The following is a 57,671-nucleotide window of genomic DNA, read 5'->3' on the forward strand; positions in this document are numbered from 1 at the left end:
CTTGAAAATCCAACTGATGATTCATAAATAGATCAAGTGCAGGTACATGGGTCTGAATACGCTCAGGCCATGCAAGTGCATGCGCAATTGGCGTACACATATCAGGATTACCCATTTGCGCTAAAGTTGAACCATCCACGTACTGAACCATAGAGTGAATAATACTCTGCGGATGAACCACCACTGTTACAAACTGTTCTGAAATTGCAAACAGATGACAAGCTTCTATCAGCTCCAAACCTTTATTCATTAAGGTGGCAGAATCAACAGAAATTTTTTGCCCCATAGACCAATTCGGATGCTTACAGGCCTGTGCAGGCGTTACATTTTGTAATTGTTCAAGACTATGGTTGAGAAATGGACCACCAGAAGCGGTCAGTAAAATTCGCGATACACCCTGCTTCGGCTGTCCATTGCGCTCCGCCTGAAAATACCCATCAGGCAAACATTGGAAAATAGCATTATGTTCAGAATCAACAGGAAGCAATTGGGCATTGTAATCAAGTGCAGCTTGCATCATGAGATCGCCAGACATCACCAATGCTTCTTTATTTGCAAGCAAGACACGCTTACCAGCCTTAACAGCAGCAAGTGTTGGCAATAAGCCCGCAGCACCTACAATAGCAGCCATAACCACATCAACATCTGTATGTTCAGCAACAGCAATTAAGCCAGCCTCACCTATCAGAATTTCAATATGATTCAAATCTTGTTTTTGGAACTGTTGTTGTAGTTCGGCAACTTTATTTGCTGGAACAACTACAATTTTCGGTCGATACTGTTTGCATATTTCAACAAGTTCTAAAATTCGACTATGTGCCGTGACTGCAAATACAGAATACTTTTCAGGATGCTGCTGCAAAATTTTTAAGGTGCTTTGACCAATGGAACCCGTTACACCCAATATACAAACAGATTGCGACATCTATAAATTTACACCAATAAGTTTTAAAACATACATGCCAGCAGCAAAAATTGGAGCCGCAGCAAGCAATGAATCAATACGATCTAGCACGCCACCATGTCCTGGTAGAATACGACCTGAATCTTTAATTCCTGCACGACGTTTGATCATAGATTCAAACAAATCACCTAAAACAGAACTAAATACCGTGACTACAGATAAAATCAAAAACAGAATATGTTGAGCAATGGTTAAGTCTAAATAAAGAACCTCTACAGCAGCAACAATCAGCATTGCAGTAAAAACACCCCCATATAAACCTTCAACCGATTTATTTGGACTCACATCTGGTGCAAGTTTTTTCTTTCCTAATTTACGTCCGACAAAATAAGCACCACTGTCTGCCCCCCATACCAATAAAAACAGGTACATGAGCCACCATGGTGAACTATGCCATACAGAGAAAATTGCGGTAACCGCAGCAGAAATTAAAACAAACCCAATAATCTTTAAGCTTGGATTGTACCATCCATCATAATCTGGATACGATTTAACCCAAAAGATGCTTAAAATCCAACATAAAATAGAAGCTGCCCAAAGCAATAAAGCAATATCATTAAAATATAATGCCAAAGTTGCTAAAGCCGCAGTTGCAATACCATAAACCCAAGCTAGGAGTTTCACAGAATTTTTATTTTTTCTTGGCATAAGCTTAAACCACTCATACCCTGCAACCCCTGCTGCAACAATCATCAGCATAAACATTGGATACTGAGACTGTGTAGCAAACATACAACTGAGTACGACTGCTACCAATACCAATGCGGTTATAATCCGCTCTAACATGTATTAATTCTCAATTTTTCTCTTGTTGGATTTGCTCTGAAGTTTTCCCAAAACGACGTTCGCGCCCAGCAAAAACTGCTAACGCATCATCGAATTCCTCAACAGTAAACTCAGGCCATAAGGTTTGGGTAAAATACAGTTCAGCATATGCTGCCTGCCAAAGTAAAAAATTCGACAAACGAAAATCACCACCTGTACGAATCAATAGATCGACAGCTGGTAAATCCGCCATACTGACATGTTGTCCAAACAACTCAACATTTATATCTTCAATAGCGATTTTTTTTGCAACAGCATCCGCTGCAATTTGCTTTGCAGCCTGCGCCATATCCCACATACCACCATAACTGATCGCAATGGTCAACGTCATGCTGTCGAACTTAGCAGTCCTTTGTTCAGCTTGCAACATTAACTCACGTAAATGTGAAGATAAACGAGAACGATCACCAATAAAACGTAAAGCAATATTAAATTTTTCCATTCGAGGCAATTGCTCTAGGATTGTTTCTTCTAACAATACCATGAGTAAATCCACCTCAAATTGGGGACGATTCCAATTTTCGCTAGAGAATGCGAAAACAGTTAACGCTTGAATTTGATTTTTTCTACAGTGTTCAACAATCGGATCGAGGACATTTTTACCTTCACGGTGTCCATCACCTTTTTGCATTTGCATCTTTTTAGCAAAACGATTGTTGCCATCCATGATGATGGCAACATGTTTTGGAAGAAGCAAGCTATCTTCTGATGCGGTCATTAAATCTTAAACCTTCATCAATTCAGCTTCTTTCGCAGCCAAACGCTTTTCTACTTCAGCAACGAATTTATCGGTGATTTTTTGAATGTCGTCTGATGCACGGCGATCATCATCTTCAGAAATTTCTTTTTCTTTCAATAATGCTTTTAAATCACCCAATACATCACGACGAATGTTACGAATCGCAACTTTGGCATTTTCAGCTTCAGTACGCGCAACTTTTTGCATATCACGACGCGTTTCTTCAGTCAGTGCAGCCATTGGCACACGAATCGCATCCGCAGTAATCGGGTTAAGACCTAAACCTGCTTCACGAATCGCTTTATCAATTGCAGATACCATTGAACGTTCAAATGGCTGTACCAACAATGTACGTGAATCTTCAAGACCAACGTTTGCCACTTGGTTCAGTGGAACATCAGAGCCATAGTAAGAAACCATCACACCATTTAAAATAGATGGGTGCGCACGACCTGTACGAACTTTGGCAAAACCGTGCTCTAGAGACTCTAGAGTCTTATTCATACGGTCTTCGCTGTCTTTTTTAAGATCGTTAATCATATGATCTTCCTTACTTAATTCTAAGAGATGTAATTACTAAATAGCGTGTAGTATAAAGAGCTTTCAGGCTCACGTACATTAATTCGTAACGTGTGTCCCTTCTTTTTCACCCATAACCACTGAAAGCAATGAGCCAGATTTGTTCATATCAAAGACTTGAAGTGGTACATTATGGTCGCGGCACAAGCAAATTGCGGTTAAATCCATAATACCTAATTTTTCATCAAGTACTTGATCGAAAGTTAACTTGTCATATTTCACAGCATCATCGTATTTACTTGGATCTTTATTATAAACGCCATCGACTTTGGTGGCTTTCAAGATCAAGTTCGCTTCGATTTCAATACCACGTAAGCAAGCTGCTGTATCTGTCGTAAAGAATGGATTACCTGTACCCGCAACAAATACGCACACTTCGCCTTGAGTTAAATGGCGAATCGCATCACGACTTGAATAAGATTCAACTACAGCACCAATCGGTAAAGCAGACATTAAACGCGTTTTAATGTTACGGCGCACCAAAGCATCACGCAAAGCCAAACCATTCATCACAGTCGCAAGCATACCCATTTGATCGCCTGTTACACGGCCAACCAAACCATCTTTTTGCAATTGACTACCACGGTATAAGTTACCACCACCAACCACGATACCCACTTGAACACCCAAACCAACTAAGTGTGCAATTGCTAAAGACATTTGATCAAGCACTTGTGCATCAATCCCCATGTCTTTATTTCCAGCAAGCGCCTCACCAGAAAGTTTTAATAAAATACGTTCGTAACGGGGCTTTTTTGAGTCCAACATCTGGGAATCTCCGAATTTTCAAATATCTAAAACTTTATTCGTATCTTTTTAAGCTGATTTGATCTGAATTAACTTGGCATATAAATCATATTCATCTGCATCAGTAATTTCAACTTCGAGCAAATCACCCGATTTAATCAAGCTCTTATCAATATCTTCTACAAAAACATTACCATCAATTTCAGGCGCATCTGCATAAGAACGTGCAATCGCTACTGGGAATTCTTCATCTAAATCATCAACCAGCACAGTCATGGTTTGACCAATACGTTTTTGTAGTTTCGCAGCAGAAATAGCCTGTTGAACTTCCATAAAACGCTCATAACGATCTTGCTTGATTTCTTCAGGCACATGATCTGGCAAATCATTTGCTGTCGCACCTTCTACAGGCGAATAGGTAAAGCAACCGACACGATCAAGCTGAGCTTCTTTCAACCATTCAAGCAACACTTGGAAATCTTCCTCAGTTTCACCTGGGAAACCCACCACAAATGTTGAACGAATCACCAATTCTGGACATTTTTCACGCCACAATTTCAGACGTTCCAATGTGTTTTCACTATGAGCTGGTCGCTTCATCAATTTTAAGATGCGCGGACTGGCGTGCTGAAAAGGAATATCTAAATATGGCAAAATTTTGCCTTGCGCCATTAAATCAATCACTGCATCCACATGTGGATATGGATAAACATAATGTAAACGCACCCAGATACCAAGCTGACCTAAAGCTTCACACATATCATAGAATTTGGTTTTAACCGGCTGACCGTTCCAAAAATCCAATTTGTATTTGGTATCTAGACCATAAGCTGATGTATCTTGTGAAATCACCAAGACTTCTTGCACACCCGCTTTTTTCAGCGCTTGTGCTTCGCTTAACACTGAACCCACAGGACGTGAAACCAAATCACCACGCATACTTGGAATAATACAGAATGTACAACGATGGTTGCAGCCTTCTGATATTTTCAAATAAGCATAATGTTTTGGCGTTAAACGAATCCCTTGTTCAGGAACAAGGTCAATAAATGGGTTATGCTTAGGTGGTGCAGGCACATATTCATGCACAGCTTCCATCACATCTTGATACGCGGCAGCACCCGTTACTTTTAAAACACTTGGATGCATTTGACGAATTTTTTCTTCATCTTTACCCAAACACCCTGTCACAATGACACGGCCATTTGCGCTAATGGCTTCGCCAATTGCGTCTAAAGACTCTTGTACTGCAGATTCAATAAAACCACAAGTATTAACAACAACCAAATCAGCACCATCATAATCCGATGCTACATCATAACCTTCAGTCTTCAACTGAGTTAAAATTCGTTCAGAATCTACCAATGCCTTAGGACAACCTAAAGAAACGAAACCGACTTTGGGGGACTTCATGAATCTGCACTCCACTATAATGCGCGTATTGTATGTCTTTTCGAATCATAAAAACAGACAGAAAGCCGACTCTTTGTATAACGCACCAAAATACATCCAATTTTTTACCAAATATTTTATGCGCACCATTTTGGTTCACTAATAATTTTAATTGCTTTACTATGCTATGAGTTTCTGCAATCAAAGCACAAAAAAAAGCACACTTTTATTGCGGCAATTTTTTTATTTAGACAAATACTTAAAGTTGGCGTGCATTTTGCTTTATTTCGACAACGTTTAATTCGTTGAATGTCCCAGAATAGGGAGAAATGACAAGAAGTGCAGATGCCATTGCGCTATTTTAATACAGGATGCTTTCGCTAATGGATCAACCCGTCGCTATCGACTACCGCCTTTTAGTGGACAACTTAACTACAGCTATTTTGCTGGTCGATCGTCACCTTAATATTTTTTATTTAAATTCTTCTTGTGAATCATTATTTGACATTAGTTTGCTGCGCGCCTCGGGTCAACCTGTTTTAAATTTACTCCATATGCCCAATGATGAATTCAATACCCAAGAAGCACTATTAAATACATTCACCACAGGACAACCCTATACCCGTCGTGAAGCAACCATTAGTGTGAATTTTAAAGATATTCATGTGGATTATACTGTCTCACAAATTAACGCTCAAAAGCCGTATCATCCACTGCTCCTAATCGAACTCAATCCAATTGATCGGATGTTGAAAATTTCTAAAGAAGAAAACTTAATTCAACAACATCAAGTTGCAAGACAATTGATTCGCGGTGTAGCGCACGAAATTAAAAATCCTTTAGGTGGCATTCGTGGTGCAACACAACTCCTTGCGCGAAGCTTGAATGATCCACAATATGCAGAATTTACCGACATTATTATTAGTGAAGTCGATCGCTTACGTAATCTAGCCGACACTATGCTCGGATCTCGCCAATTACCGAGTTATGAACTGGTTAATGTGCATGAACCTTTAGAACGTGTTCGCTCTCTCATTACCAATCAAACCAAAAAGAAAATCAAAATCACCCGTGACTACGATTTGTCATTACCTGATGTGATGGCAGATCGCGATCAACTTATTCAAGTCATGCTTAATATCAGCGTCAATGCAGTACAAGCTATGATGGAAAATAAAGAATTCTTTGTTGATCACCAACCTGAACTTATTTTACGAACACGTATTCAACGCCTTGTCACGATTAATGGTGTGTTAAAACGCTCTGCTATTCGCATCGATATTGAGGACAATGGCCCAGGTGTGCCAGAAGAAATTTTAGAATCCGTGTTTTACCCACTGGTCACAGGACGTGCTAAAGGCACGGGACTAGGGCTGAGCATTGCACAAAATATTATGCATCAACATAGCGGAATGATTGAATGTCAGTCAGTTCCAGGAAAAACTGTATTTAGCTTATATTTACCTTGGGAGTCTAACCATGTCGCGAAATAAAATATGGGTAATTGATGATGATCGTGCCATGCGCTGGGTGTTGGAAAAAACATTCAAAGAAGAAGGTTTTGATGTTACCAGTTTTGAAGAAGCGCAATCTGCTCTTGATCAACTGAGCACCGATTTACCTGATGTAATTTTGACCGATATTCGTATGCCAGGCATCGATGGTCTCACCTTTTTAGGCAAAGTAAAAGCCAGCCATCCTGATCTCCCTGTGATTATTATGACAGCGCATTCAGATTTAGAATCTGCTGTATCCAGTTATCAAACAGGTGCTTTCGAGTATTTACCTAAACCTTTTGATATTGATGAAGCCTTGGCGTTGGTCAATCGTGCGATCTTGCATATTACCAAGTTACAACAACAAGAATCTGCCAAAACCGCTCCTCCAATTCAATCTGCTGAAATCATTGGTGAATCCCCTGCTATGCAGGAAGTATTCCGAGCAATTGGCCGCCTATCGCAATCTCACATTACTGTACTGATTAATGGTGAATCTGGGACAGGTAAAGAGTTAGTTGCACATGCGCTTCATCGCCATTCCCCACGTAGCAGCAAACCTTTTATTGCCTTAAATATGGCAGCCATTCCAAAAGACTTGATTGAAACTGAACTGTTCGGACATGAAAAAGGTGCCTTTACAGGTGCAAACTCTCAACGCCAAGGTCGTTTTGAACAAGCCAATGGCGGAACGCTATTTTTAGATGAAATTGGCGATATGCCATTTGAAACCCAAACACGCTTATTACGTGTATTAGCAGATGGTGAATTTTATCGCGTTGGTGGACACATTCCTGTCAAAGTTGATGTACGGATTGTTGCTGCCACTCATCAGGATTTAGAAAAATTAGTCAATGATGGGCGCTTCCGTGAAGATTTATATCATCGTCTAAATGTGATCCGTATCCACATTCCAAAACTTGCACACCGTAGCGAAGACATTCCAATGTTGGCGCAACACTTCTTGGCTCGTGCTGGTAAAGAATTAGGTGTGAATCCTAAAATTTTACGTCCAGAAACCCAAGAATATATGCAACAACTGCCTTGGCAAGGCAATGTGCGTCAGCTTGAAAATACTTGCCGTTGGCTAACGGTCATGATTACTGGGCGTGAGGTCTACCCTGAAGACCTACCTTCTGAATTAAAGCAAATTCCAATTCAGCGCTCTAGTGATGAAGCTCAACCCAATAGTACTTTTGATCGCGTTTCACTGCATCATTGGGATGAGTTATTAGGCCAATGGGCTATACAAAAGCTTAAAAATGGCGAGATGAAAATTCTTGACATTGCAACGCCTATGTTTGAACGTACTCTAATTACAGCAGCTTTACAACAAACACGTGGACGTAAACGCCATGCTGCTGAACTTTTAGGCTGGGGTCGTAATACTTTAACCCGTAAGCTCAAAGAACTTGGCATGGACACTGTCGATGATGATGTTGAAGAAGAAATTATCGAAAGTTAATTTCTTCTCAAAAAAAAGCTCCTTCTGGAGCTTTTTTTAATCCAATGTCATACCATTTTATGCAGTAAAACCCACATAACGAAAATACCCCTCTATTCCCAAATCTGATTTAACAATCAAATAATCAGGATAAGTAGATAGAGTGATCTCTGAAAACATATTCACCTGATCATCATTAGCATGTAAATCATCTACCGAACGCGGCATAGTCTGCTCGAACTCATCGGTCATATATTCAAAGCCAACATCCATGGCAATAAATAATGTATGTTCACATGGCTGAACATATTGTTCCTCAGCCCAATCTATAACGTTTTGTTGGCAATGTGGACAAGAAATATTATCTGTTGCCTGAATAGAGAGTTGAATCAATTGATAGGTCATAAAAAATAAATCAGTTTTTCTATCATGCTAGTTTAGCAAACAATTCAACTTTCTCTATTTTTTAAATAAAATTGCAAAAAAGAGAATCTTTCGATTCTCTTTTTTCTCGCTTGAGTTACTTGTAAGTCGATTTATAACGCGATAGCGCAGTTACAGCAACTGCTGAAATAACTACGGCAGGTAAACTTGCGATTAAAATACCAGTCGCCCCCAAGCCCAATGTTAAAATTTCCCCCGTTAACAAAGGCCCTGTCATTGCACCTAAACGCCCCAAAGAAATCGCACTTCCTACCCCTGTTACTTTCCCCATTCCTGAATAGAAAATTGGTGAAATCCCATAAAGAATAGACTGACCACCTGTAGAAAAAATACCGCCCATCACGCCTGCTAAAATTAATACAGGAATAGACGTTGTCGTAAACAATAAAACCAGCGCAATAAATAACCCACCATAGATAATGGTCGCCATTTGCCAAAGTTTTAAGCGATCCAACAAATAACCCAAAGCCAAAGTACCAACAACCGCACCGACTTGAAAGACCAACATGACCATAAAGGCTTGTGGCTTTTCCAAACCCTGTTCCATCAACAAGTTAGGCAACCAACTAATCAAAATATAATTAATCATTAAGGTAAAAAAGAAACCCACCCAAAGTGGCAAGGTATTCTTATATTGTTGGTTTTTAAACAATACTTGCGCCATATTTGGCACAGTTTCTATAGCTGCTTTCTCGACAACAACCACTTTTGGCTTATCCTTAAGAATAACTGCCATCAATGGAATTAATAGCAACGGCGTTAAACCGCCAATCAAAAATAAAGTTTGCCATTGAACTTCAGGTAACAATATTGCAAGGCTCGCAACAAAGATTGCACCAACAGGTAAGCCGCAATACATCAAGCTATTTAATTTACCCCGATTCGCTTCAGTTGCTTCATCACCCACAACTGAAATCATGGTTGGCATTGCAGCCCCAAGTCCCAAACCTGTAAAAAAGCGGGCCGCATATAAAGCTTCAACACTTGGTGCCAATGCCGTTAAAGACATAAAAATGCCAAAAATGGCGATAGAAAGCATCAAAACTTTCTTCTGCCCTAGATAATCGGCAATGCGCCCACCAAAGAATGCTCCAAAAAGCATTCCAAATACGCCTAAACTAAAAACATATCCCATTTGAACTTGATCCAAACCGAATGTCGCTGCAATTCCTTTAGCTGCAATACCCGGTGCTTGAAGATCAAAACCTTCAAAAAATGCGACCCAAAAACACAAAAATATCGTTAAGAATTTTTGTAGTTTCCCTGTGTGTGTTTGTGCCATGATCGATCTCCATCAATAATTAGCAAATTACATGACCGAGTAATTTGCTCAAGTATTCTGAAATCAAATCTTGTATAGAAATAGCGCGACAATGGTCGGAATTCACTCCCTATGATTTAGAAAAGATTCTCTTATTTAGACCCAAACACTTATAAAACTATAGCTTAAAGCTCTTAGTAATTTTAATACATCAGTAAATACAAAAACTTAGACCTATAAAAGTTATTAACGATACAGTAATAACAAATAACAATCGTTGCAAAAAAAATGACTTTTATTTCTTCCAAAATTGCCACTTACTACGTTTAGGTCGTTTTTCTTCAATTCGCACCAACCCTTGTAATGCTTCATTATTCATTCTGTCATACATTTCTAAATACTCAGAATTCAACTGCCCCCCTACATATTCTGGAGTGTATGCCGTTGAAGGCTTTCGTAATGAGCGCTCATACCATTTTTGTGCAACATCTAAATTTGCATTAAAATAAAGCCCTTTTTCATATAAATAACCAATTTTACATTCTGCATAGCGATCTTTCTGATCAGCCGCTTTTTGAATCCAGTACACTGCTTCTTCCAAATTTTTTTCAGTGTACAACCCATTTAAATACCAGTAGCCTACTTGATACTGCGAAGATGCTTCACCTTTTTGCGCATTGAGTAAAAACAATTTAAAGAATAATTGCTTGGCTTCATCCATATGTAAAAATGAATCAATTTTTCGGATTTGCTCATTGATTTGCTCAATTGAATAATCACGTGCATTTTTGAGGATTTGCTGTGCCTGTTGAAATGGGCTGTCTTCTGCAAAGGATGCGATTAATTGCATGGCTTCCGCCTGCATTGCATCTATACCTTCAATACGTGCATCTAGTACAACATTTAAATGTTTTCGGGCAGATGCTAAATCGCGCTCAACACCTCGCCCCTCTAAATACATACGGCCTAAGCTTAAATCTGCTGCTATTACCTGCCCTGCTACTTCTTGATACAGTCCAATTGCCATATCTAAATCAAGCGGTACACCTAAACCATGCTCATATTTATCTGCCAAATTATTGATTGCAACTGAATTACCTAAATCAGCAGATTTTTGATACCAATATACGCATTGCTCGTAATCACGTTTTGTCCCAATTCCATCTTGATACATCCAAGCTAAATGATAGTAAGCATTAGCTAAAACTACTTTTTCAGTTTCAGGAGCTTGAGATGCAATTCGATGATAAAGATATAATGCCCGCCCCGGATGAATCACATGGTCGCTCACCACACCATAATTCGGATAAACTGAATTGACTAAGAAACAGGTTAACCAACCAAAACGATAATAGGCTGCCAGTTCCAATGTCGCTGCCCAACAACCCTGTTCAGATGATTGTTGCAAGAGCTGCAAACTTTTTTGTAAATCTTGCTCGGTGCCATGTCCTCGTGCATAACATCCTGCCAACTGATATAGCGCAATACTATCCATTTTGGACGCAGCTTCTCGATACCAGTTAAAGCTTCCTTCCAGACTTTTTTGTAAAATTCCGCCAATAAACAATTGCTGTGCTAACTGACACATCGCAGGACTATATCCTGATTGTGCAGATTGACGTAGTAAATCAATATAACGTTGGAAGTCATGTTGTTGATAAGCTTGATCTGCCAAATAATATTGATAAATGCCTCGATATTGCTCGGCTTTATCTCTAATTAATTGAAGAATCAATTCGCCATGCCCTATTTTATGTTCAGCAAAATAATCAATACGTGCTATCAATCCCAAACTTTTAGACACTTGCTCCAAGGGTAGAAACCATCGTGTAATGGTATAGAGCCCCGGAACATCTTTCATTTTCACAATGTCAGATGATGACTCAGGATCTTCTGGTCTAACCAATGCTCTCAGCATCTGCATAGGAGATTCAGCTTGTAGTGGCATTAAATTCACCCCAACCAGCTCCCCATCATTGGTTTTAGCAACCTCCCAAACTTTCATAATAGCTTGATCAAATTGATAAAACTCACCACTTTGATTTAACCAGATAACAATATCACCCGCGCGTATCTCTTCCCCACTTTCATAATATAATGACATTAGCTCACCTTATTTTTTATTGTATATTTTCCCCGCACAAATTTTACCAAAAAAAAGCCCGCATAAAGCGGGCTTTTTTAATAAATTTCAAATATTAAGCCGATTTTTTAGCTTGTGCATTCTTACGAATGGTAATCATGACTAGCTGTACCGCAGCAGGTGTCACACCCGGAATACGACTCGCTTGCGCTAAAGTCTCAGGTCGTACATCTTTCAATTTCAACGTAATTTCACGCGACAAACCTGACACGATGTCATAATCAAAATCAGCAGGAATTTTCGTATCTTCAAGGCGTTTCATCTGTGCAACATCTTCATGTTGACGGTTGATATAACCTGCATATTTCACTGCAATTTCAATTTGCTCGCCCACAAATGGAGTAACTTCAGAACCTGTGAGTTCTGCAATTTGAGCAAAGTTGATATTTGGACGTTTCAACAAATCAATCGCAGAACACTCTTTAGAAAGATCTGCACCCGTCATCTCAACGAATTTTTTACCCATTGGATTATTCGGTGCAGCCCATAAATGTTGTAAACGACTGGTTTCTTTCTCAACTGCTTCCATTTTTTCACAGTAAGCCGCCCAACGCGTATCATCAACCAAACCAAGTTCACGACCCATTGCCGTTAAACGCTGATCCGCATTGTCTTCACGTAACATTAAACGGTATTCCGCACGTGAAGTGAACATACGGTACGGTTCTTTCGTACCTAACGTAATCAAATCATCAACCAATACACCCATATACGCTTCATCACGCTTAGGTGTCCATTGTTCTTGATCCCACGCACGACGTGCAGCATTTAAGCCCGCAAGCAAACCTTGAGCACCTGCCTCTTCATAACCCGTCGTACCGTTAATTTGACCAGCAAAATACAGGTTATTAATGGCTTTGGTTTCTAAAGAGAATTTCAATGCTTGTGGATTGAAATAATCATACTCAATTGCATAACCCGGACGAAGAATATGTGCATTCTCCATACCACGAATTGAACGTACCAATTCAAACTGAACATCAAATGGTAGCGACGTCGAAATACCATTTGGATAAAGCTCGTGTGTTTCCAAACCTTCTGGTTCAAGGAACACTTGATGCGAATTTTTATCGGCAAATTTATGAATTTTATCTTCAATCGATGGGCAATAACGCGGTCCCACACCTTCAATCACACCTGTGTACATTGGTGAGCGGTCTAAACCACCACGAATAATCTCATGTGTCCGCTCATTGGTATGAGTGATATAGCAATTCACTTGTTCAGGATGCATAGACGCATCGCCCATGAATGACATGGTTGGCGATGGAAAATCACCCGGCTGTGGTGTCATTACCGAAAAATCCACCGAACGCGCATCAATACGTGGCGGTGTACCGGTTTTTAAACGACCAACAGGTAAATTCAACTCACGTAAACGTGCTGCCAATGAAATAGATGGAGGATCACCCGCACGACCACCGCTCGATTTTTCCAGTCCTACGTGAATCACGCCACCCAAGAATGTACCCGTGGTTAGCACCACCGTTTTCGCATCAAAGCGAATACCCATTTGCGTCACAACACCTTTAACGGTATCGCCATCTACAATTAAGTCATCCGCCGACTGCTGAAAAATATCCAGATTGGCTTGATTTTCTAATGTTTCACGAATGGCTGCTTTAAAACGCACACGGTCAGCTTGCGCACGTGTTGCACGTACTGCCGCACCTTTACGCGAGTTTAAAATACGGAATTGAATACCACTCTTATCGGCAGCCAATGCCATTGCACCGCCTAAAGCATCAATTTCACGTACTAAGTGTGATTTACCAATACCACCGATGGCAGGATTACAGCTCATCTGCCCTAAAGTCTCAATGTTGTGAGTTAAGAGTAATGTCTGTCGACCCATACGCGCCGCAGCAAGTGCTGCTTCGGTACCTGCGTGACCGCCACCGATAACAATGACATCGTAAACTTTAGGATAATGCATAATGGTTTGAGAGATAAAAAAGAATGACGGAGTATTATATCAAAACTAAGCAAGATAAGTTGACAAATTCAGTCAATTTTAAGCGTGACCACCGTATTCATGTACAGCGCATCAAAAAATTGAAATGTAATCATGCTTTGCAGAGTTACATATAAATAAAACATTTAATCTTCAAAATTTACTTGAATCACATTGTTTTATTTTGGGTGTTTTATAACCTGTAAGTTAGTACACGACAAACAAAGGTATAAGTGATGAATAAGAATATTTTCTTCTCCGCAATACTCTGTAGTCTTTGTCTCACACCCTTTACCACGCAGGCCAATGATAAAGTTGAAACAACTTATAATGCGCAAAAGTACCAACAGGTTTGTAAAGGCAAAATGCAAGGTGATCAAGTCAGCTTTGCTTACCGAGGCATTATCTGGAATGGGACTTGCGAACCTCAATTCTTCCCGTCTTCCAAAAAAGTGATGCTAAAAGGTGACGAAGCCGAGTTAAATTCTATTTGCCACAGCGATACAAATGCAACCTCAATGAATATTAAAGGGCATGAAATCAAAGGTAAATGTGCTTTAGGATTTACTGCTCCACGGCCTAAATAATCAGATTATTATTATTTCGTTAACCAAGTCAAAAAAGTGGGCAAAAAAATTATTTCTTTGTCCACTTCCTTTATTGCTTATTAAAAGAACTTGTTTAAACTCACAGCATATTAAGGAATAAAAATAGAAAAAGGATGTTTCATGGATTCAGGGCTATTCACATTTTTTTTACCAATAGCACTTGCCATCATGATGACTGGATTGGGACTGGAACTGACACCGAAAGATTTCCTACGGATCCAATACTATCCAAAGGCTATTTTTTTAGCTTTATTCGCCCAACTGATTATTTTAGTTTTTATTGCTTTTTTAATTTGCATCTTTTTACAACTACCACCACTTTTAGCTGTAGGCTTAATGCTACTTGCAGCCTCACCGGGTGGGCCGACTGCAAATTTAATTAGCTATATTTATAAAGGGGATGTTGCATTAAATATTACCCTCACGGCTATTAACTCGATTATTTGCACCTTTACCCTACCTTTTATAGTCAATTTATCAATTCACTATTTTTTAGGCGATCATCAAAAAATTGGCATGCCGATCACAAAAATTACTCAGGTCTTTTTAATCATTTTTATCCCCGTGTGCTTAGGGATGCTCATTCGTTCAGCTATACCGACAATTGCATTACAGCTTAAAAAACCCATGCGATTACTGTCTGTTTGTTTCTTAACTTTTATTTTCTGCTTTGCATTATATAAGGAACAATCTAACGTCATCGAATATTTTGCAGACATTGGCATTGCAACCGCTCTTTTTTGTTTTATGAGCTTATTGGTGGGTTATTTATTACCCCTCCTCGCTGGAATCCCTGACCAACAGGCGCGTGCATGTACCTTTGAAATAGGCATTCACAACACCACTATTGCATTAACGATCGCACTTTCAGTTTTATCCAATAACACCATCGCTATTCCGGCAGGCATTTATTCTATTTTCATGTACGCTTTTGCATTTTTGTTTGGTTATATTTTAACAAAAAGCCCACTTAACATTAAGCAAGAAAAGCCTAAAGCCATTAATGACTAAATAGCTAGACTACTCCTTTAAACTACAAAGGAGTACTTAATCTACATTCCCTTTAAGATGAACAATCTTGATCAGACCCAAGCACTCCAGCCCCTTGATAAAAGCGAACAAATCATTAACAACCGAAGCCAATGCAAAATTCATACGAGCTATTCCATATTTTTTATTTATCAGCTATACAACTATTATTCAATTTATAACAATCAGTAGAAAAAAATTAATCTCAATTAAATAAAAATCAACTCAAGATAGGAGATTTTGAATGGATTCAGGAATTATCACCATTTTATTACCCTTAGCACTCGCCATTATCATGATTGGCTTAGGACTAGAACTCACACCAAAGGATTTTACCCGTGTAACCAAACAACCTAAGGCAGTTTTAATTGCCTTATTTTGCCAATTGGTGATTTTAGTCAGTATTGCTTTTATTATTTGTAAAGTTTTAGCCCTTCCACCTTTGCTTGCTGTTGGTTTAATGCTCCTTGCAGCATCACCGGGTGGGAGTACAGCCAACTTATTTAGTTATCTCTTTAAAGGGGACATTGCACTCAATATTACTTTAACCGCAATCAATTCAGTCATTGCTGCTTTTACCCTACCTTTCATTGTTAATTTTGCTATTCAGCACTTTATGAATGATGGGCAAGAAATTAGCTTGCAGTTCAGTAAAATTTTACAAGTGTTTGCGATCATCATTGTTCCTGTTGGTATTGGTATGCTGATTCGACACTATGCACCGCACTTCACTGAAAAACTCAACAAACCCCTGCGTATTTTTGCAGTGAGCTTTTTAGTCTTAATTATTATTGGCGCCATCACCAAAGAGCGTCATCAAATTTTAGCATATTTAGCACAAGTGGGCTTAGCCACTGTTTTATTCTGCTTATGTAGTTTATTGATCGGTTATTTCGTGCCACGATTATTGGGAATCAATAGTGCACAAGCACGTGCATGCGCATTTGAAATTGGCATTCACAATAGCACCCTTGCGATGACCATTGCCCTTACAGTCATGGCTAGCTCTACAGTTGCAATGCCAGCTGCCGTGTATTCTATTTTCATGTATGTATTTGCAGCTGTATTTGGCATGTTGTTAAATAAGTTCGCACCGCAACCCAAGGTGGACGTTATTCATGAACCTGCGACTTAAAACAACTACAACTTAAAATCAGGATGCCATAGTGCATCCTTTTCTTACTCTACTGCATGAATAGGTAGCTGTTATTGCATCAGTTCTATACAATGCTGACTTTAGAAAAGACAATTTTAGGTTATCTCTGTGAAGTGGTTACAAATTCATATTAATGTTGAACAAGCGCAAGTCGATTTTACTGAAACATTATTAAGTTCACTCGGTGCTGTCAGTGTAACTTTAGATGATGCTGAAAATCAGGACTTACTTGAACCACTTCCAGGCGAAACTCCGCTTTGGAATAAAGTCATTGTGACAGGTATTTATGCCCAAGAAGATGACGAAGAAATTGATGTGAATGCTTTACTCACATTTATTACTGCACAAATGCCTGAAGCACCACTACGCCATGAATTCATTGAAGACCAAGAATGGGAACGTACTTGGATGGATGCGTATGAACCTATTCAAATTGCTGAAAAATACTGGATTGTTCCTGAATGGATGGAAGCACCTGAAGCAGATGCAGTAAACATCAAGCTTGATCCGGGCCTAGCATTTGGTACAGGCAACCATGCCAGTACTTTCTTATGCCTACAATGGCTAGGTAAAACTGATGTTAAAGATAAAATTGTAATCGACTATGGTTGTGGTTCTGGCATTTTAGGTGTTGCTGCACTACTGCTCGGTGCGAAAAAAGTCTACGCAACCGATATTGACCCACAAGCTATTCTTGCAACCAAACAAAATGCTGAACTTAATGGTGTGCTCGACAACTTATATGTTGGGTTACCAGAAGAGTTCAATGTCGAGTTAAAAGATCAAAAAGCAGATGTATTTGTCGCAAATATTCTTGCTGGCCCCCTAATGGCTCTTGCGCCTGAATTCGCAACTTTGATCAAATCTGAGGGAGAGTTCGCACTTGCAGGTATATTAGAAGAGCAAGTAGCTGATGTTTCTAATGTTTATTCAAGTTTTTTTGATATACTAGAAGTTGAAAAACGTGAACAACATTGGTGCCGTATTTCGGGGAAACGCCAAAATACCCATTCAAATTTTGAATAGACTATGAGCGAAAAACAAACCTACTGCCCTAACTGTTTTACCAAGTATAAAGTCTCAGTGGCTCAACTCACAGTTGCTCGGGGCATGGTTTGTTGTGCCAAATGCTCAACCAATTTTAATGCGTTAACACATCTGGTAGTAGACAAAGAAGAACCTTGCTCTACTCCTCTTTCTATTCCTTCTGCAAACCCAACCCAAGCCACAGAAATAACAGAGCAATTTATAGACGGCCAACGATCAGAACAACATCTATTGGATATTTTTGATCGTAAAGTAGAAAACTCAAATATTGATTTAAAGACCTATCTCAATAACTTAAATTATTTTAGTACGGAACCGATTGGCAACTATCCTGCGCTTAATTGGTCTGACAAATCAGAACAAGAAAACAAACATAGTGCTTGGCACTATGCGCTTTGGATTGTGGTGAATATCTGTTTAATTAGTTTACTTGTTTTCCAATTCTTCTGGTTTAACCCTAAAATTTTAAACAATAGTCCAGCAGCGAGTGCCACATTTAATACCGTGTGTCAGGCATTTAATTGCTCGATATTGGATCAGAATTATCGTCTTATTTCGACCAACAAAGTAAAACTAAAACAGATTTCTAAACAAAAAACTCAGTTTACTGGTGAGCTAATCAATTACCATTCTAAAAGTTTGGCCCTTCCAATCATCAAGGTGAATTTAAAAGATAACGGAGAAATTATATCTTCTTATTCTTTGCAACCTTCCGAATACCTGATTAGCAGTCTTGCGGGCATCCACCGCATCCCACAGAATAGTCCTTTTAAATTTAAGTTTAACCTTCCTGTGTCTCGCAAAAGCTTCGACACCTACAGTTTAGAAATAATTTCTCCTTAATATTGAAAAAAACTATTAAAAAAAACAAAAAAATGTAAAAAAAATGCAGTTTTCTTGCTCACTTTTTCTGAGACAATGCTATCATACGCGCCACGAAAGCTTTGTGCCGCAAACTCCTCGCTATTTTTCACAACAAATACAATTTAGCAAAATGCGCTTTATCTATATATTGCGTATAGAGCAGATTTTTTTGTTTTGATTTTGGTCGGTAACAAATATTTAACTATTGTTACGCTTAAATTTCGACCATTCCGTTGGTTTGTGGCATGCTAAATGTTCAAGTTTTAGAACTCCGCTTTAGGATCTAAAACGGAGTTCATTTAATTTTATAGACCACTTTTATATATCTCTTTACCCAAGTGATATTTGATTTTTCGGATTAATTCGCATGAATAGCAAATCTCCTATTTTTACTGCACAATCTGATGTCGCTCTTCGTATTCACGTAGATCGCGCAGTTCGCCACTATTTTGCACAATTGCAAGGTGAGCAGCCATCTCAAGTTTACGACATGGTGCTAGCAGAAATGGAGAAACCTCTTTTATCTGTAGTGCTTGAATATACTCGCGGCAACCAGACACGCGCTGCCGAGATTCTCGGACTTAACCGTGGCACTTTACGCAAAAAGTTAAAAGCTCACGGTTTAATGAGTGAATAAATGATAAAATGCTCACGGCTACCGTGGGCATTTTTTTTATCTTACGTTTTGCCTATTGTTTTAATCTAGACCTTTAATATTGTTGACGAAAATCATGACTATTAAACGCGCTTTAATCTCTGTATCTGATAAATCAGGGATCGTTGAATTTGCTAAAAACCTCGTAGCTCTTGGGGTAGAAATTTTATCTACTGGTGGTACATATAAGTTGCTTAAAGACAACAATATCGCTGTAGTGGAAGTTTCAGAGCACACTGGGTTCCCAGAAATGATGGATGGTCGTGTTAAAACACTTCATCCAAAAATTCATGGTGGCATCTTAGCTCGCCGTGGTCTAGACGAAGCTGTAATGGCTGAACATAACATCGATGCAATCGATTTAGTGGTTGTGAATCTTTATCCATTCGCTGCAACTGTAGCAAAACCAAACTGTTCACTGAGCGATGCGATTGAAAACATCGACATCGGTGGCCCGACTATGGTTCGTGCTGCTGCAAAAAATCATGCGTCTGTGGGTATTGTAGTTAATGCATCTGATTACGACACAGTAATTGCAGAACTTAAAGCAGACGGTGCATTGTCTTATGCAACACGTTTTGACCTTGCTGTGAAAGCATTTGAACATACTGCGCAATATGATGGCATGATCGCATCTTACTTAGGTGCTCGCGTCGGCAAAGAAGAAGGTCAAGCAGATAAATTTGCACGTACTTTCAACACACAATTAAATAAAGCACAAGATTTACGTTACGGTGAAAACCCGCATCAGTCTGCTGCATTCTATGTTGAAAGCACAGCAACTGAAGCTTCTGTTTCAACTGCGAAACAGCTTCAAGGTAAAGAATTATCGTATAACAACATTGCAGATACAGATGCAGCACTTGAATGTGTGAAATCTTTTGCTAAACCTGCATGTGTGATTGTAAAACACGCAAACCCATGTGGCGTTGCTGTGTCTTTAGAGGGCATTGCTGCGGCTTATGACCTTGCTTATGCAACAGATCCTGAGTCTGCATTCGGTGGCATCATTGCATTCAACCGTGAATTAGATGTTGCAACTGCGCAAGCCATTGTCAACCGTCAATTCGTTGAAGTGATTATTGCCCCAAGTATCGCTGAAGGCGTACTTGAAGTTACAGGTGCGAAGAAAAACGTACGTGTACTGGTCTGTGGCGAATTACCTGCAATTGATGCACGTCAAACTCAGCTTGACTACAAACGTGTAAATGGCGGTTTATTGGTTCAAGACCAAGACTTAGGCATGATAACGAAAGATGACCTTAAAGTCGTGACTAAAATTGCACCAACTGATGCTGAGATTGATGACTTAATCTTTGCGTGGAAAGTTGCAAAATACGTAAAATCAAATGCGATTGTCTATGCCAAAGGTCGTCAAACCATTGGTGTTGGCGCAGGTCAAATGAGCCGTGTAAACTCAGCGCGTATTGCCGCAATTAAAGCTGAACATGCTGGTTTAGTGGTTGAAGGTGCAGTTATGGCATCTGACGCATTTTTCCCATTCCGTGATGGTATTGATAACGCTGCAAAAGCAGGAATCAAATGTATCATCCAACCAGGCGGTTCTATGCGTGATGAAGAAACTATTGCTGCAGCTGATGAAGCAGGTATTGCAATGGTCTTCACGGGCATGCGTCACTTCCGTCATTAATTGATGGAATCCTGACTGTAATGACAAAGTCATACATGTGGTTTAAAACAGATTTCTAAATCTGACATAAAGTCCTCGCCTATTTTGGGTTGAGGACTTTATGTCATTTTCGATTCATGGAGTATGAAGCGATGAATATTTTAGTATTGGGTAATGGCGGACGTGAACATGCACTCGCATGGAAAATCGCTCAAGATGAAAAAGTTGCACAAGTATTTGTCGCCCCTGGCAATGCAGGTACAGCAACAGAAAATAAATGTAAAAATGTAGAACTAAATATTTTAGATAATGCAGGCATTATTGCTTTTGCAAAAGAAAATGAAATCTCTTTGGTCATTGTTGGTCCAGAAGCACCTCTCGTTAATGGTGTGGTTGATGCTTGCCGTGCTGCGAATGTTAAAGTCTGGGGCCCGACCCAATTTGCAGCACAACTTGAAGGCTCAAAAGCTTTTGCGAAGCATTTCTTAAAACGCCACAACATTCCAACAGCGTTCTACGATGTATTCACAGAAGTCGATGCTGCTAAAGCCTATGTTGAACAAAATGGTGCACCGATTGTGATCAAGGCCGATGGTCTTGCTGCGGGTAAAGGTGTGATTGTTGCCATGACCAATCAAGAAGCATTTGATGCCATTGATGACATGCTTGCAGGCAACAAATTTGGCGATGCTGGTTCTCGTGTTGTCATCGAAGAGTTTCTTGCTGGTGAAGAAGCGTCTTTCATTTGTATGATTGATGGCAACAACATTTTACCAATGGCAACCTCACAAGATCATAAACGCATCTTTGAAGGTGACCAAGGCCCAAATACTGGCGGTATGGGGGCTTACTCTCCTGCTCCTGTTGTGACTGCTGAAGTTTTCGATAAAGTCATGAAAGAAGTCATGCGCCCTACTGTGGATGGTATGGCGGCTGATGGTCATGTTTATACAGGTTTCTTGTATGCAGGCTTGATGATTGATGAACAAGGCCAACCTAAAGTAATCGAGTTCAACTGTCGTTTTGGTGACCCTGAAACGCAACCAATCATGATGCGCTTAAAATCTTCTTTGGTTGATTTGGTTGAAGCTGGCATTACAGGTAATTTACCTGCGGAAGCGCAGTGGGATGAGCGTAAAACTGTTGGTATCGTACTTGCTTCAAAAGGCTACCCAGAAACATCAAGCAAAGATGATGTGATTTCTGGTTTAGACACCGAAATGACCGATGCTAAAGTTTTCCACGCAGGTACTGCTGTAAATGCAAATGGCGAGATCGTGACTGCGGGTGGTCGTGTGCTTTGCGTAACAGCATTGGGCAATACGATTGGTGAAGCACAAGCAAAAGCATTAGAACTTTGTGAAAAAGTGACTTTTGATGGCGTTCAATATCGTAAAGATATTGGTTACCGTGCAATTGCGCGTGAAAATGCTTAAAGCTTAGTTTTTCAAAAGATCTAAAAAAGTCCGCTTTATGCGGGCTTTTTTTATTTTTCTAATCAAGATGAGATACCCTTCATTTTCCCGACTAAAATGAATCGTTACTCAAAATATCTCACCCTGCAAGATGGTTATTTTGAGTGCATAATAATCAATAAATTTTGAACATAAGTTGCCATTTTATAAAGCATTATTCTTATTATCTATTTTTTAGATTTAGACTGAAAAAAAAATTATAAAGAAGCATTAAAAACAATATCTTATAGATTGTTAATATAATTTAAAATAATATATTGTTTTTACTATTAAATTTTCAAATATCTCGCTTTTGTTATGCTATAAAAGAGATAATTATTGAGTTTTTATTCACTATATTGCATATAGATTTATTGTTATGATGAGCCAAATTTTGATTCAGTTAAAATGCAATCTCGTGAATGAATACAATGATTTAAAACATCTTATAATTGTTTTAATTTGATGTTCACCAAATTGCTAATTGAATAGCATAATTTGTTAATTTTATCATGCTATGCATAGATCAGAGAACGTTTGGATAGAATGACTGTAATCACATCTTCGTTTTATACTGATCTCGATTTTGACTTAATCTCTTCAATAAATAATTCGTAAATTTAAAGCCAAAATTAAATTTACTGAGGATGGATACATGAAAAAGCTCCTTGGACTTGTTTTAGGTTTAACCGTTGGTCTAGCTGGTTGTTCTAAACCGGAAACACCTGCGACTGACACAGCAAAAACAGATACAGCAAAAGAACAAACCGTTGTTATGGCATCGACTGGTTCTGATGCTGACATTTGGCGTTATATTGCAACTCTGCCTGAAACAAAAGCAGCAGGGATTAAACTTGAAGTGAAAAATTTCACTGACTATGTAGCCATGAATACTGCTGTTGCAAATAAAGAAGTGGATATTAATGCCTTCCAATCTTATGCATATCTAGTTGCCTTCAACGAGTCAAATAAAGATAAAATTGCACCTGTTTCAACAACATATTTAGAGCCTATGGGAATCTATTCAAGCAAAGTTAAAAAAGTTGAAGACTTTGCCAATGGTGCAACTATTGCAATCCCTAACGACGGTGCAAATGAATCACGTGCATTATTACTTTTACAATCTGCTGGCTTAATCAAATTAAAAGACGGCTTTGATATTGTTAAAGGTACACCTTCAGACATTACTGAAAATACGAAAAAAATTGTGATCAAACCTATTCAAATGGCAACTGCTGTACGTGCTAAAGATGAAGTTGATGCGATTGTACTGGGTAATACTTTGGCAATGGAAGGTGGTTTAAACGTACTGAAAGACTCTATTTACTATGAGCCTACTGACCAAAGCACAAAAATGAATGTCAATGTTCTTGCCGTTGCTGAATCACGTAAAGATGACCCTATTTTGAAAAAAGTGGGTGAGCTATATCACGTTCCAGCTGTAGGTACATATGTTCAAAAACACTTCGGTGGAACTAAAGTCGATGTAAATAAACCTGTAAGCTATCTTACAGAATCAAAATAGTCTTATAATGACTTAAACGAAACAGGCAAAGTTAATTTGCCTGTTTTTTCATTTTTGTATAGCTTTTGACGATATGATTGAATTTAAAAACATTTCAAAACACTATGAACTGAAAGGTCAAACCATACGCGCACTGGACCAAATTAATTTGGAAATTCCAGCAGGCAGTATTTTTGGCATTATTGGCTATAGTGGTGCAGGAAAAAGTACCTTAATCCGCTTGATTAATTTGCTTGAGCGTCCAAATAATGGACAAGTCATTATTAATCAAACAGATTTTACGGCACTGGATTCACGTACATTACGTCAAGAACGTGCAAATATCGGTATGATTTTTCAGCATTTTAATTTACTCCAAACCAAAACGGTTGCAGACAATATTGAAATGCCTTTGAAACTGCTGGGTGTAAATAAGGCTGAACGTGAAAAACGGCTCAATGAATTACTTGAATTTATTGATTTAACACATAAAAAAGATGCTTTCCCTGATGAACTTTCGGGTGGTCAAAAGCAACGTGTCGGTATCGCCCGAGCTTTAGCCAATCACCCTAAAATTTTACTGTGTGATGAAGCAACGTCTGCACTTGATCCGCAAACCACGAAATCTGTTCTTGCTTTGCTTAAAAAGATTAATAAGGAGCAAGGCATTACCATTGTCATGGTCACGCATGAAATGGATGTCATTGAATCTGTTTGTGATTATGTTGCAGTCATGGAACAAGGTAAAGTCATTGAAACGGGTTCTACTTTAGAAATTTTTAGTCAACCTCAACATCCAACGACTAAAAACTTTATTCAGACCGTTTTACAGCAACAATTGCCAGTTAATATTTTAAATAATCTAGAAAACCAAAATCATAAAAGTATTTATAGCCTGCAATTTTTAGGTACATCTGCACAAGAAACTGTCGTACAAACTGCAATTAAGCAATTTGATGTGAGTTTAAACATTTTGTTTGCCAATATGACTGAAATTAATGGTTCAGTAATTGGTCAAATGTTCGTACAACTTTTGGGTGACCCCGAAATCATTCGTCAAACCATCGACTTCTTCGAACAAAATGGCGTCAAAGTGGAACAGTCAGGAGTTAGACTATGAGAGAACTCATCGTACAATGGCTCACCACACTGACAGCACCATTTTGGGAAAGCTCTTTAAGCATTGACCAATTTGTTACAGCAATGCAAGAAACGATTCAAATGGTCGTTTTCGCTATGTTGTTCGGTACAATTTGGGGCTTTATTCAAGCGATCACATTATTGGTCACTCGTCCAAATGGTATTCTGCCAAATCGGGCGGTTTATCAAATTTTAAATCCGATTGTAAATGCGCTACGCTCACTACCCTTTATTATTCTACTGATTGCTGTTTTCCCACTCACCAAAGCGTTAGTCGGGACAACCATTGGCACTTGGGCAGCCATTGTGCCACTGACCATTTATGTTGGCCCTTACATTGGTCGCCTTGTAGAAACATCATTGCTTGAAGTGAATGAAGGAATTATTGAGTCTGCCCAAGCGATGGGAGCATCTCCTTGGCAAATTATTTTCAAATTCATTATTCCTGAATCTCGTAGTTCATTAATTTTGAGCCTCACAACAGCAACCATTAGTCTTATTGGTGCAACAGCGATGGCGGGTGCTGTCGGTGCAGGTGGTATTGGTGACTTAGCGATTTCGTATGGCTATCAACGCTTTGATCAAAGTGTCGTCTACCTCACCGTTATTGTCCTCTTAGTACTTGTTCAAATTGTGCAGACTTTAGGTAATTGGTTAGCTAAACTCAGATAAATCAGCATTGAAGAAATCCTTTAAAACCCTCAAATTTGAGGGTTTTTTATTTATGCTTTTCGCTTAAAAATAAGTCAGCCGCATCAGCGATACATAAAAACATACACTATGGTCAATAATAGACCACATAATCAGCTTTGAATTTGCCAAATATAAGCCATAACAATATTCAGAGCATGCTAAAATAGCCGACGGTTTTTGCAGGGACTCATTTATGCACTTTGTTCATCTTGGTATACATACAGAATTTTCAATTACGGAATCTATCGTACGTATACCTGATCTTATTAAAGCTGCAGTGAATGATGAAATGCCAGCTTTGGCATTAACTGATCTATCTAATTTACATGCCGCAGTTAAATTTTATAAAAAATGCTTAGATAAAGGCATTAAGCCAATTATGGGCAGCAACATTCGCCTAAATGATGCAGAACATAAAGTCACACTGCTTTCAATGACCAACAAAGGTTGGCGCAGTCTCACTGAAATTGTTTCGCGTGGCTTTATTGAAGGTCAGCAACTTGATATCCCTTGTGTACAAAAAGAGTGGGTTCTTGAACAAAACCAAGACATTATTGCACTCTTAGGCATGCATAGTGATGTGGGTAAAATGCTGAACTCATCCAACCCACAAAAAGCGGAACCATTATTAGAAGAATGGATCGAAAAATTTGGCAATCGTGTCTATTTAGCCCTGACCCGCACCGACCGCCCTGATGAAGAAAATTTCATTGCTGGGGCAATCAAACTGGCTCAAAAATACAATATCGGTGTCGTTGCGCATAATGATGTGCATTTCATTGCACCCACAGATTTTGAAGCACATGAAGCCCGTGTTTGTATTGCCGATGGTTATGTTTTAGGCGACAGTCGTCGTCCTCGTTATTATAGTTCTGAACAATATTTTAAAACCGCAGAGGAAATGACGGAACTCTTTTCAGATATTCCGTCTGCGATTGAAAATACCTACCACATTGCTAAACGCTGTAATGTCAGCTTACGCCTAGGTTTCAATGACCTGCCAGATTACCCAGTACCTGAAGGTCATACCATTGACACCTTCTTTGAGCATGTTTCTCAAGAAGGCTTAGAAGAACGTTTAGATTTCCTTTATCCCGTTGAAAAACGCGATGAAGATTGGCCTGAAATTCGTAAAGTTTATGATGAACGTCTAGCCTATGAAATTGGCACCATCTTAAACATGGGATTCCCCGGTTACTTCCTGATCGTGATGGACTTCATTCAATGGTCAAAAAATAATGGCGTTCCTGTAGGCCCCGGACGTGGTTCAGGTGCAGGCTCATTGGTGGCCTATAGTTTAAAAATTACCGATCTTGATCCACTCCGTTACGATTTACTATTCGAACGTTTCTTGAATCCAGAACGTGTCTCGATGCCCGACTTTGACATCGACTTCTGTATTGCAGGACGTGACCGCGTGATTGATTATGTTGCGCGTCATTATGGCCGTGAAGCGGTTTCACAAATTGCGACTTTCGGGACGATGGCCGCGAAAGGTGCAATTCGAGATGTCGCGCGAGTATTGGGTAAATCTTATGGTTTGGCAGACCGTATCTCGAAAATGATCCCGACCAAACCCTTAGGTGTAGACCTGCGTGGTGCCATCGACATCGAGCCGCAGCTGAAAGACATCGTGACCAATCCATCTAACCCAGATAATGACGATGCAGCCGAAATCTGGGAAATGGCGCTTAAACTTGAAGGCATTACCCGTAATACCGGTAAACATGCCGGCGGTGTGGTAATTGCACCGGGTAAAATCACCGATTATTCAGCCGTGATGTGTGATGCGGATGGTACTAACCGCGTAGCACAATTCGATAAAGATGATGTCGAATCAGCAGGTTTAGTTAAATTCGACTTTTTAGGTTTACGTAACCTAACCGTAATTGAAGATGCCATTCAAAATATTAATAAACGCATTGGGCCTGAAAAATCAGTCGATATTACCTATATTCCGTTAGACGACCCCAAAGCCTATTCAATCTTTGCCGATGCCAATACCACTGCGATCTTCCAGTTTGAATCCGTCGGCATGAAAAAAATGCTGAAAGAGGCACGTCCAAGTAAGTTTGAAGAAATTATTGCTTTTGTATCCTTATACCGTCCGGGTCCAATGGATCTTATTCCTGACTTTATTCACCGTATGCATGGTGGTGAGTTTGAATATCTACATCCCTTACTCGAAGGGGTTCTAGAACCAACCTATGGGATTATGGTTTACCAAGAACAGGTGATGCAAGCCGCGCAATATTGTGCGGGTTATACACTGGGTGGCGCAGACATGTTACGTCGTGCCATGGGTAAAAAGAAACCTGAGGAAATGGTCAAACAGCGTCAAATCTTTATTGAAGGTGCCGCGCAAAAAGACATTGATGAAGCCACCGCCAACCATATTTTCGACTATATGGAAAAATTCGCTGGCTATGGTTTTAACAAATCACATGCCGCAGCCTATGCCCTCGTTGCTTACCAAACGGCATGGCTAAAAGCCTATTACCCATCTGAATTTATGGCGGCAGTACTCACTTCAGAAATGCAGAATACCGACAGTATTGTATTTTTGATTGATGACTGTCGAATCAATGGTTTAGAAGTGTTTCCTCCTTCGATTAACATGTCTTTTTATCAATTCCATGCCAGTGATGAAAAAACCATTGTCTATGGTTTAGGTGCAATTAAAGGTGTGGGCGAAGCCGCTATGCAATCGGTGATTGATTCACGCTTGCAAGATGGGCCTTACAAAGATCTATTCGATTTTTGCCATCGTATTGATTTGAAAAAAATCAATAAACGAACTTTAGAAGCCCTGATTCGTTCAGGTGCTTTAGATTGCTTAGGTATTGATCGTGCCAGCATCATGGCGCAATTGCCTGAAGCGGTGCAAGCGGCTGATCAAGCTCGCTCTAATCGTGAAACGGGCATCATGGATTTATTTGGTGAAGTTGAAGAAGTTCAACGTAAACCTGCTAAACCCGTTAAAGCATGGTCAGATGAAGTCCGTCTCAAAGGTGAAAAAGATACCCTTGGCTTATATTTAACTGGACATCCGATTGATGTTTATCGCCCAGAGTTAAAGTCATTTATTCCTGTGCGTATTAATGAATTAACACCTACACGTCGTGGGGTTACCACCGTTTTTGCCGGCTTGGTGGTGGATGTTGCCAATTTCCCAAATCGGATGATGGTCACCCTAGATGATGGTACAGCGCGAATTGAAGTGTCTGCCAATCATGAACGCTTCCAACGCTTTAAAGATATTATCCAAGCTGACCGTGTGGTGGTGATTGAAGGTGAAATCTATGAGCGTGAAGGTTATGATCGCCCAATGGGACGCCTAACCAAAGCCTTTAGTCTCAATGAGATTCGCCAGAAACGTGCCAATAGTATCCAAGTTAAATTGGCTGCTGAACATCTGACCAAATCACTCAGTCTAGATTTACAAAAAATTCTGCTGCCATTTTGCAATGTCGATATGTGCAATCACATTCCAATGCAATTACAAATTGATTATCCCTATGCGACTGCTGAAGTTCACTTGGGATTAAATTGGAAAGTTGCACCACAAGATGAATTGCTGGCTAAATTACGCGATTATTTTGGTAAAGATGTCATCCATATCGAATATCAAGTGAAATCTAAGGCCGCAAAAGCCGTACAGTATAGTAAGCCCACGCAAATTGCACCGCCACCTGCCAATGTCAGCATGGATGATGCAATGGACATGTATCAGGCTGAAGCCAACCAATATTCTTAATTTTTAAATATTTAAATTCAAATTGGACACCTTATGAGTCAAGTTGACAATGCTGTTGTTTCAGCACATCTTTCCCATGTGCGTATTGTCATGGTGAATACTACATTACCTGCAAATATTGGCAGTGCATTAAGAGCAATGAAAACCATGGGCTTATCTAAGCTGGTGTTGGTTGCGCCTAAAACTTATCCGCACCCCGATATTAATGCTTTAGCCGCAGGTGCTGTAGATCTCATCGAACAGATTGAAATTGTAGCGACGTTAGAAGATGCCATTAAAGATTGTCACCTTGTTTTTGGCACCAGTGCGCGTAGCCGTACCATTCCGTGGCCTTTACTTGATGCACGCCCTGCTGCTGAAAAATCCATGCAAGCGGTTGTTAAAGACCAACAAGAAATTGCGATTGTATTTGGTCGTGAAGATCGCGGCTTGACCAACGAAGAATTGGCGATGGCGAATTATCACGTCACTATTCCAGTCAATACTGATTATGGCGTATTGAATGTTGCACAAGCCATTCAAGTCATTTGTTATGAAATGCGTATGGCCGCGATGGCGTTTGTAGAACAAAAGGAAAATCCTGAAGCAAGCATGCCTGTGACCGAAACAGAATCTATGCATTGGGATGAGCCTTTAGTCACGCATGAACAAATGGAACAGTTTTATCCACACATTGAAAAAATGTTGGCTGAAATTGAATTTATGGACCCTAAAAACCCAAGATTATTACCTTTACGCTTGCGTCGCCTATTTGGACGTATACAATTAGACCGTATGGAATACCATTTACTTCGTGGCATATTCACTCGTGTACAAGCCATGAATAATGGTACATGGAAAAAATCAGTAGATAAAACAACAGATTCTTCAGAGGATCAACCTCATGCTTAAACAGCTCAAAGAAGACATACAAGCTGTATTCGCGCGCGATCCCGCTGCTCGAAACACTTTGGAAGTTCTCACCACTTATCCCGGCATTCACGCACTCATCATGCACCGTATTGCTCATGAACTTTGGCAAAAAGAGTGTAAAGGCTCTGCTCGCCTATTGTCTTCTTTTAGTCGTTTTGCCACAGGTATTGAAATTCACCCGGGTGCTAAAATTGGTCGTCGTTTTTTTATCGATCACGGCATGGGTGTCGTCATTGGTGAAACGGCTGAAATTGGTGATGATGTCACGCTATATCACGGTGTCACTTTAGGTGGCACCACGTGGAATAAAGGCAAACGTCATCCGACATTAGAAGATGGTGTGGTGGTCGGTGCTGGTGCAAAAATTCTAGGGCCATTTACTGTTGGTAAAAACTCTAAAGTGGGTTCTAACGCAGTCGTAACTAAAGAAGTTCCGCCAGATACCACCGCAGTCGGTAACCCTGCCCGTTTTATCACCAAAGACAAACCTAAAGATGCCGAAGAAGCACGTCGTCGTGATTATGCTGAAAGTATTGGTTTCCAGCCATATGCAGCAACGCAAGATCAATCTGACCCAATTTTAGAGGGTATGCGTGTTCTACTGGACAGAATTCAGCATAATGAAAAACGTATGAATACTTTATGTCAGCGCTTATCTTTGCTCGATCCGTCATTTAAGAAACAGCAAGATGAACAGCCTTTTAGTATTGAAGAACTTAAAATTATTGAAGATGTGCGACGCGAATGTGAAGCACAAAGCACTCAATCTAAAGCCTAAAGTTGTTATGAAATATTAACAAGCGCTAACTTGCATGTTCATCAGAGTTTTCTTAGACTGACAAATGTGCTTATTGATCAACTTTAAAATTAAATGAATGGATGACCCATATGACACTTAAGCCTTTGGCATGTACACTCATTGCAATGTCTTTGCTCTCTGCATGTAGCATGGCACCCACTGAAGATAAAAAACCGAATAGCCCAATCATCTTCACTGAACCTGATTTAACTGCACCATTCTATGCACTAAATCCATTTAATTACGATGCACCACCTCCATTTGAAATTGCACTTAGAAAAGCAGCTGCACAGCCTGTGACTAAAATGGAAGTTAATCTGCAAAGTGATCCATCTAAAAAAATCACTTTAGATGTTAATAAATTGATCATTCCAACCGTGAACAACAATCAACGCACTTTAAAATATGCTGTTCTTGCTGGTGACAATGAAATTGATATCACTGAAATTGATGACTTTTTACAATTGGTTGAAGGTAAAGCGCGTCATTACCCACCTCGCTTTAGTGAACGTCAAGAACGTAAAGGTTTTGAAGCCAAACTCAAAGAATTAACACAACAGCTAGATACCTTGGCATCTAAAGATAATGCGTCTTTCGATGTCTTGATTCGCGCATTTAAAGCCAGCGTGATGGCACGTAACCTTGATTTGGGTTCGGTCTACACCACCAAGTCTTTAACCTACGCACAGCGTATTTTAAAAATTAACAAAGACGATGCTGAAGCAAACTTTTGGTTTGGCTTTGGTTTGTCTGAAGGTGGCGGTCAACGTGAAGCGATTCCATATTTAGACAAAGCCATGAAAGCAGGCGTACAAGAAGCTTATCTGTCTGCCGCAAATAACTATATTGCGATGGAACAGAAGAAAAATGCGATTCAAATTTTGAAAAATTACAAAGCAAAATATCCGCAAGAAGCAGAAGTTGCAGACCGTTTAATCAATGAAATTGAAAAACAAGGTCGTTGGAACGTATGGCAAGTGCTTAGTTCACCTAAAGCATCTTAAGTTTTAAGTCCTCATAAAATAGACCGTCTTGTACGGTCTATTTTTGTTTGTAGCAATGGAAAATTAGAAGAATGACTGTATGATGAAGAAAAACTCAAACAAATACTTAATGCAGATGATCTTTATGCCAAACTCGCTATACAAAATTTTGTTTGCTGCACTATTGATTAGTTCTCTATTGACGGGTTGTCAAATCGTCAGTGTCAAAAATCAAGCCATCAACGTAACCATTACCAATGAGCGAGAAAGCATACTCACCCGCAACAAATTAAGTGAAGCCAGTTTAAATGTACTGTCTATGACAGGGCGCGAAGCAAAAATTTGCGCTGACAAACCAGAACAGTGCATCCAAGAAATACAACAAATCCCTCAAATTCAAGACGAACAAATCCTTTCCACAGCAAGTGAAGTTTTTTTAGCCAAAGCTTTGGCATATGAAAAATCAAGTGATTGTAAAGTCAGCATTTTAACCAGTCATAAATCTGAAGAAAAACAAAAATTACAACAAACTGCTTATGAAAAATGCTTAGATCAACAACTCTATATGTTGGATAAAAGCATCCGCTATAGTTATGCATACATGTTCAAAACCAAACGTGGCCCGCAAGACCGTATTTTTGATAACAGACAAGTACAAATTCGAGATTTTTATAATTTAGCCATCGCAAAATTGGTTTCAGCTTATGCGCTACGTTACAAACCAACAGAAGTAGAACACCAAATTAAAGTTGGCAAAAGTATCTACAACATTAACTTTGATCATTATCCTCAATTAAAAGAACAAAAAATTGAACAAATGCTCTCTAGCTATAATCTCAATTTTTCTGGTTTACGTTCCATTAACCGCCGTGATGGTTTTGGTTCGGAATTTGTCGTTGTTTTACCCCAAGTTAAAAATGATATTGGCGAAGCTAAAAGCAAGTATATTATTGATCCGATCAATTTTAGTTATAAAAATGGCATCAATCCGAATATCCACCAAGCCCGTTATTTAGCTGCAACGCTCACCGTAGAACCTAAGTCAGCCAGCAGTATTGCGGATATTTTAAATAATCCCGAGTTTGAATTAAAAGCCTTTGATCCTTACAAATATGACAATGTCGTGATGGCGGGTAAAACCTATCCACTTGCTGCCAACTTCTCTACCCCTTATGGTTTATGGCTTGCACAAAACAATTTAGGTAAAGCTGCATATTTAACTTTGATTGATCATGATGATCATCTCACCATGCCGCATTTATATATGCTGGAACCCTATAATCCGAATAAAAAGGTCATCGTATTGGTTCATGGTCTCGCCAGTAGCCCAGAAGCATGGATACGTCTCACCAATGACATTATGGGCGACCCTGTGCTACGTGAACACTTCCAAGTATGGCAAGTGTTCTACTCCACCAATATGCCCATTATTGAAAGCCGCTTCCAGATTTATGCCTTGCTTAACCAAACTTTTTCTCAAGTTGATCCTAAAGCTGCGGCAAAAAAAGATGCTGTTCTTGTTGGACATAGCATGGGCGGAATTATTGCCCGACTATTGGTCAGTGACGCCAACCTCACTCAAAAAGCATTATCCATGATGAGCAATCGTCAATTGAATAAATATAAAAATATCCCGATTGTATCGCAGCGCTTAATTCTTAAAGATATTCCTAACTTTAATCGCGCAATTTTCCTTGCTTCACCACATAAAGGAACCGAATTTGCTGACCGATGGTTTACCAAAGCAGCACGTAAAGTCATTCGTTTACCTGGTGCATTCCTTTCTGCCATAGGCGATACATTACAGAGCCAAGATTTAGACTTTAAAGATTTATTAAAACAGATTGATCACGGGCTAATTCAAAATGGGCCAAGCGATTTAAGCTATCAATCAAAATTTATGGAGCTCACCAAAGACGTTAGCCCACGTAAAGGTTTAGCCTTCCATTCAATTATTGGTAATGCGACCAAGAGTGATGATCTTAATCTGATTACCGATGATGTCGTGCCGTATAAAAGCGCACACTTAGATGGTGCTGTCTCTGAAAAGATCATCAACGGCGGGCATTCTATTCAGGAAACACCAGAAGCCGTTTTAGAATTACGTCGTATTCTACGATTACATCTCACACAGCTAGGTTTGTATAAACCTTAGTGAGCAAATTCAAGCGCTAAGCATGGCTGAATTGTCACCACATAACGGCTTAATCCGTTGTGTGGTCATGGAAATAAAATCAATCAGAATATACCCCTAAGTAAGAAGCTCCTTCCGTTCAAGTACAAACGATAATTCACTATAAGGCACTTTACATTCTGAGCTGTAAAAGAGCAGTACCTGATTTAACCGGAATTTACATTTAATGCCTAAATACAAGATCCAGATGAGCAGGATATTAATTCTTTTTATACAAGAAGCGCGTTGTTTTTAAAAACCAAATAAGGATGTACATTAACTCCAGAATTGGAATCGCATAACCAAGAAATCAATAAAATAACCATCAGAATCGCACATATATTGGCAATCTAAAGACTTTTAAAACACTTACTGAACCATATCGAAAGCGCAGAAATAGCGCTGCTTATTTTCATAAATGGCTATTCTTTCAGGAAAAATTCAATTATATTAGACTTCTTCCATAAGTCATTTTTTGATCAACGCAAATCATTTATAAAGCCGACATTAAAAAATAAACTTTAGGAAAGATTGGATTCATAGCTGTGAAATGCTGACATAAAAAGCATAAAAATTGAATCAATAAACTGAGGCTGTACTAATTTTAAAAAATTGAATTTTAAACATTTTTTGATTTATGCAAGCTATTTATTATATTGATAAGTATATTGTTTTTTAATATAGAATATTTAATAAAAAAATGAACAATCATTTTTTACATGAATAGTGAGAAAATTCATGAAATTAAAAGGGTCTAGTGCATTAAATAGAATGCAAATTGAACAAGTTGCTTCTAGGGGATTAAACTCTGTTCATTTTTCTAAAACACTCGAGCGGATTTACCAAGAACAATACAAAAATGAAGCAGCTTATGAATTTAGATTTCGTGGATTAATTATATTAATTTTGTACTTATTTCTCAGTTTAGGTATTTATCAAACTATTTCTAACCATGACATAATGCAGCAGTGGCTCACCTATTATGCATGGGTCGGAATTATTGTCATCACCGCTTGGATCTTATCTTTTTTTAAAAAATTTAATCAATATTTCGACTATTATACCGGTTTTGGTTCCATGGTCGCGATTGCCATCTCCTTTATCATTATCACCAATATTGGCGCAGATCCCAATAATACCGCACAGAATAATGTGCTATTTCATACTGCCATGATGTATGCCGTGGTGATTACTTACAGTTTTGTCGGTATGCGATTTTACACGGCAGTTATTGTATGTTGGATGGGTGGTCTGATTGCGATTTTCATTTCAATCTGGTCAAATCAAGATATTGGCTGGACCTTATTAAATAGAACCTATACTTTTTATAGCTTTTTAGGCATGGCTTTAACCTATGCCATTGACCGCCAACATCGGGAAAATTATTTACAGAACTGTATTATTGAATTGAACCAAATTGAATTAACCCAACAAGCTCAACAATTGGCATTATTATCACAATTAGACTCACTCACAGGTTTGGCTAATCGACGTTATTTAAACGAGGTTCTCGATAAAGAGTGGCGCTATGCGCTAAGACATCAAACACCATTAAGCATATTAATGGTCGATATCGACTTTTTTAAAAACTACAACGATCATCTTGGGCATATCGCAGGTGATCAATGTCTGCAATTGATTGCAGATTCAATACACTCGATTACTGCACGAAGCAATGATCTAGCTGCACGCTATGGTGGAGAAGAATTTTTACTCGTTTTTCCAATGACAGACCAACAGCAAGCCGAAGCACTAACCATACGCCTTTTACAACTCATTGAGGCAGCTGCTATTCCCCACCCATCCAGTCCTATTTCTGAACACATCACCATTAGTGTAGGAATCGCGACCGTAGTACCGCAAGCGGATCATCAAATCTCGGAACTGATTAACTTAGCGGATCGTGCATTGTATTTCGCCAAAAATGAAGGACGAAACCGTTATCATATTGCTGAACCCTATGCCGAAACCACCTCTACAGACACAACAAATAAGCACATTTACCTTTAGAGCTTAGCAAGTCAACATTTTATCGTAAGATTAATCTTACTATATGCAAAGGAAATTTAGAGTCAATCTTAAGTAATTTGAAACAAGGATTCCTCCTCATCCGTCTTTCCCCTATGCACAGGTTGCAGAATTTGTTCAGCATATACGGCAGAAAAAATAATAATTTCTTCCAAGTGTTCCTTTATCCCAAAAGCTATCAATTTACTCGAATCCACTCAAAATGATACACAGTCATTTTATTTTCCCTGCACCTCGAAGTGATAGAATGTGCTCTGATATGTCATAAACAGTTTTGATCAAGCCGATGTATGAACAAAAATCTAAAAAAAATGGCATAGGTTTTGATCCAAAACGGCTTTATGCTAAATCTTAATAAACACTTACATGTTTATATCTATTTTTATATCAAGTAAGCTTTTTAACTTGGCTCCCTAAAATTGCGTTAGAAAATGAATTTGAACTTTAATTTTTGGCAAATATTTTTCCGTTTAATACATGTATATGCTGGAATTTTTATTGCTCCATTTATTTTTATTGCTGCACTAACTGGCCTTTTTTATGCTGCCACGCCTCAAATTGAACAGTTGATTTACAGTGAAATACTATATGTAGATCAAAACCATTCAAAAATTCAACCTCTTAGTCAACAAATTGAAATAGCTAAACAATCTTTATCATCCTCTGCACACATTACAGAAGTCCGTCCATCGGCAGCGCCTAATCAAACAACTCGGGTGATTTTCTCAGACATGAAGCTAAAGCAAGACAATGAAGCTGTCTTTGTCGATCCCTATACGCTGGAAATCAAAGGTCAATTGGCTGTGTATGGCACCAGTGGCTTATTACCCTTTCGAACAACACTTGACCACCTTCATCGAGATTTATTATTAGGAAATTGGGGACGCTTTTATAGTGAACTAGCAGCAAGTTGGTTAGCCATTTTAATCTTTACAGGTTTATATCAATGGATTAAACGTCGTAAAATATTAGAAAATAAAAAAACCAATCACAACAGACTCATTCAAAAACATAGCACGATCGGGTTATTCTTATTTCCCCTGCTGCTCTTTATTGCGATTACTGGTCTAACATGGTCTGAATGGGCGGGAGAAAATATTCGTATTCTTCGGCAATCACTGAGTTGGCAAACACCGACATTAATGACATCGCTCAAAGCAGAGAGTATGCCAGCAGTTATAATGCATCATGGCGATCATGTCATGACTCCTAACAATCCTACTGTGCATATTTCCTCTGAAAATTTCGATACTGCTTTAGCGATCGCACAGCAGCATGGTATCGATGCTTCTCAAATACAAATTAAGCCTCCTTCCGATGTAAACCAAGCATGGACTGTTTCAGAAATTCAGCGGCGCTGGCCGACTCAGGCAGACAGTATTGCCATTGATGTGCAACAGCATCAGGTCTTAGATCAGCTTTATTTCCAAGATTATCCATTGATTGCCAAACTGACACGTTGGGGCGTTGATGCACATATCGGTATTTTATTTGGCTGGATGAACCAACTCGTTTTAATCATTTATGCACTTGCGCTATGCAGTATGATTATTTATGCATATTTGGCTTGGTACAAACGGACTGATTTAAAACAAACAACCGTTCAACTCGTCAGTCAAACGATAATGATTTGGAAGCAGGCTGCAATTAAACAAAAAATAGCACTATTTTTTGTTCTGAGCATCATGGGAGTTCTTTTGCCCATATTTGGGATCAGTGTGCTTGTTGCTCTAGTTATCATCATCATTAAGCATGTAACAGCACAAAAAACTATTAATCGGACTTAGTTAAAGTATAAGGTTTACGCGCAGTTAAATATAACTAAATTCTAAAAATCGTAGCACAGAAATATTTTCGTAAAATACCATTTCAAAGGATGAGTGTGGCATCCATGCCACACTCATCAATCCAATACTTCCTAGAATTTGTTTTTAAATTTTGGCTTTCAAACGATTTGTATTGATCAAAAAACGACTTATGAAAGAAGTCTATTATCGACTCAAGCTCAAGCGTCATTTTATTTATCACACCAGCAGACAAAACTGCCTTTTTTAAAGCAAATGTATTATTTTCACCCATCTATTCCTATTTCCCTTTCTGATTCATTAGATTTTGTTAAAATTCCCCAGTAACGGGCTTTGTTACTTTTAACTTCTGATACAGATCACACATTAGCATTTAAAATTAGGTCTACCAAAAGGTACACTTATGTTTCAGATTCTTTTGATTTACATGAAACACCATAGGTCAAAATAGGACAGCGCATCAAATGCAACTTACTGAAAAAACGTATATATTTAAAGGGCTTTAATAGATGAATGCTGATAAAACAACACCCGACCTGTCCTTACTAACACCTATGATGCAGCAGTATTTAACGATAAAAATGCAGCATCCACACTCACTCATGTTTTATCGCATGGGTGACTTTTATGAATTATTTTTTGACGATGCACATAAGGCAGCAAAATTACTTGGGATCACCCTCACCCATCGTGGTAAAGCCAATGGCGAACCTATTCCTATGGCAGGCGTTCCCTATCATGCTGCTGAAGGTTATTTAGCGCGACTAGTAAAAAAAGGGGAAACAGTTGTCATTTGTGAACAGCTTGGCGAAGGCGAGAGCGCAGGCACTCGCGGTAAGGCACCTATGGAACGTGGCGTTGTCCGAATTATTACTCCCGGCACGCTGACCGATGATGCACTCTTAAACAGTCATCAATCGTCTAATTTAGTCGCGCTTTGTGTTCAGCAAAATCAAATTGGGATTGCACTCCTCGATTTAAGTGCTGGTATTTTTAAAGTCCAACAGCAAAATTTTCAACAAGAACAGCTTGTTATTGAGCTGTCTCGCTTAATGCCAAGTGAAATTTTGGTTGATGAAGATATTGTCGACCCCAATATTATTGAACAAATAAAAAAACAACTCGACTGCCCTGTTACAAAACGCCCCAATGTTGATTTCAACATCAATAATGCGCAAAAAACATTATGTGACCAGTTTGCAGTATCTACACTTTCTGGTTTTGGTATCGATCATTTACCGCTTGCCAAAGCCTCGGCAGCAGCGCTCATTCATTACGCCAAAGAAACGCAAAAAACGGCTTTACCGCATATTCGCTCAATTCAGTTAGAGCAAAGCAGTGACTTTATTGCACTTGATCCAGTGACACGCCGTAATTTAGAGCTAATCGAACCTTTATTTGAACATGGTACATCACTGTTTCAACTCATTAATGACTGCCAAACAGCGATGGGTAGTCGTTTACTTAGCCGTACCATCATGCAACCCTTACGAGACACTAAATTACTGGATGCCCGACTCGATGCCACTGCATCTGTGCTCAACGGTTATCATGAATCGCCTATTCGTTTAGTGCTTAAAGACATTAGTGATATTGAACGTGTGCTGAGCCGTGTTGCCTTAGGCAGTGCCCGTCCACGTGATTTGGTACAACTTCGTCAAGCCTGTGCACAAATCCCCTTATTACGCCATGCCATTCAACCCATCACGCAAGCGCATCAATCTGGCTTAATTCAACAATTGGATCATGAATTAGGTGATTTTAATGGTCTACACCAACGCTTGATGTCAGCCATTGTGGAACATCCACCGGTATTACTTCGTGATGGCAATGTAATTGCAGAAGGTTTTGATAGTGAACTCGATGAACTGCGTAAAATCCGCGATCATGCGGGACAATTCCTGATTGACTTAGAACTCCAAGAGCGTCAAAACACAGGCGTTTCAACGCTTAAAATTGGTTACAACCGAGTCAGCGGTTACTATATTGAACTGACTCGCGCTCAGGCAGAGCAAGCACCTGACCATTACATTCGTCGCCAAACTTTAAAAAATGCTGAACGCTATATCACACCAGAACTCAAATCTTTTGAAGATAAAGTGTTATCCAGTGAATCTCGTGCCCTTGCACGTGAAAAAATGTTATTTGAAATGCTTTTGGATGAATTACGTCAAGATATTGGCAATCTACAAATGATGAGTAGCGCGATTGCACAAATTGATATGCTGGCTAACTTTGCCCACCAAGCACGTTTACGCAATTGGTCTCGCCCTGAATTTAGCCCTGAAATTGGGGTAAAAATTATTGCTGGTCGACACCCTGTGGTTGAAGCCTTAAGCAAAACCGCTTTTACACCAAACGATACCAGTTTAGACTTCAATCACCGCATGGCGATTGTGACTGGACCGAATATGGGGGGGAAATCGACCTTTATGCGTCAAACAGCACTGATTAGCTTATTGGCTTATTGCGGATGCTATGTTCCTGCCCAGTCTGCCATTTTAGGTCCTATTGATCGTGTTTTCACTCGTATTGGTTCTGCTGATGATTTATCTACGGGTAAATCGACATTTATGGTTGAAATGACTGAAACGTCTCAAATTTTGCACCATGCAACCAATCAATCTTTAGTGCTGATGGATGAAGTTGGACGTGGCACCAGTACCTACGATGGCTTATCGCTAGCATGGGCATGTGTGCTTGACCTGAGTAAACGGATTAAATGTCTGTGTTTATTTGCCACGCATTATTTTGAACTCACTGAACTTGGCAAAGAATCAGGTATTGATAACTACCATGTCACAGCCAAAGAATTAAATGGCAATTTAATTTTATTGCACAAAGTTCAACATGGCCCTGCCAGTCAAAGTCACGGCTTACAAGTTGCTAAATTGGCTGGTATTCCTGCCAGCGTAATTAAAGAAGCACAAAATCGCTTAAAGATTTTAGAAAAACAGCAACATCTACAACTCAATAAAGCGGTGCAAAATGACTTATTCAGTGTGGCTGATGAACCCACAATTGAAGTCATTGAACGTATTGTAGAAGTTGAGAAAGATATGCCCGTACTCAATCTATTAAGAGCTTTAGATGTCGATAACCTTTCACCACGTGAGGCACTACAGCAAATTTATGCTTTAAAAGATGCCTTAGAAGCATAATTTAAAACTATTTTGTATCAAACAAAGACTCCCAAATAGGAGTCTTTGTCATTTAACCACCTCTATTTCGTCATATATTCAGTTTTTATTAGAATAAACAGTCCTACATATAACAAATATCAATAAAAGCAATTGTTAGTTACGTGCATTTTTGCCTAAAATACAGCAAGAGTAATTAGAACCATATTTTTTAGGTAGCTGTCGCCATGACCTTTGTTGTCACTGAAAATTGTATTAAATGTAAATACCAAGACTGCGTAGAAGTTTGTCCAGTGGATTGTTTCTACGAAGGTCCAAATTTCCTCGTCATTAATCCTGATGAATGTATTGACTGTGCTTTATGTGAACCTGAATGTCCTGCTAACGCTATTTTCTCTGAAGATGAGTTACCAGAAGGTCAAGAAGTCTTTATTGAACTCAATACTGAACTTTCACAAAAGTGGCCAAACATTACACAAATTGGCGACCAACCTGCTGACCGTGAAGAATGGAATGGTAAAACAGACAAGTTGCAATACTTGGAAAAATAACAGTATTTTTAGACCAAAAAAAAGATCAGCAATTGCTGGTCTTTTTTTATACTTAAAACACACATTTGATTGCAATATTTTCAAATTTTATCCTTCAAATTAGATTAAAATAGAGCGAGTGTTTATAAATATTTGATTTCTATAATGAAGCATTTTCTAAAGGGATTACTAGGCTTAAGCTTAGTTCCACTTGTCATGATTGGATGTACCACATCTCATCAGAAAACACCCGATGGGAAACGGATCTTCATTCCACAAGAACGTATTATTATTGAACGTCCAATTCCACCGAAAACCGTTCCTTATGCTTATAACGCATGGGTTGCTATAGGTGAGAATTTACGTCAAGTACGTGAATATGAAACCTTTCTTGAACGTAATGGGGTTGGTAATATTATCCCAAGTTTTGAACTTATGCGTACTGCGCGTGATTGGCAAAAATGTGCTCGTTCCCAATATATGATTCCAAACCGAGAATTGTGGAATAACCAAATTTCAACATTGCGTGTATTTAAATATTTAGTGGCAGCAAAAGTATTAACTGATTTTGAAGTGACTTCCGTGTACCGTGATTTACCACTGAATCAGTGTGCTGGTGGTGCAAATTCATCACGTCATTTATTTAACTCTGCGATCGACTTCCGCATTGGCCCTGCATATCCTCAAGCTGAAGATTACGCATTTGTTGAAAATACCAAATTTAAATTGTGTCAATTTTGGGCACAACATGGTCAAAGTCTAAATATGGGACTTGGACTATATGCTTCAGGTCAAATCCATATTGATACCCAAGGTTATCGAACTTGGGGGCCTGACCTTTCACGTTACTCATCGATGTGTAATTACTAAAAAAAATGATTCAAATAAAAAAGAGATCTCCAAGATCTCTTTTTTATTGCTAATGTCTTCATAAATCGTAAACGAAAAATTGCACTCTGAATGGAAAAGTTTAAAATGCTTGCATCGCAACCATGGTGACAAAGCTATGCAACAAATGTGGACAGAGATTGATGCCTACATCGATTCACATTTAATTCCAGAAGACCCGATTCTTCTACAAACCTTAAAACATACTGAAGATAAAGGTTTTCCAGATCACCTTGCAGTTGCCCCTAATCAAGGCATGCTGCTGCAAATGCTCATTCAAATGAACAACTGTAAGCGCGTACTGGAACTTGGTACTTTTGCAGCTTATAGCACAATGTGGCTTGCACGCGCCCTACCGAAAGATGGTTACGTCTTAACCATTGAAGGTCGAGATACTCATGCAGCGTTGGCTCAAGAAAATATTAATCATGCAAAACTTCCGCCAACCATAGAGCTTAAAGTTGGACGTGCTGCGGATATCCTAAAAGCCTTACCCGATGACTTTGAACCTTTCGATTTTATTTTTATTGATGCCGACAAACAAAGTTACCCAGAATATTTAGAATTAAGCTTAAACTTGTCCCATTCAGGAACCATTATTGTGCTAGATAATGTCATCCGTGCAGGTGACATTATCAATGCTGAGAATCATAAACCAAGTATTGAAGGTATTCGTGACATGTTTACTGCTTTACAAAACCATCCTCGAATTTTATCTTCTACTGCCCTACAAACAGTCGGAAGTAAGGGACATGATGGCTTTGCTTTAGCTATAGTGAAATAATTTGACACACAGATCAAAAAACAGCCTAACTGTTTTTTTATTTATTTATTATATATTTACAAACACTGTCCATATAGTTATCCACAAGTTATGCGGATAACTATGTTTAATTATTGATCGCTGCTTTTAAAGCAATATTTTCTCTATTTTACGACCAACAACGGGACAAGTGAATTTCGGAATATACTGGTTGCAACACTTCCCAAAAAGAATTGACGAATTTTACTGTGACTAAACGCGCCGAGTAGTATCAACTGTATCCCATGTTCATTTTGATATTCAAGTATATTTTCAGCTACATCACCATAACGATATTCTATCACCACATTAAACCCAGCATCAGTCAAATACTGTGCAGGTTCCTTTAATACTTCTGGATGATCTCCAACATACAGTAAATGACACTGTAACAATTTTAATAAATCACTTTGTGCTACGCGCTTCATCAAATTGACACAGGTTGGCGAATATTCATAGGCAAAAATAAAACGTGTAGGTGGTTTAAAGTTTTCTCCAACCGTCATAACAGTACAATTCGCGCCCCGAATGAAGTTCTCAACATTACTTCCGATAGGCTTATTTCGTTCTGCAGCGCGCTCGCCAACTCGACCAATAATGGCGATGTCATCATCTTTAAGCACATTAAAACTTTGCTCTAAAAAGTCGCCTTTTTCTTGAATATGTGAGGCGGTGATCTCGTACTTTTGCTGAATCATTTCAGAAATATGGTTCAACAAATTATTACTATAATCCAGTGCGAGTTCACTTTGTTTTTGTTCAAGTTCTGCCAGTTCTTTCAACAACATTGCATTACTTTCAAAACCAATCACACCACTAATTTCCCCCAAATGATAACTTGCAGGGTAATAATCTAAAACCTGTAATAACACCAGTTCACGTTGTGTCTGCTTCGCAACCCATGCCGCGGCTTCAGCAACTGCATTCACGCATGGGGAAGAATCAATACATGCGATTACACGTTTCATTTTCGCCTCGCTTTTCGCCCATGAAGGCTTTAAGTCTATTTGTTATTTTTAACTTAGCATAACTATACGTGACTGTGCATGCTTTTATGTAATCAAACTGTTGATATGTAAAGATCTTAATTGTATGAATTGTCTTAATCACGATAACGAATAAATTTTGCAGGATTACCTGCCACAATAGCCGACTGTTCAATATTTTTGGTCACCATACTATTCATGCCAACAACAGCGTGGGCATGAATCGTTACACCATCCTTAACTCCGACATGTGCGCCCAACCAAACATCCTGACCAATCTCGATCCCTTGCGAACGTACAGGTTGTTGATAAATAGGTTGCTCAAGCTCCATACCATGATCAAATGCATATAAATGGCAATACGCCGCGATACGAACTTGATCATGCAGTTTAATACCCATGCGCCCACCATCCAGAATACAGTGATGGTTAATTGCGACTTCGCTCCCTATTTCTAAGGGGCCGTGCAAAGTACAATCTGCGGCAATAAAAGTATTGTCTCCAATAATGATTTTACGTCCGGGTTCTGCAAAAATATGGGCCAGTGGCGAAATAAAACAATTTTCACCAATTTCCACTGTTTCCATTTGCATTAAGTAGGCTTGATATTCTTTTTGCCATGCTTCAGCCCAACCCCGATTTTTAGGTTTTAATGACCAATACAGCCACGGCATATAATTCAGACGATGTTTATGCTGTTCACGATATTTCAATAATGGGTCTTGTTCAGTCATGCTGCGGCTCTTCTAGCATTTTTAATTGTTCACGACCACGTGTCACATCTTGAATTTTTAAGGACAAAGGTTCAATTTGATGAATTTGTAGCAAAGCTACAACGTATACCCCTGTTGCAGTATAGTCTTGTTGAAATTCGATCTGTTGTTGATTCAGTTCGTATTGAAAGATTGCCCATTCATTAAACTGGCAGCTAAAGCTGACTTTTTTCTTTTCAATCAGCTCAATTTTTTCAGCCAATAATAAACACTGCCCAGCACAACCGCCATAGGCTCGAACTAAGCCCCCTGTGCCCAGTTTAACGCCACCATACCAACGATTCACTAAAACCAGAATATTGCTTAATTCGTTCCCTTCAATGGTTGCAAGAATAGGTCTGCCCGCAGTTCCTGACGGCTCACCATCATCATTAAAGCGGACATTATGACCAATTTTCCATGCCCAACATTGATGTGTGGTACTAACATCCTTGCTCATTTCTAAAAAGTCTTTGACATCTTGTTCATTTGCTACAGGAACAGCAAGAGCTTGAAAGCGACTTTTTTTAATCTCTTCTTCAAAAGTAACTTCTGAGGCAATGGTAAATGGCATAAATCTTAAGTTAATGACAACACTACAGCAGTATAGCCTGTTTTCAGCGATTTTTAGAGACAAAAAAACCGCCTATGAAAAGACGGTTTTTTAAAGTTATTTTATCTATGCATTTACCGCATGCTTATGAGGGCTTGATTAAACGGTAAAGTCGTCACCCAAATAAACTTGGCGTACCGTCTCATTTTCTAAAATTTCTTGTGGTGTTCCTTCCGCAATTACGGCACCCTCACTGACAATATAAGCACGTTCACAGATGGCTAAGGTTTCTCGTACATTATGATCTGTAATGAGAACTCCAATACCGCGATCCTTTAATGTCCGAATAATATCTTTAATGTCCCCGACAGAAATAGGATCTACCCCAGCAAAAGGTTCATCAAGCAACATAAACTTAGGGTCAGCAGCCAAAGCACGTGCTATTTCTGCACGGCGACGTTCACCACCAGACACACTCATACCCAATGAATCTTTAATATGGGTGATTTTAAAATCAGCCAATAATTCATTTAAGCGTTGCTGACGCTGCTGTTTATTTAAATCTTTACGCGTTTCTAAAATAGCCATAATATTTTCAGAAATGGTTAATTTTCTAAAAATCGAGGCTTCCTGCGGCAAATAACCAATGCCTTTACGGGCACGTTCATGCATGGCTAAATCAGACAAATCCAGATCATCCAAATGAATCTCGCCTTTGTCCATACGAACTAAACCAACCACCATATAGAAACTTGTGGTTTTACCTGCACCATTTGGCCCAAGTAACCCAACAATCTGCCCACTTTGCATTTGAAAAGAAACATCTTTAACCACCCATCTTTTACTATAGTTTTTTGCAAGATGTTTAATACAAAGCGTTTGTGGTTGATTGAGCAATTGATCCATTAATCACGTGCTCCTGGGAAAGATTTTGCGCCCGATGGTGGAATAACAATTTGAACACGACCTGAAGATGAACCTGAGCTATTTGGCGTACCTGTAGCTTCGACATCACCTTTATTCATACTGTATTTCAATGTATTACCACGAATACTCGCACCATTTTGTTGTAACAATGCGCTTCCAGATAAGGTAATAATGCCCGTTTCAGCATTATAAATAATCTTTTGTGCCTGCCCTTTGGCTAAGCCTTTGTTCACATCTACTTGCTGTTGAAACCGAGCAGGGCCACCTGTCGCAGTAATCGTACTAATTTCTCTTTTTGCATTTAAAGTCGCAACAATCGAAGCTGCTTGTAATTTCATGGTGCCTTGTTCAATGATGACATTACCTGTATAGGTGGTAATACCTGTTTTTTCATTATACGTTGCACGGTCAGCGATCAATGAAATGGGCTGATTTCGGTCAGCAGGGATTGCAAATGCGGTTGCCGATGATAATACAACCAAACCGACTAAAGCTGCTTGCTTAAACAAGGTTTTAGAAAATGTAAGCTTAAGATTTTGGTTCATATTTTCCTCGAATATTAAAAAATTCGTATTGACCGTTATTTAAATTGGCTTTCAAACCTTGGCTCACAAACTCAGCTTGTGGAGATTGCACAATGACTTGTTTATTGGTTTCAATTTCTCGAGTTTTAGGATATCCCGTTAACTCTGTCGTTTGGAACTGCATTTTACCTTGTTGCATCAGCTTAACCGCCAACACATCACCCGACAAGACAATGCGTTCATTATCGTCATAACCATTTGCAACTTTGGCATAAAAAGTAGCATCTACAGCGCCATCTTTATATATTGAAGCATTCAAATTTGTGAGTTTTGATGTTTGTTTTTGCATGTCTTGCTCAAGACGATCGACTCGAGCACGCACAGACAAATGACCATTATCATCGGTTTGAGTCAGATTAATTTTTTCAGCGGAATAAGTCATACTCCTTGCTGAATCAACCTCAAGTTTATTACCCTTACCGCTATAATAGTAGTAACCACCACTTATAGCTGCAATTGCTATAGCAGTTACGTATAAAACTTTTGTATCCATAAGTGTGGTCTTAACTCAAATTAAATGAATTACTTAACTATTAATGTGGGACAGAGGTATATTTTTCAAGTAAAACGTCATACGCGCCTTTAGCCATCAAAATCATATCGCAGATTTCACGCACTGCACCACGACCACCCATGGCCTGAGTCACAAGGTCGGCACGGCGACGTACTTCCACATGACCATTTGGAACGGTAACTTTCATGCCCGCAATCGCAAATGCAGAAAGATCTGGCCAATCATCACCCATATATAAACAGTCTTCTGGTGCAATATTCAATTGTGCACATGCTTCGCGTAATGCGATACCTTTGTCTTCACGACCTTGAAAAACCAAGTCTACACCTAAGTCAGACATCCGTTTTTCAACAATATTACTTTTACGTCCAGTGATGATAATGACTTTAACACCTGCTTGTTGCACAAGTTTCATGCCTAAACCATCACGGATATCAAATGATTTAATTTCATCACCTGTATTGGTGAGTGTCACAAAACCATCACTTAAAATACCATCGACATCAAGAACCAAAGCTTCAACATGACGCGCTTGTTCCAATAAAATATAAGATGCCATTTATTAATTTACCCCAGCTTGAATCAAGTCATGCATACTAATGACACCAATGACTTGATTGACATCATCAACAACAACAAATTGATTGATTTTCTTTTCATTCATTCGCTCTAAAGCTTCAACTGCACGAGCTTCTTGCGAAATCGTTAAAGGATTCTTCATCATGACTTCTGAAACAGCCAAATTCACATCAAAACCTTGCTGTTTATCAATTAAACGACGTAAATCTCCGTCGGTAAAAATACCCAGCAGAACATTATTTTGATCCACAATTGTGGTTAAACCTAGACGTTTATTTGAAATTTCGTATAAAACTTGATTCATTGGTGTATCTGGAGATACTTTCGGCAATTCTTCACCTGTATGCATCAAATGCTTAACATGAAGTAATAGACGTTTTCCTAAAGCTCCCGCTGGATGTGACATCGCAAAATCATCCGCAGTAAAACCACGTGCATCCAATAAAGCAACTGCCAGTGCATCACCTAAAGCTAAGGTTGCAGTGGTACTTGACGTTGGTGCTAAACCTAGTGGGCAAGCTTCTTGAATATTACCCAAAGTTAAAGCCACATCGGCATTTTGCGGCATTGGCCCTTTATCATCGCCACTGATGGTAATTAAAGGAATTTCTAAACGCTTAATCAATGGCATGAGCATCATAATTTCATCGCTCTTGCCCGAGTTTGAAATGGCAATGAGTACATCACCATACACCAGCATACCTAAGTCACCATGCCCCGCTTCACCCGGATGCATAAAGAATGATGGCGTACCTGTTGAAGCAAAGGTTGCTGCCATTTTACGACCAATATGCCCCGACTTACCCATTCCCGTAATGACTAAACGCCCTCGGCACTGCAAAATAATTTCACAAGCGTGGCTAAAACGTTCATCAATTTGCGTCGCTAATACTTCTAGGGCTTTTTCTTCTATACGCAAAGTTTCTAATGCAACTTTTTGGAAGTCTATTTGGTTCGGCATATTTTTTGGGTTCAATGTAGGTTTACCTTAACTCTATTTAAAGAGTGACTCTAATCAAGCAAAAATAATTTTCGCAATTTTATCATATCTATGCAAATCTCACGTTTCTAAATGTACAACTTTTCACAAGCTTATAAAAAAAGCGTATAAAACTTTATGAAAAATAATGCTTAGGTTAAGATGAGCTACCATTTAATTGACCTATTTTGAAGAGCTATGCAACCATTTGTTCTATACAACTCAGAGCAACGTAAAAAAGTTGAATTTGTTCCACGTGTTGAAGGACATATCGACATGTATGTGTGTGGTATGACGGTATACGATTACTGTCATATTGGACATGCTCGAGTCATGGTTGCATTTGACTACATTATTCGTTTCTTGCGCAGTCAAGGTTGGAGCGTTAAATACGTTCGTAATATTACCGACATTGACGATAAAATTATTCAACGTGCCAATGAAAATGGCGAAAGCATTACTGCACTGACAGATCGCTTTATTCAAGCCATGAATGAAGATGCTGCAAATCTCGGTTGTGCTGCACCTGATGAAGCACCACGCGCCACTGACTATATTGATCAAATGCAAAACATGATTGGTAATTTAGTCAATAAAGGTACGGCTTATCCTTCAAATAATGGCGATGTATATTTCCAAGTGGAAAAATTTGCCAAATATGGTCGTTTATCAGGTCGTAAACTGGAAGATATGCAAGCAGGTGCATCTGAACGTGTCGATGTCGAAGTTGAAAAGAAACATCCTTTTGACTTTGTGCTTTGGAAACATGCCAAAGAAAATGAACCTTCTTGGCCTTCGCCTTGGGGCAATGGTCGCCCGGGTTGGCATATTGAATGTTCTGCCATGTCTACCTGCTGCCTAGGCAACCATTTTGATATTCATGGTGGTGGCTCAGACTTAATGTTCCCACATCATGAAAATGAAATTGCACAATCTGAAGCCTCTACAGATGAACAATATGTCAATTATTGGATGCATGTCGGCTTTATTAACTCTGATGGCGAAAAAATGTCTAAGTCTTTAGGCAACTTTTTTACCATTCGTGATGTGATGGAGAAATTTCACCCTGAAGTGATTCGTTACTTTATTGTGTCTTCTCACTATAGAAGCCCAGTCAACTTTTCAGACTTTGCATTAAAAGAAGCAAAAAATGCACTCAGTCGTTTTTATCATTCATTTAAAGCGTATCAACAAAGCTACGGTGAAAAAACCACTGAAGCTTTAGACGAAACTTTGGTTGAACGCTTTAATGCCGCTATGCGTGATGACTTTAATACATCCGAAGCGATTGCGGTCTTGTTTGAAATTAACAAAGAACTCAACCGTGCAGTAAAAGATGAAAATGCTGAACAAGCCACTGTTTACTATTCAACATTACGTCACCTCACTAATATTCTTGGTTTGGTTCAATACAATGTAGATGAATTCTTAAAATCTGATATTGGTCAAGATGCTTTAGGTTTGTCTGAAGAACAAATTACAGATTTAATTCAACAACGTGTTGATGCAAAAAAAGCCAAAGAATTTGCCAAAGCCGATGAGATTCGTCAGTCTTTACTTGATCAAGGCATTGTTTTGGAAGATACCCGTCAAGGTACGATTTGGCGTCGTGCTGATTAATTAAACAATCAAATTTATAGAGAGTTGACAGTTTTATAAAACGCTCTATAATGCACTCCATAAAGCGGGAATAGCTCAGTTGGTAGAGCATAACCTTGCCAAGGTTGGGGTCGAGAGTTCGAGTCTCTTTTCCCGCTCCAAAATACGAAAAAGCCCTTATCATTGATAAGGGCTTTTTTTCATCGCAATTTTATCTCTAACCCCGAGTATCTTTCTATCTTAAATGACATTCATCATCAAACCATGATGGGCTAAACTTTAAAGCCCCCTATAAAGCATCACCTTGCCCTAAAAACAAATTATTCGACAACTCAAAGACTTTGAAACCACATATTTCTTCATCTGCTTAAACAAGCAAGTAAAAAACTGATCCTATACAGATAATGTGATTAAAGCCAAAACGATATATTTTTATCCTTTTTTATTACTGCATGTTCACTATGTTAATCTTGAGCTAGATAAAGAATCTTAAAACAAGAGGAAAGTGTCATGAATTACCAACACATCTTACTCGCTGTTGATGATTCCCCAACTGCTATTGCGACTGCTGAGCAAGTGATTATTTTAGCCAAAGCATTAAGCAGTAAAGTCACCATAGCCAGTGTTGTTGTACTCGACCCTTTAACCAGCGTTAGTTTTTATAAAAATGTACCCGGTATAACGGATTATTATCTGGCAGCAAAAGCGCATGCCAAAAACATTCTGGCTGAGCTAAAGCAAAAATTTACTGACTACGGTATTGAAACAGAAACGAAGCTCATTAGCAGTCATTCCCCAAGTGACGGTATTTCCAAACTTGCGGATGAGTTAAATGTTGACTTAATTGTGGTCGGTTCACATGGTCGTACAGGTTTAAAAAAGGTGCTCATTGGCAGTATTGCACAAGACATACTGACTTCCAGCCATGTTCCCGTACTCGTAATGAAACACACAAAATAATATTTTATGCACGGTTCCCCCAGCTCACTTTATGTGAGCTGATTTTTTACTTTTAATATTTGGTAACTTAAACGTAGCTTACTCAAAAAATTCAATTAAATTAAGATTATAAATCAATTCACATTAATGCTATTAAAGCATAAACTTTGATCAGTTTTTTATCGACATGACCAGAGTAAAAATATGTCACAACAAGACTTCGAAAATGGTTTAAAAGTTCGTACTGAAGTTATGGGCGAATCTTTCGTGAAACGCGCACAAGATAATACGGTGCCCTTCACTCAACCCTTACAAGACTGGATTAATGAACATGCGTGGGGTTCAACTTGGCAACGTGAAGGCGTGCTGCCGCGTAAGTATCGTTCATTAATTACCATTGCTTTCTTAACTGCTCAAAAAAGCCCGACAGAACTTAAAGGTCATGTCCGCGGTGCATTGAATAACGGTGCGACTGTAGAAGAAATTCAAGAAGTGCTCCTTCATAGTCTGCCTTACTGCGGTGCACCAGCCACGCAGGAAGCTTTTCGTGCTGCGCTTGAAGTGATTAATGAATATCAAAAATCTGAATAATAGGGTTTGAAATGTATAAAAATAGTTTAGGTATAATACTTAGGCTATTTTTACCACATGATTAGATCTTTGCGGGCTTACCTATGCTGCAATTGCCCTTGATCTAACTGCAAAATATCAGCTTTTAAATATTTTAACTCTTCCAAATGATGCGTCACATAAATCATGGGTAAATCTAACTCATCTTTAATTCGCGTTAAAAATGGTAAAATTTGCTGTTTTAGCTGATGATCCAACCCCGTTAATGGCTCATCTAAAAGCAATAAATGAGGGGAAGATAACAATGCCCGCCCAATCGACACGCGTTGTGCCTCTCCGCCAGAAAGTTGATGTGCTTTACGTTGACATAAGTGTGTCAGTTCGAGCAACGCAATGATTTCATTAAACTGAAATTTCCGTTCAGATTGGGGAATTAATTTTTCTGCATAACAAAGATTTTGCTGCACATTCATATGTGGAAACAGCAATGCATTTTGAAAAATTAATGCAATTTTTCGTTGATGCATCGGTACATGAGTTTTTTGCTGGCTATCGAATAAAATCTGCTGATTAAACTGAATTGTCCCATGTGTCGGCTTTAATAAACCCACAATATTTTTTAATAGAGTACTTTTACCACAGCCAGATGCACCAACAATCCCTAAAAGCTGTTGTTGCATTTCCAGTTTAACATTCAACATAAAATCAGCATGTTGATATTGAAAATTACACTTCAACATATCACGCTCCTAATTTTTGTTGATACTTTTGCAAAATAAAATAATTGGCAATTAAAGCGCTAAATGCCAAAATCAAAGACAATGCCACCAGTCGCATTGCCATCTCTTCACCATTGGGTTGTTGTAGCAATGAATAAATTGCTATCGGAATAGTCCGAGTTTCATCTGGGATATTGCCGACAAAAGTGATGGTTGCGCCAAACTCCCCCAAACTTCGACTAAAACATAAAATACTGCCAATCACTATTCCGGGAATAGCCAACGGTAAATTAATACTCAAAAACACTTTCCACGGTGCTGCGCCTAATGAACCCGCAATTTGTTCGAGCTGTTGATTCATCAACTGAAAGGATAAACGTATGGGTTGTACCATCAAGGGAAATGCCACAATCATCGAGGCCAACACCGCACCTTTCCAATTAAATGCCAGTTGAAGACCGAATGCATTTAAATATTTGCCAATTAATCCCTGATTACCAAATAAGACCAGAAGCAAATAACCCAAAACGACGGGGGGCAAAACCATGGGCAATTGCAATAATGCTTCAACGATAAATTTGAGCCGAAATTCATGCCGTGCAAGTAACCACGCCAATGCAACTGCAAAAGGTAAGCAAAATAATGTGGCAAAGCCTGCAACTTTGGCAGATAAATAAAGTGCACTAAGTTCCTCTGGACTGAACATGCTCACTCCCCCATTCATTTACTTAGTCATTTACTTAGTCACGTACTGAATCATTTACTTAGGGTTTCAAACTAAAACCATATGTCTGGAAGACCGTTTTGGCTTGTGCACTGTGTTTCACAAACTTTTCAAATTGAACGGCTTCTTTATTTTTTTCACCTTGTTTAGTCAATGCCAATGGATACACAATCGGACTATGTGATTGACTTGGGAAGGTACCAATAATTTTCACTTTTTGACTAATTAAAGCATCAGTTTTATAGACAATACCAACTTCACATTCACCTCGCTCTACAAAAGCTAGAGCCGAACGCACATCATCTGTGCCCACAATACGGCCTTTTAAAGCATCTAACCAATTCAATTTCAGTAGGCTTTGTTTCGCATATTTTCCTACAGGAACAGACTCCATTTGCCCTGTACATAAATGCCCTTTAAATGATTGAGCGAAATTAAAACTCGGTTGGGCTTTAAATGGAATGTGTAAACTTTTTGGGCTAATTAAAACCAATTGATTAAACAACAAAGGTTGGGCTTTATTTTCAGTAATGATCTGTTTTTTGATTAGATAATTCATCCAATCTAAATCCGCAGAGAAAAAAATATCACTATTTGCCCCTACTTCTACTTGTTTTGCCAAAGCAGATGATGCGCCAAAAACAGCAACTATATCCGTTTTTGGATATTTTTTTTCATAAAGTGCGGCAATATCGGTGATGGCATTGGTCAAGCTTGCAGCAGCATAAACCTTAACTGTTTCTGCCTGAAGCGTACCGCATACACCAATGAGTACTGTACCAATAATTAAGTTTTTCATTGCTTACCCTCATTTTAAATATGGCGTGATTTGATCAATGACTGATTGAATAAATTTAAGCGAGTAATGGTCAAATCACGAGTGAATAAAAATACCTTGCACAATTTGACCTTCAAACATACTTTTCCCCGCAGGTATTCGCACCAAACAATTGGCTTGCATTAAATTACTCAGCATATGTGATTGTTGTTTAGACAAACTTTTGACCTTAAGGACAGACTGCTCAAAACTGGCGGACATCCTTAAAAAGCGTTCTCGTGCATCCATTTTCAAATCATGTGACAGTACTGCACTAAACCAGTTCGGCGGCTGCTTTTGACCTTGTAACGCATTTAGCAAAGTCGAAGTATAAATTTGCATCCCCATATAAACAGCGGCAGGATTACCCGGCAATCCGAGTAAATAACAAGCCGAATGATCCGCTCTCGCTAAAGTCGCAAAGAAGATAGGTTTGCCCGGTTTTTGTTTGACTTTCCAGAAAATTTGCTCAAAACCTAAAGCTAACGTGACGGGTCGAATAAAATCATAATCGCCAACCGACACCCCGCCTGTGGTTAAAATAAGGTCATAATCTTGAGAGAGCGTTTGAATTAATGCTGTAACGGCATGTTCAGTATCTGCTACATGAAAAATTTCGACCTGTTGCGATTGCTGCTGAAACCACGCTTGAATTAAGGGTGCATTGGCATCAAAAATTTTACCCGATGCAAAATCCTCAACTGAAACTGCCACCTCATCGCCCGTAATCACCACCGCTACTTTAGGATATTGAAAAACATGAACCGTTTGAACACCTGCCATGCTTAAAGATGCAATTGCCCCCACAGACAGTTGCTGCCCTTGACTTGCCAGTAATTCACCTATAGAAACTTCTTCACCAACGTCTCGAATATCAGCATGGGCTTTTAAGCTCTCTGTAATTTCAATGCTAGATGAATCAATAACGCTCACAATTTCTTGACGCGCCACGGTGGTCGTACCCACAGGAATTTTGGCACCGGTGAAAATCCGCGCTGCCTGTCCTTGTTTTAACTGTAACTCAGAGCCATGACCTGCCTGAATCTCTCCCACCAATTCAAATGAACTCTTCGGCTCAATTGTCGATGGTGCACACAGCGCATAACCGTCCACTGCACTTTGGGAAAATAACGGCAAATTAATTTGAGAATAAACATCTTCAGCTAAATAGCGATTTAAAGCTTGATCTAAAGCGAGCTGTTCCGTCGCTAAAACTTGAGCATTATCCAAAATTAACGCCAAAGCCTGATCGACGGTAATCAAGCCCTGTTCTGCTCCGCATGCTGACATGCTGCTACTCATTGATAGCCGCCTTGATGCGGGATATTTTTTTGCACATCAAATAAATGTACTAAGGCAGGAAGGATCGCAATCAAAGATTCTTGAGCACCTTGTCGGCTGCCCGGTAAAGTCAGCACCAAGCTATGATCGATATACCCCGCAACACCACGGCTTAAAGCCGCATAAGGCGTACGTTTTTGTCCAAAACTACGTGAGGCTTCCATTAGCCCTGGTATTTCCCGTTTTAATAAAGGCTGAATAGTTTCTACGGTTAAATCTTTCGGGCCTAAGCCTGTCCCACCCACGGTTAAGATCAGCGGATAATGATTTTTTTGCTGTTCAATCAGTGCCAATAATTGTTCTGGACTGTCTGGAATCACTTGATAAGCAATCTGACTAAAATTGGCTTCTTGTAAAATTTCTAAGACATTTTGTCCTGCTGTATCTGGTTTCTTCCCTGCCGCTACAGTATCGGATAACACAATAATAGATGCTGACAAACTTTCTTTTAACACACGAGTAAAGTGAGACTTACCGCCTTTTTTCTTTTGTAATTTACATTGATCCAAACATAAATCTTCGGGTTCACAATGCGGTTTTAACATGTCGTACAAAGTTAAGCCCGCAAGGCTGACCGCAGTTAATGCTTCCATTTCTACGCCAGTCGGGCCAATGGTTTCAACTGTGGCAATAATTTCCACATAATTTTCAAATAGTTCAAAGTCTACATCGGCACGGTAAATCGGTAGTGGATGACACAATGGAATCAGCTCATCGGTACGTTTCGCTGCTAAAATACCCGCAATCCGTGCAGTTTTAAGCGCATCGCCTTTTTCCGTATTGCCATTACGCAGAAGTTCAATGCAATGTGGCGGAGCATGCAAAATACCTGTTGCCACTGCAGTACGATAACTCTCTGCTTTCATCCCAACATTTTTCATTGCATGTTCCTATCATTTATTTTTACAGTAAAATTAAGTTTTGGGGCTTAAATAAAGGATGATAAATTATTAAATCATTCTCAATTTAATGATGACAATGTTGATCATGTTCATGTGTGTTGACTGCATGATGATGTGAATGTGGCTCATCTACATCATCCTTACGAATACAACAGCCTTCCACATACTGACTACTGCCATCCATATAGAATTCTTCTTTCCAAACGGGCACTTCATGTTTCACGCGCTCTACTGCTTCTTCACAAGCGGCAAAGGCTTCACGACGATGTGCCGCATAAGCAATCGCAATAATGGCTTTTTCACCAATGTCTAAAGCGCCAATGCGGTGAATCACCCGTACATAGGACACCGCATATTTGGCTTGAATTTCTTGTTCTATTTGACGAATCATTTTTTCCGACACAGGTGCATACGCTGTATATTTCAGCGCCTTCACCGCTTTGCCTTCATGATGATTACGCACCGTACCAATAAAAACACCAATACCACCACATTCAGGAAAATGCTGAATTTGATCAAAGCTTTCTAAAGTTAACGCAGTATCCTGAATTCGTGAAAATTGTTTTAACTCTTCCATCTTAGCCTCCTGCTACGGGTGAAA

General features: G+C 39.1%; 53 protein-coding genes, 1 tRNA gene and 1 pseudogene (2 of these 55 only partly in view). 29 read left to right on the plus strand and 26 right to left on the minus strand.

Annotated elements, in window-relative coordinates; translation table 11 throughout:
- The 6 genes from ispC to rimO all read right to left on the minus strand — a co-directional run.
- Positions 1-925, minus strand: the 5' portion of a protein-coding gene (ispC, locus tag B9T30_RS00885) for a 1-deoxy-D-xylulose-5-phosphate reductoisomerase (RefSeq protein WP_086183359.1). Its footprint begins 272 nt before the window's first position; only the first 925 of its 1,197 coding nucleotides appear in the window; its start codon is at positions 923-925; its stop codon lies beyond the left edge, outside the window.
- Positions 926-1,750, minus strand: a complete 825-nt coding sequence (locus tag B9T30_RS00890; protein WP_086183360.1) for a phosphatidate cytidylyltransferase — start codon at positions 1,748-1,750, stop codon at positions 926-928. It abuts the gene before it with no gap.
- Between the two features lie 10 nt (positions 1,751-1,760).
- Positions 1,761-2,507 (minus strand): polyprenyl diphosphate synthase, encoded by a 747-nt coding sequence (gene uppS / locus B9T30_RS00895; protein WP_004651727.1) that lies wholly within the window; start codon positions 2,505-2,507, stop codon positions 1,761-1,763.
- Between the two features lie 6 nt (positions 2,508-2,513).
- Positions 2,514-3,068 carry a ribosome recycling factor gene (gene frr, locus B9T30_RS00900; protein ID WP_086164039.1) on the minus strand — a complete coding sequence of 185 codons (555 nt, stop codon included), beginning with the start codon at positions 3,066-3,068 and terminating at the stop codon, positions 2,514-2,516.
- A 78-nt stretch (positions 3,069-3,146) separates the two neighbouring features.
- Positions 3,147-3,875 carry a UMP kinase gene (gene pyrH, locus B9T30_RS00905; RefSeq protein WP_004651724.1) on the minus strand — a complete coding sequence of 243 codons (729 nt, stop codon included), beginning with the start codon at positions 3,873-3,875 and terminating at the stop codon, positions 3,147-3,149.
- Between the two features lie 48 nt (positions 3,876-3,923).
- Entirely contained in the window at positions 3,924-5,267 is a 1,344-nt protein-coding gene (gene rimO, locus B9T30_RS00910; RefSeq protein WP_086183361.1) for a 30S ribosomal protein S12 methylthiotransferase RimO, read from the minus strand.
- 362 nt (positions 5,268-5,629) lie between these two features.
- Between rimO and glnL the strand changes: the two genes are divergently transcribed.
- Together glnL and glnG are read left to right on the plus strand one after the other, a co-directional pair.
- The gene (gene glnL / locus B9T30_RS00915) at positions 5,630-6,739 is read left to right on the plus strand and encodes a nitrogen regulation protein NR(II) (protein WP_086164042.1); all 1,110 of its coding nucleotides are present in this window, start codon (positions 5,630-5,632) and stop codon (positions 6,737-6,739) included.
- Positions 6,726-8,207, plus strand: coding sequence for a nitrogen regulation protein NR(I) (gene glnG, locus B9T30_RS00920; RefSeq protein ID WP_086164043.1), 1,482 nt, complete (start codon positions 6,726-6,728; stop codon positions 8,205-8,207). Before glnL ends, glnG begins: the two co-directional genes overlap by 14 nt.
- Before the next feature lie 57 nt (positions 8,208-8,264).
- Here glnG and B9T30_RS00925 read toward each other — a convergent pair whose 3' ends face one another.
- The 4 genes from B9T30_RS00925 to mnmG form a co-directional block, all read right to left on the minus strand.
- Positions 8,265-8,591 carry a hypothetical protein gene (locus tag B9T30_RS00925; RefSeq protein WP_086183362.1) on the minus strand — a complete coding sequence of 109 codons (327 nt, stop codon included), beginning with the start codon at positions 8,589-8,591 and terminating at the stop codon, positions 8,265-8,267.
- Between the two features lie 115 nt (positions 8,592-8,706).
- Entirely contained in the window at positions 8,707-9,912 is a 1,206-nt protein-coding gene (mhpT, locus tag B9T30_RS00930) for a 3-(3-hydroxy-phenyl)propionate transporter MhpT (protein ID WP_086183363.1), read from the minus strand.
- A 274-nt stretch (positions 9,913-10,186) separates the two neighbouring features.
- Complete coding sequence (locus B9T30_RS00935; RefSeq protein ID WP_086183364.1) at positions 10,187-11,995, minus strand: tetratricopeptide repeat protein; 1,809 nt, start codon at positions 11,993-11,995, stop codon at positions 10,187-10,189.
- A 94-nt stretch (positions 11,996-12,089) separates the two neighbouring features.
- The gene (mnmG, locus tag B9T30_RS00940; protein WP_086183365.1) at positions 12,090-13,970 is read right to left on the minus strand and encodes a tRNA uridine-5-carboxymethylaminomethyl(34) synthesis enzyme MnmG; all 1,881 of its coding nucleotides are present in this window, start codon (positions 13,968-13,970) and stop codon (positions 12,090-12,092) included.
- A 254-nt stretch (positions 13,971-14,224) separates the two neighbouring features.
- Here mnmG and B9T30_RS00945 point away from each other — a divergent pair, with 254 nt between their 5' ends.
- The 19 genes and pseudogenes from B9T30_RS00945 to B9T30_RS01030 all read left to right on the plus strand — a co-directional run bounded on the left by B9T30_RS00945 (position 14,225) and on the right by B9T30_RS01030 (position 38,207).
- A complete protein-coding gene (locus B9T30_RS00945; protein WP_086183366.1) occupies positions 14,225-14,575 on the plus strand; it encodes a hypothetical protein in 351 nt (116 codons plus the stop codon).
- Positions 14,576-14,716: 141 nt separating this feature from the next.
- Positions 14,717-15,607 (plus strand): bile acid:sodium symporter family protein, encoded by an 891-nt coding sequence (locus tag B9T30_RS00950; RefSeq protein WP_086183367.1) that lies wholly within the window; start codon positions 14,717-14,719, stop codon positions 15,605-15,607.
- Between the two features lie 262 nt (positions 15,608-15,869).
- Positions 15,870-16,760, plus strand: a complete 891-nt coding sequence (locus B9T30_RS00955) for a bile acid:sodium symporter family protein (protein WP_086183368.1) — start codon at positions 15,870-15,872, stop codon at positions 16,758-16,760.
- 129 nt (positions 16,761-16,889) lie between these two features.
- Positions 16,890-17,807, plus strand: coding sequence for a 50S ribosomal protein L11 methyltransferase (gene prmA, locus B9T30_RS00960; protein ID WP_086183369.1), 918 nt, complete (start codon positions 16,890-16,892; stop codon positions 17,805-17,807).
- A gap of 3 nt (positions 17,808-17,810) precedes the next feature.
- Positions 17,811-18,671 (plus strand): DUF3426 domain-containing protein, encoded by an 861-nt coding sequence (locus B9T30_RS00965; protein ID WP_086183370.1) that lies wholly within the window; start codon positions 17,811-17,813, stop codon positions 18,669-18,671.
- Between the two features lie 388 nt (positions 18,672-19,059).
- Entirely contained in the window at positions 19,060-19,329 is a 270-nt protein-coding gene (gene fis, locus B9T30_RS00970; RefSeq protein WP_001086304.1) for a DNA-binding transcriptional regulator Fis, read from the plus strand.
- A 94-nt stretch (positions 19,330-19,423) separates the two neighbouring features.
- Entirely contained in the window at positions 19,424-20,998 is a 1,575-nt protein-coding gene (purH, locus tag B9T30_RS00975; RefSeq protein ID WP_086183371.1) for a bifunctional phosphoribosylaminoimidazolecarboxamide formyltransferase/IMP cyclohydrolase, read from the plus strand.
- Positions 20,999-21,129: 131 nt separating this feature from the next.
- Positions 21,130-22,413 carry a phosphoribosylamine--glycine ligase gene (gene purD, locus B9T30_RS00980; protein WP_086183372.1) on the plus strand — a complete coding sequence of 428 codons (1,284 nt, stop codon included), beginning with the start codon at positions 21,130-21,132 and terminating at the stop codon, positions 22,411-22,413.
- Positions 22,414-23,086: 673 nt separating this feature from the next.
- Positions 23,087-23,956, plus strand: coding sequence for a MetQ/NlpA family ABC transporter substrate-binding protein (locus B9T30_RS00985; RefSeq protein ID WP_086183373.1), 870 nt, complete (start codon positions 23,087-23,089; stop codon positions 23,954-23,956).
- Between the two features lie 73 nt (positions 23,957-24,029).
- The gene (locus tag B9T30_RS00990) at positions 24,030-25,055 is read left to right on the plus strand and encodes a methionine ABC transporter ATP-binding protein (RefSeq protein ID WP_086183374.1); all 1,026 of its coding nucleotides are present in this window, start codon (positions 24,030-24,032) and stop codon (positions 25,053-25,055) included.
- Positions 25,052-25,747: a methionine ABC transporter permease gene (locus tag B9T30_RS00995; protein ID WP_086183375.1), complete on the plus strand. Its 696-nt coding sequence runs from the start codon at positions 25,052-25,054 to the stop codon at positions 25,745-25,747. Before B9T30_RS00990 ends, B9T30_RS00995 begins: the two co-directional genes overlap by 4 nt.
- A gap of 214 nt (positions 25,748-25,961) precedes the next feature.
- Positions 25,962-29,525, plus strand: coding sequence for a DNA polymerase III subunit alpha (dnaE, locus tag B9T30_RS01000; protein WP_086183376.1), 3,564 nt, complete (start codon positions 25,962-25,964; stop codon positions 29,523-29,525).
- A gap of 33 nt (positions 29,526-29,558) precedes the next feature.
- Positions 29,559-30,416, plus strand: coding sequence for an RNA methyltransferase (locus B9T30_RS01005; RefSeq protein ID WP_086183377.1), 858 nt, complete (start codon positions 29,559-29,561; stop codon positions 30,414-30,416).
- Positions 30,409-31,215 (plus strand): serine O-acetyltransferase, encoded by an 807-nt coding sequence (gene cysE, locus B9T30_RS01010; protein ID WP_086183378.1) that lies wholly within the window; start codon positions 30,409-30,411, stop codon positions 31,213-31,215. The genes B9T30_RS01005 and cysE overlap by 8 nt, the downstream gene beginning before the upstream one ends.
- A 110-nt stretch (positions 31,216-31,325) precedes the next feature.
- Positions 31,326-32,240, plus strand: a complete 915-nt coding sequence (locus tag B9T30_RS01015; protein ID WP_086183379.1) for an ABUW_2363 family tetratricopeptide repeat lipoprotein — start codon at positions 31,326-31,328, stop codon at positions 32,238-32,240.
- 124 nt (positions 32,241-32,364) lie between these two features.
- The gene (locus B9T30_RS01020) at positions 32,365-34,374 is read left to right on the plus strand and encodes an esterase/lipase family protein (protein ID WP_086183380.1); all 2,010 of its coding nucleotides are present in this window, start codon (positions 32,365-32,367) and stop codon (positions 34,372-34,374) included.
- A gap of 756 nt (positions 34,375-35,130) precedes the next feature.
- Positions 35,131-36,402, plus strand: a complete 1,272-nt coding sequence (locus B9T30_RS01025; protein ID WP_086183381.1) for a GGDEF domain-containing protein — start codon at positions 35,131-35,133, stop codon at positions 36,400-36,402.
- A 47-nt stretch (positions 36,403-36,449) separates the two neighbouring features.
- Positions 36,450-36,757 (plus strand): annotated as a pseudogene (locus B9T30_RS16615) (integrase); the annotation flags it as partial.
- A gap of 94 nt (positions 36,758-36,851) precedes the next feature.
- Positions 36,852-38,207, plus strand: a complete 1,356-nt coding sequence (locus B9T30_RS01030; RefSeq protein ID WP_086183382.1) for a PepSY-associated TM helix domain-containing protein — start codon at positions 36,852-36,854, stop codon at positions 38,205-38,207.
- Positions 38,208-38,289: 82 nt separating this feature from the next.
- On the opposite strand, the gene B9T30_RS01035 is transcribed toward B9T30_RS01030, so the two are convergent.
- Positions 38,290-38,499, minus strand: coding sequence for a hypothetical protein (locus tag B9T30_RS01035; RefSeq protein ID WP_086183383.1), 210 nt, complete (start codon positions 38,497-38,499; stop codon positions 38,290-38,292).
- A 235-nt stretch (positions 38,500-38,734) separates the two neighbouring features.
- On the opposite strand from B9T30_RS01035, the gene mutS reads away from it, so the two are divergent.
- From mutS to B9T30_RS01055, 4 genes are all read left to right on the plus strand, one after another.
- The gene (gene mutS / locus B9T30_RS01040) at positions 38,735-41,386 is read left to right on the plus strand and encodes a DNA mismatch repair protein MutS (protein ID WP_086183384.1); all 2,652 of its coding nucleotides are present in this window, start codon (positions 38,735-38,737) and stop codon (positions 41,384-41,386) included.
- Positions 41,387-41,592: 206 nt separating this feature from the next.
- Positions 41,593-41,916 carry a ferredoxin FdxA gene (gene fdxA / locus B9T30_RS01045; protein WP_053580096.1) on the plus strand — a complete coding sequence of 108 codons (324 nt, stop codon included), beginning with the start codon at positions 41,593-41,595 and terminating at the stop codon, positions 41,914-41,916.
- 144 nt (positions 41,917-42,060) lie between these two features.
- On the plus strand, positions 42,061-42,765 hold the full coding sequence (locus tag B9T30_RS01050) for a D-Ala-D-Ala carboxypeptidase family metallohydrolase (RefSeq protein ID WP_086164066.1): 705 nt from the start codon (positions 42,061-42,063) through the stop codon (positions 42,763-42,765).
- Positions 42,766-42,901: 136 nt separating this feature from the next.
- On the plus strand, positions 42,902-43,567 hold the full coding sequence (locus B9T30_RS01055) for an O-methyltransferase (protein WP_086183385.1): 666 nt from the start codon (positions 42,902-42,904) through the stop codon (positions 43,565-43,567).
- Positions 43,568-43,710: 143 nt separating this feature from the next.
- On the opposite strand, the gene B9T30_RS01060 is transcribed toward B9T30_RS01055, so the two are convergent.
- The 8 genes from B9T30_RS01060 to B9T30_RS01095 form a co-directional block, all read right to left on the minus strand.
- Positions 43,711-44,553, minus strand: coding sequence for a universal stress protein (locus B9T30_RS01060; RefSeq protein WP_086183386.1), 843 nt, complete (start codon positions 44,551-44,553; stop codon positions 43,711-43,713).
- A 134-nt stretch (positions 44,554-44,687) separates the two neighbouring features.
- Positions 44,688-45,305, minus strand: coding sequence for an acyltransferase (locus B9T30_RS01065; RefSeq protein WP_086164069.1), 618 nt, complete (start codon positions 45,303-45,305; stop codon positions 44,688-44,690).
- Positions 45,298-45,897, minus strand: coding sequence for an IMPACT family protein (locus tag B9T30_RS01070; protein WP_086183387.1), 600 nt, complete (start codon positions 45,895-45,897; stop codon positions 45,298-45,300). Before B9T30_RS01070 ends, B9T30_RS01065 begins: the two co-directional genes overlap by 8 nt.
- A gap of 138 nt (positions 45,898-46,035) precedes the next feature.
- Positions 46,036-46,782: an LPS export ABC transporter ATP-binding protein gene (gene lptB / locus B9T30_RS01075; RefSeq protein ID WP_086183388.1), complete on the minus strand. Its 747-nt coding sequence runs from the start codon at positions 46,780-46,782 to the stop codon at positions 46,036-46,038.
- On the minus strand, positions 46,782-47,348 hold the full coding sequence (lptA, locus tag B9T30_RS01080; protein WP_086183389.1) for a lipopolysaccharide transport periplasmic protein LptA: 567 nt from the start codon (positions 47,346-47,348) through the stop codon (positions 46,782-46,784). The genes lptB and lptA overlap by 1 nt, the downstream gene beginning before the upstream one ends.
- The gene (lptC, locus tag B9T30_RS01085; protein WP_086183390.1) at positions 47,332-47,880 is read right to left on the minus strand and encodes an LPS export ABC transporter periplasmic protein LptC; all 549 of its coding nucleotides are present in this window, start codon (positions 47,878-47,880) and stop codon (positions 47,332-47,334) included. The genes lptA and lptC overlap by 17 nt, the downstream gene beginning before the upstream one ends.
- Before the next feature lie 40 nt (positions 47,881-47,920).
- Positions 47,921-48,460, minus strand: coding sequence for a KdsC family phosphatase (locus B9T30_RS01090; protein ID WP_086183391.1), 540 nt, complete (start codon positions 48,458-48,460; stop codon positions 47,921-47,923).
- A 3-nt stretch (positions 48,461-48,463) separates the two neighbouring features.
- Positions 48,464-49,441, minus strand: a complete 978-nt coding sequence (locus tag B9T30_RS01095) for a KpsF/GutQ family sugar-phosphate isomerase (RefSeq protein ID WP_086183392.1) — start codon at positions 49,439-49,441, stop codon at positions 48,464-48,466.
- Between the two features lie 216 nt (positions 49,442-49,657).
- Here B9T30_RS01095 and cysS point away from each other — a divergent pair, with 216 nt between their 5' ends.
- The 4 genes from cysS (at position 49,658) to B9T30_RS01115 (ending at position 52,588) form a co-directional block, all read left to right on the plus strand.
- A complete protein-coding gene (gene cysS, locus B9T30_RS01100; RefSeq protein ID WP_086183393.1) occupies positions 49,658-51,079 on the plus strand; it encodes a cysteine--tRNA ligase in 1,422 nt (473 codons plus the stop codon).
- 64 nt (positions 51,080-51,143) lie between these two features.
- Positions 51,144-51,219: transfer RNA gene (locus tag B9T30_RS01105), tRNA-Gly, on the plus strand.
- Positions 51,220-51,568: 349 nt separating this feature from the next.
- A complete protein-coding gene (locus B9T30_RS01110) occupies positions 51,569-52,018 on the plus strand; it encodes a universal stress protein (protein WP_086183394.1) in 450 nt (149 codons plus the stop codon).
- 183 nt (positions 52,019-52,201) lie between these two features.
- The gene (locus B9T30_RS01115; protein ID WP_086183395.1) at positions 52,202-52,588 is read left to right on the plus strand and encodes a carboxymuconolactone decarboxylase family protein; all 387 of its coding nucleotides are present in this window, start codon (positions 52,202-52,204) and stop codon (positions 52,586-52,588) included.
- A gap of 77 nt (positions 52,589-52,665) precedes the next feature.
- Here the strand turns inward: B9T30_RS01115 and B9T30_RS01120 are convergent, their stop codons facing one another.
- From B9T30_RS01120 to B9T30_RS01150, 7 genes are all read right to left on the minus strand, one after another.
- Positions 52,666-53,307: an ATP-binding cassette domain-containing protein gene (locus B9T30_RS01120; protein ID WP_086183396.1), complete on the minus strand. Its 642-nt coding sequence runs from the start codon at positions 53,305-53,307 to the stop codon at positions 52,666-52,668.
- 1 nt (position 53,308) lies between these two features.
- Positions 53,309-53,992, minus strand: coding sequence for a molybdate ABC transporter permease subunit (gene modB, locus B9T30_RS01125; protein ID WP_086183397.1), 684 nt, complete (start codon positions 53,990-53,992; stop codon positions 53,309-53,311).
- Between the two features lie 58 nt (positions 53,993-54,050).
- Positions 54,051-54,809: a molybdate ABC transporter substrate-binding protein gene (gene modA, locus B9T30_RS01130; RefSeq protein ID WP_086183398.1), complete on the minus strand. Its 759-nt coding sequence runs from the start codon at positions 54,807-54,809 to the stop codon at positions 54,051-54,053.
- Positions 54,810-54,884: 75 nt separating this feature from the next.
- Positions 54,885-56,117, minus strand: coding sequence for a molybdopterin molybdotransferase MoeA (locus B9T30_RS01135; RefSeq protein WP_086183701.1), 1,233 nt, complete (start codon positions 56,115-56,117; stop codon positions 54,885-54,887).
- 8 nt (positions 56,118-56,125) lie between these two features.
- Entirely contained in the window at positions 56,126-57,049 is a 924-nt protein-coding gene (gene moaCB, locus B9T30_RS01140) for a bifunctional molybdenum cofactor biosynthesis protein MoaC/MoaB (protein WP_086183399.1), read from the minus strand.
- A gap of 85 nt (positions 57,050-57,134) precedes the next feature.
- Complete coding sequence (locus B9T30_RS01145) at positions 57,135-57,647, minus strand: molybdenum cofactor biosynthesis protein MoaE (RefSeq protein WP_086183400.1); 513 nt, start codon at positions 57,645-57,647, stop codon at positions 57,135-57,137.
- 1 nt (position 57,648) lies between these two features.
- Positions 57,649-57,671, minus strand: partial view of a MoaD/ThiS family protein gene (locus B9T30_RS01150; protein WP_086183401.1) — the end only. Its footprint extends 229 nt past the window's final position; 23 of the gene's 252 nt are visible here — the last part of the coding sequence; its start codon lies beyond the right edge, outside the window; the stop codon is at positions 57,649-57,651.

Source organism: Acinetobacter sp. ANC 4973, assembly GCF_002135275.1.
GTDB classification, from domain to species: domain Bacteria; phylum Pseudomonadota; class Gammaproteobacteria; order Pseudomonadales; family Moraxellaceae; genus Acinetobacter; species Acinetobacter kyonggiensis.

What these genes read in the sequence shown, in the direction of transcription:
- B9T30_RS01050 (WP_086164066.1), top strand. Translation starts at nt 42,061, where the DNA reads ATGAAGCATTTTCTAAAGGGATTACTAGGCTTAAGCTTAGTTCCACTT.
- dnaE (WP_086183376.1), top strand. Translation starts at nt 25,962, where the DNA reads ATGCACTTTGTTCATCTTGGTATACATACAGAATTTTCAATTACGGAA.
- B9T30_RS01120 (WP_086183396.1), bottom strand. Translation starts at nt 53,307, where the DNA reads ATGTTGAAGTGTAATTTTCAATATCAACATGCTGATTTTATGTTGAAT.
- B9T30_RS01005 (WP_086183377.1), top strand. Translation starts at nt 29,559, where the DNA reads ATGAGTCAAGTTGACAATGCTGTTGTTTCAGCACATCTTTCCCATGTG.
- B9T30_RS01030 (WP_086183382.1), top strand. Translation starts at nt 36,852, where the DNA reads ATGAATTTGAACTTTAATTTTTGGCAAATATTTTTCCGTTTAATACAT.
- cysS (WP_086183393.1), top strand. Translation starts at nt 49,658, where the DNA reads ATGCAACCATTTGTTCTATACAACTCAGAGCAACGTAAAAAAGTTGAA.
- mutS (WP_086183384.1), top strand. Translation starts at nt 38,735, where the DNA reads ATGAATGCTGATAAAACAACACCCGACCTGTCCTTACTAACACCTATG.
- mhpT (WP_086183363.1), bottom strand. Translation starts at nt 9,912, where the DNA reads ATGGCACAAACACACACAGGGAAACTACAAAAATTCTTAACGATATTT.
- lptB (WP_086183388.1), bottom strand. Translation starts at nt 46,782, where the DNA reads ATGGATCAATTGCTCAATCAACCACAAACGCTTTGTATTAAACATCTT.
- B9T30_RS00995 (WP_086183375.1), top strand. Translation starts at nt 25,052, where the DNA reads ATGAGAGAACTCATCGTACAATGGCTCACCACACTGACAGCACCATTT.
- B9T30_RS01115 (WP_086183395.1), top strand. Translation starts at nt 52,202, where the DNA reads ATGTCACAACAAGACTTCGAAAATGGTTTAAAAGTTCGTACTGAAGTT.
- purH (WP_086183371.1), top strand. Translation starts at nt 19,424, where the DNA reads ATGACTATTAAACGCGCTTTAATCTCTGTATCTGATAAATCAGGGATC.
- B9T30_RS00925 (WP_086183362.1), bottom strand. Translation starts at nt 8,591, where the DNA reads ATGACCTATCAATTGATTCAACTCTCTATTCAGGCAACAGATAATATT.
- B9T30_RS00945 (WP_086183366.1), top strand. Translation starts at nt 14,225, where the DNA reads ATGAATAAGAATATTTTCTTCTCCGCAATACTCTGTAGTCTTTGTCTC.
- lptC (WP_086183390.1), bottom strand. Translation starts at nt 47,880, where the DNA reads ATGGATACAAAAGTTTTATACGTAACTGCTATAGCAATTGCAGCTATA.
- uppS (WP_004651727.1), bottom strand. Translation starts at nt 2,507, where the DNA reads ATGACCGCATCAGAAGATAGCTTGCTTCTTCCAAAACATGTTGCCATC.
- glnG (WP_086164043.1), top strand. Translation starts at nt 6,726, where the DNA reads ATGTCGCGAAATAAAATATGGGTAATTGATGATGATCGTGCCATGCGC.
- glnL (WP_086164042.1), top strand. Translation starts at nt 5,630, where the DNA reads ATGGATCAACCCGTCGCTATCGACTACCGCCTTTTAGTGGACAACTTA.
- mnmG (WP_086183365.1), bottom strand. Translation starts at nt 13,970, where the DNA reads ATGCATTATCCTAAAGTTTACGATGTCATTGTTATCGGTGGCGGTCAC.
- pyrH (WP_004651724.1), bottom strand. Translation starts at nt 3,875, where the DNA reads ATGTTGGACTCAAAAAAGCCCCGTTACGAACGTATTTTATTAAAACTT.
- B9T30_RS01035 (WP_086183383.1), bottom strand. Translation starts at nt 38,499, where the DNA reads ATGGGTGAAAATAATACATTTGCTTTAAAAAAGGCAGTTTTGTCTGCT.
- B9T30_RS01145 (WP_086183400.1), bottom strand. Translation starts at nt 57,647, where the DNA reads ATGGAAGAGTTAAAACAATTTTCACGAATTCAGGATACTGCGTTAACT.
- B9T30_RS01025 (WP_086183381.1), top strand. Translation starts at nt 35,131, where the DNA reads ATGAAATTAAAAGGGTCTAGTGCATTAAATAGAATGCAAATTGAACAA.
- B9T30_RS01095 (WP_086183392.1), bottom strand. Translation starts at nt 49,441, where the DNA reads ATGCCGAACCAAATAGACTTCCAAAAAGTTGCATTAGAAACTTTGCGT.
- cysE (WP_086183378.1), top strand. Translation starts at nt 30,409, where the DNA reads ATGCTTAAACAGCTCAAAGAAGACATACAAGCTGTATTCGCGCGCGAT.
- modA (WP_086183398.1), bottom strand. Translation starts at nt 54,809, where the DNA reads ATGAAAAACTTAATTATTGGTACAGTACTCATTGGTGTATGCGGTACG.
- frr (WP_086164039.1), bottom strand. Translation starts at nt 3,068, where the DNA reads ATGATTAACGATCTTAAAAAAGACAGCGAAGACCGTATGAATAAGACT.
- B9T30_RS01015 (WP_086183379.1), top strand. Translation starts at nt 31,326, where the DNA reads ATGACACTTAAGCCTTTGGCATGTACACTCATTGCAATGTCTTTGCTC.
- B9T30_RS00890 (WP_086183360.1), bottom strand. Translation starts at nt 1,750, where the DNA reads ATGTTAGAGCGGATTATAACCGCATTGGTATTGGTAGCAGTCGTACTC.
- B9T30_RS00965 (WP_086183370.1), top strand. Translation starts at nt 17,811, where the DNA reads ATGAGCGAAAAACAAACCTACTGCCCTAACTGTTTTACCAAGTATAAA.
- rimO (WP_086183361.1), bottom strand. Translation starts at nt 5,267, where the DNA reads ATGAAGTCCCCCAAAGTCGGTTTCGTTTCTTTAGGTTGTCCTAAGGCA.
- purD (WP_086183372.1), top strand. Translation starts at nt 21,130, where the DNA reads ATGAATATTTTAGTATTGGGTAATGGCGGACGTGAACATGCACTCGCA.
- B9T30_RS01135 (WP_086183701.1), bottom strand. Translation starts at nt 56,117, where the DNA reads ATGTCAGCATGCGGAGCAGAACAGGGCTTGATTACCGTCGATCAGGCT.
- moaCB (WP_086183399.1), bottom strand. Translation starts at nt 57,049, where the DNA reads ATGAAAAATGTTGGGATGAAAGCAGAGAGTTATCGTACTGCAGTGGCA.
- B9T30_RS00935 (WP_086183364.1), bottom strand. Translation starts at nt 11,995, where the DNA reads ATGTCATTATATTATGAAAGTGGGGAAGAGATACGCGCGGGTGATATT.
- B9T30_RS00990 (WP_086183374.1), top strand. Translation starts at nt 24,030, where the DNA reads ATGATTGAATTTAAAAACATTTCAAAACACTATGAACTGAAAGGTCAA.
- B9T30_RS00955 (WP_086183368.1), top strand. Translation starts at nt 15,870, where the DNA reads ATGGATTCAGGAATTATCACCATTTTATTACCCTTAGCACTCGCCATT.
- modB (WP_086183397.1), bottom strand. Translation starts at nt 53,992, where the DNA reads ATGTTCAGTCCAGAGGAACTTAGTGCACTTTATTTATCTGCCAAAGTT.
- B9T30_RS01070 (WP_086183387.1), bottom strand. Translation starts at nt 45,897, where the DNA reads ATGCCATTTACCATTGCCTCAGAAGTTACTTTTGAAGAAGAGATTAAA.
- fdxA (WP_053580096.1), top strand. Translation starts at nt 41,593, where the DNA reads ATGACCTTTGTTGTCACTGAAAATTGTATTAAATGTAAATACCAAGAC.
- B9T30_RS01065 (WP_086164069.1), bottom strand. Translation starts at nt 45,305, where the DNA reads ATGACTGAACAAGACCCATTATTGAAATATCGTGAACAGCATAAACAT.
- B9T30_RS01060 (WP_086183386.1), bottom strand. Translation starts at nt 44,553, where the DNA reads ATGAAACGTGTAATCGCATGTATTGATTCTTCCCCATGCGTGAATGCA.
- B9T30_RS00985 (WP_086183373.1), top strand. Translation starts at nt 23,087, where the DNA reads ATGAAAAAGCTCCTTGGACTTGTTTTAGGTTTAACCGTTGGTCTAGCT.
- B9T30_RS01020 (WP_086183380.1), top strand. Translation starts at nt 32,365, where the DNA reads ATGCCAAACTCGCTATACAAAATTTTGTTTGCTGCACTATTGATTAGT.
- lptA (WP_086183389.1), bottom strand. Translation starts at nt 47,348, where the DNA reads ATGAACCAAAATCTTAAGCTTACATTTTCTAAAACCTTGTTTAAGCAA.
- B9T30_RS00950 (WP_086183367.1), top strand. Translation starts at nt 14,717, where the DNA reads ATGGATTCAGGGCTATTCACATTTTTTTTACCAATAGCACTTGCCATC.
- fis (WP_001086304.1), top strand. Translation starts at nt 19,060, where the DNA reads ATGAATAGCAAATCTCCTATTTTTACTGCACAATCTGATGTCGCTCTT.
- B9T30_RS01090 (WP_086183391.1), bottom strand. Translation starts at nt 48,460, where the DNA reads ATGGCATCTTATATTTTATTGGAACAAGCGCGTCATGTTGAAGCTTTG.
- B9T30_RS01110 (WP_086183394.1), top strand. Translation starts at nt 51,569, where the DNA reads ATGAATTACCAACACATCTTACTCGCTGTTGATGATTCCCCAACTGCT.
- B9T30_RS01055 (WP_086183385.1), top strand. Translation starts at nt 42,902, where the DNA reads ATGCAACAAATGTGGACAGAGATTGATGCCTACATCGATTCACATTTA.